We start from the raw sequence: 44573 nt of genomic DNA, 5'->3' as shown, positions 1-44573 counted from the left end.
GCTCACGCCGTAGTGCAGGCAGGCGCGCTCGCCCTTGTGGCCGGTGCGCGCGGGACGGTGGCGGTCCGGCAGGCGCGCGACGGCGCCGGCGGTGCGCGCCACCTCGTGCGCGCCGTGCGGCGTGCGCGCCTGCTGGTGCCAGCCCGCCGCGCCCAGCAGCAGGCCCAGGCTCCAGATGGCGCCGCGGTGCGTATTGACGCCGCCGGTGGCGCGCATCATCGCCGCCTCGGCCTCGCGGCCAAGCGCGCCCAGCTGCTCGCGCAGCGCCACGCCGGGCTGCGCGGCCTGCAGGCCGGCCGYGGCCATGGCCGCGAAGGCGGGATGCAGCGCCCGCGCGGAGCGGCACATCAGCGCGAGGCTCAGGTCGTCATGGGCGCCGTTGCCGCGGCTGTCCACCAGGCCGGGCTTGGGCGACAGCGCGGCCTCGTCGATCAGCGCGGCCACGGCGAGGTCGGCCAGCCGCACGGCGGCGGGAGAGAAGCCGGCATCGACGGGCAGCAGCAGCGCGGGGCTCGCCATCACCAGCTCCTGAAGCGTGCCGGCGGCTCGTACAGCCCGCCGGACCAGTCGACCAGGTCGGCCATGCTCTTGGCCGCCAGCAGCGAGCGTGTCGCCTGGCTGCGCTGCACGCCCAGGTCTTCGGGCAGCGCGATCAGGCCATCGCTGCGCATGCGTCGCGTGGTGCTGGTTTCGTGGCGCAGGCCGATGGGCGTGACGCCGGCCACCGCGGCCAGCATGGCGCGGCGTTCCTCGATCGAGCGTGCCTTGTAGAGATAGGCGATGCCTTCCTCGGTCAGCACGTGCGTGACGTCGTCGCCGTAGATCATCACCGGGGCGAGCGGCATGCCGCTGTCCTTCGCCACCTGCACCGCATCGAGCGATTCGACGAAGGTCGGCTTGCCGCCGGCCTGGAAGGTCTCCACCATCTGCACCACCAGCTTGCGGCCGCGCGCGAGCGGGTCGTCAGTCTCGATCAGGTCCAGCCACGCGGGCGTGGGATGGCGCCGGCCGCCCGGGTTGTGGCCCATGTTGGGAGCGCCGCCAAAGCCGGAGAGGCGCCCGCGCGTGACGGTGGACGAGTGGCCGTCGCCGTCGATCTGCAGCGTCGAGCCGATGAACAGGTCCACCGCATACTGGCCGGCCAGCTGGCAGAAGGCACGGTTGGAGCGCAGCGAACCGTCGGCGCCGGTGAAGAACACGTCGGGCCTGGCGGCCACGTAGTTCTCCATGCCGAGTTCGCTGCCGAAACTGTGCACGCTTTCGACCCAGCCGGATTCGATGGCGGGAATCAGCGACGGGTGCGGATTCAGCGTCCAGTACTTGCAGATCTTGCCCTTGAGGCCGAGCGACTCGCCATAGGTGGGCAGGATCAGTTCGATGGCGGCGGTATTGAAGCCGATGCCGTGGTTGAGCGACTGGACCTTGTGGCGCTCATACACGCCGCGGATCGCCATCATCGCCATCAGCACGTGCACCGGCTTGATCARGCGCGGRTCGCGCGTGAACAGCGGCTCGCAGAAGAAAGGCTTGTCGGCCTGCACCACGTAGTCGATCCATGAACCGGGTATGTCCACGCGCGGCAGGCCGGCGGGGTCGTCCACGATCTCGTTGACCTGGGCCACCACGATGCCGTCGCGGAAGGTGGCGGCTTCCACCAGCGCCGGCGTGTCCTCGGTGCTGGCGCCGGTGTAGAGGTTGCCGTCCCGGTCGGCCTTGAAGCCGGCGATCAGCACGAGGTTGGGCGTGAGGTCCACGTAGAGCCGCGCGTACAGCTCGATATAGGTGTGGATGGCGCCCACCTCGAGCTGGCCGTCCTCGAGGAACTGCGAGATGCGCAGGCTCTGCGCGCCGGCGAAGGCAAAGTCCAGCTTGTGCGCGATGCCGCGCTCGAACAGGTCGAGATGCTCCACCCGGCTTACGCTCGGGATGATCATGTGCAGCCCGTTTACCTTGGCCGGGTTCACTTCGGCCAGCGAGCGAGAGAGGAAATCGGCCTGCTTCTGGTTGTTGCCTTCGAGCACCACGCGGTCGCCCGGGGCGGTGATGGCTTCGAGAAAGGGGACGATATCGGCGGTCGGTACGACCTTGCCGCCGGCAAAGGCGGCACCGCGTGCGAGGCGCCGGTGCTTTTCGCTGCGGCGGGTGTCCCACTGGCGTTCGGTGGAGGGGTTCGGCATTGCGTCTCCGGTGTGCTTGATGCGGTGGATGAGACCAAGATACGCAGCGCGCGCACCGTAAGCAATGACGCTGCGCGCGGCATCGTTACTCCAGGTGTAAGTGTTGACTGGCAGACATGCACGGCTGGCGCGCCCTGCGCCGGGAGGACGGCACGCCACTGCGCGCTCGCGCTGCGCCGGCCTGCCTGCGGCCGGTTCACGGCCGATTCGTGGCCGGCCCGTGGCCCGCGCGCGCTCTGCGGCGTGACAACGCAAGCGCGGGTGGCCCGCCGTTAATCTGAAGCTAACGATTCACACGCGGCCTTGATTGATGCGCCGCGTCAGCTTGCCTAGATTGATTCCATACCGGGCCATCCACGGGTGCAGGGCATGCACCCGGCCACCGGCACACCAGCCGTCCCCGCCGCGGGGCGACCGGCAAACTGACAAACGGCCTGCGTGCGGATATGCCGACAGGCCATCAGGAGACAACACCATGATCATCTACGGAACCGCCTTGCTGGCGGTCTGCCATCTCGTCGGCCTCTACCTGGGCGAATTGCTGGGCATCGCGATCGGCGTGAAGGCCAATGTCGGCGGCGTGGGCATCGCCATGCTGCTGCTGATCTCGATACGGCTCTACCTGCACGGGCGCGGCCTGCTGCCCAAGGAGACCGAGGCCGGCGTGGGCTTCTGGGGGGCGATGTATATCCCGGTGGTCGTGGCGATGGCGGCCCAGCAGAACGTGGTCGCCGCCCTGCGCGGGGGACCCGTGGCGCTGATCGCGGCATTCGGCGCGGTGCTGGTGTCGGCCTGCTGCATCGCCGTGCTGAGCCGCACCGGGGACCACGCGCCGCTACCGCCCGTGCAGTCGCCCGACGCAACCCCCAGCCCCGCAGCGCACTAAGGAGTAGACCATCATGCCGCACTCTTTTTCCCATCTGCTCCAGAACGTCCTGCTGCAAAACGGCCTGGTCACGGCCTTCGCCGCGGTCGGCATCATCATGTGGCTGTCTTCGCGGCTGTCGCGCTGGCTGACCTTCGGGCGCATCCATGGCTCGGCCATCGCCATCGTGATCGGCCTGGTGCTCGCCTACTACGGCGGCATCGTGACCGGCAAGGAGAAGGGCCTGGCCGATATCACGCTGTTTTCCGGCATCGGCCTGATGGGCGGCGCCATGCTGCGCGATTTCGCCATCGTCGCCACCGCCTTCGAAGTGCAGGTGACGGAAGCCCGCAAGGCAGGGCTGGTGGGCGCGGTCTCGCTGCTGCTGGGCACCATCCTGCCGTTTATCGTGGGTGCCGCCGTGGCGCGCGCCTTCGGCTACAGCGACGCGGTCAGCATGACCACCATCGGCGCCGGCGCGGTGACCTACATCGTGGGTCCGGTCACCGGCGCGGCGCTCGGCGCCAGTTCCGACGTGATCGCGCTGAGCATCGCCACCGGGCTGATCAAGGCGATCATCGTGATGGTGGGCACGCCCATGGCGGCAGGCTTCCTGGGCTTGAACAATCCGCGCGCTGCCATGGTGTTCGGCGGGCTGGCGGGTACCGTCAGCGGTGTCTCGGCCGGCCTTGCCGCGACCGACCGCCGCCTGGTGCCCTATGGTGCGCTGGTGGCCACTTTCCATACCGGGCTGGGCTGCCTGCTGGGGCCGTCGCTGCTGTTCCTGGCGACCAAGGCGCTGGTGGGGTAGGTGGCGGCGGCCCGCCGCCCGCGTCATCTCCGGCGGGGGCGCCGGGATGAGGCGGGCGGTGTCGCTTGTGCGGGCCGGCAGGCTATGGCCGCACGATCAGCTGATGGTGTGCGCTCATTCTTGTCCGGCGATGCCGCGCAGCAGCGCGGGTATCGGCTTCAGCGGGCCCAGCAGGGAAGGGTCGATGCCGTACTGGCGATCGATGGTTGCGGACACATCCTGATAGTCGATGTGCGTGGCGTGCTGTTCGTCTTCCCAGATCACTGCCCTGAGCGGAAGCTCGAGCGCCGCGTGCGGGTTTGCCGCCATGACCGGCGTGCCCGCCTTGGGGTTGCCGAACAACAGCAGGCGGGTGGGCCGCAAGGTCATCCCGGCGCCCGCCGCCGCCGCGCTCTGGTCGATGTCGGCAAACAGGGTCACGCCGCGTGCCGCCAGCGTGTCCTTGAAGCGCGCTATCGTGGTCTGGAAATCGTAGCGGCTTTGCAGGGTGAGTACCGCGGCCGGATGGCCTGCGGACGGTTCGGCGTGAGCGGTCATGGCAGATGTCATCCAGAAAGCGGTCAGAAGGGTCGTGCGCAGGGCGCGCGCCACGGCGCCTGCATTTCGTCGGTCTGGCATTCGGTCACTCCGGGCCTATCGATGGCTGGAGTCTAGGGCTGCCCGCCAGCGGTGTTGATGCCTGGCAGGCTCGATAACATGCCCGTTCGTCTCAAGTTGGCGGCCCGTGCCGGCGCAGACCAGGAAGTCGGGCCAGGGCAGCCTTGCCCTGGCCGCCGGGCGGGGCCGTCCAGGCGGGCCCGCCCGGCGGCGTCATGCCTCCCGGCGCATCGCCAGGCGGCACACCGCCGCCAGCGCCAGCAGGTTCGGATCGCGCTCGCGGCGGCGCAGGAAGCTCAGGCCGATGGTCTGGCGCAAGCGGTACTGCGAGGACAGCGGGATCAGCACTACCTTGTGCGGCAGCACGTCGCGCACGCGCCCCGGCAACAGGGCGTAGCCCACGCCGCCGCTGACCAGGTTCATCAGCGAGAAGATATCGCCCACCTTCATCACTACGTTGGGCGTGAAGTCGGCGATGCGGAAGGCCTCCAGGAAGCCCTGGAACGTGACGAAGCCTTCGCTGAGCGAGACGAAGGATTCGTCGCGGCAGGCGCGCAGGTCGATCGACGCCTGCCGCGCGTAGGCCGAATCGGCCGGCGCCGCGAAGTAGATCTCGTCCTCGAACAAGGGGATGGATTCGATATCCGGATCGGGCTCGGGCATGGCCATCAGCGCGGCGTCGATGCCACCCTGCTTGAGCTTGAACAGCAGGTCGGCGTTGGAGCCCAGCACCAGCTCGGCCTGCAGCGCGGGCCGCCGCACCTTGATGCCGATCACCACCTCCGGCACGGTACGGATCGTCAGCGAATAGAGCGAGCCGATCTTGAGGTGATCTGCCGAATACCCGGCGGCCTCGCGCGTGGAGCGGATGCCGTCTGACATGGTCTTGATCACCTCGGTGGCCACCTCGGCCAGCACGTGCGCGGCCTCGGTGGGCAGCAGGTTGCGGCCCTCGTGGCGGAACAGCGCGCAGCACATGCCCTCCTCGAGCGAGTGCAGCGCACGGTGCACGCTGACGGTGCTCACGTCCAGCGCCTCGGCGGCCTTGGCCAGGTTGCCGGCCTCCATGTAGGCGAGCAGGACTTCGAGCTTGCGGAAGGTGATTTCTTCGTTGATGCGGTTTCGCATAGGGAGGCGGCCTTGCTGCGTGCGGTGGCGACGAACGGACCATGATAACCAGATTCGCGCCGGGCCACGCCAGCCGGCGGCGGATCGCTCGCGCGCCTGCCGTCCGGCCGGGGCAGGGCGTCGCCGTCGTCGGGCGCGTGCAGCAGGGCCGGCGTGCCGGTGGTGCCGCCGGGCCGTTCCCGCTTCAGCGCGGCGTCATGCGTACTGCGCCGTCGAGACGGATGGTTTCGCCGTTGAGCATGGCGTTCTCGAGGATGTGCAAATGGTGTGTCCGATGCCGGAGGGCGGGGCGTCAGGACGCCTGGCGCCCCGCCAGGCCGCTCAGTTGCCTGTGAACACCGGCGTGCGCTTCTCCAGGAACGCGGCCACCGCCTCCTTGTGATCCGCGGTCTGGTGGGACAGCGCCTGGAATCCCGCCGACAGTTCCAGCAAGGTATCCAGCCGCGTGTGCATTGCCTCGCGCATCAGGCGCTTGGCCAGCCGCACCGCGTGCGGCGGGTTGGCGGCAATGCGCCCGGCCAGTTCGTTGGCGGCCGGCAGCAGCTGCTCCGCGGGCACCACGCGCGAGACCAGGTTCCATTCCAGGGCCTGGCGGGCGTCGATGGCCTGGCCGGTGAAGGTGAGTTCGGCCGCGCGCGACAGGCCGATGATGCGCGGCAGCAGCCAGGCGCCGCCGTCGCCGGGGATGATGCCGAGCTTGACGAAGCTCTCGGCGAACCGGGCCTGCTCGGAGGCGATGCGCAGATCGCACATGCAGGCCAGGTCCAGGCCCGCGCCCATGGCCGCGCCGTTGACGGCGGCGATCACCGGCACCTCCAGGTTGAACAGCGCCAGCGGCAGGCGCTGGATGCCGCAGCGGTAGTCCTGGCGGATCTCCATGCCGGGCACCTGGCCCGAGGCCTGGCGTTCCATGTCGCGGATATTGCCGCCCGACGAAAACGCGGTGCCGGCCCCGGTAATGATCACGGCACGCACGCTGCCGTCACGGTGGATGCGCTCGATGGCCGCCAGGAAGTCGTCCACGGCGGTGTTGCCGGTGAGCGGGTTGCGACGCTCTGGATCGTTCATGGTCAGCGTCACGATATGGCCCTGTTGCTCGTAGCGCAGGAAGCTGGTCATGCGGGTCTCCTTGTTCTTTTTTCTGTGTTGCCTCGATGCGGCGGCGCCGCTCACGCGTTCGATGGCCGGCTCTATTACAAAAGGCTAAGGGCGCGCGTCAACACGTGTCCAATATTAAATTTGACGATAGCGATATGCCGTGAATATCGGATCGGGTGCAATGACGGCAATGCGGCGCATGCCTTGAGACCAGCACACCAGTGGGTGCGTCCGGAATAATTCGCAGCATGATAGTTTGCAACCTAACTATTTGCCTGCTATTATTCGCCCATGCCTGCTATCGACGCCCTCCGTTTCGCTTTCACCGGCCAGCTCATGCTGGCCGGCCGCCAATGGCGCCAGATCTCCCAGGGCGCGGTGACCACATATGGCATATCCGCCGCGGCCGCCGGGCCCTTGTTGTTTATCCGCCGCCTGGGCGGTGGCGTGCGCCAGGTCACGCTGGCCGACTACGTGGGGCTGGAAGGCGCGTCGCTGGTACGGCTGGTCGACCAGCTTTCCGCCGCGGGCCTGGTGCGCCGCGAGGTGGACGCCAGCGACCGCCGCGCCAACGCGCTGTGGCTGACCGACGCCGGCGAGGAACTCGCCGCGAAGATCGAGGTGGACCTCAAGCAGGTACGCGCCGAGGTGTTCACGGGCATCAGCGAGCGGGATTTCGAAGGCGCGCAGCGTGTCCTGGACGCACTGGCGCGCGCTGCCGCAGCGACCTCGTCGACCTCGTCGACCTCGTCGGCTACTTCGGGCGCCTCCGGCAACACGGGGTCCTGAAGGCAATGATCAGCTGGCCAACCGGAAGAGACTGGATCTTTTCCTTCAAAGCATTTGCCGCTGCCATGCTGGCATTGTTTCTCGCGCTATACCTGGGCCTGCCGCGCCCGTACTGGGCCATGGGCTCGGTCTATATCGTGGCGCATCCGCTCACCGGCGCCACGCGCTCCAAGGCGCTTTACCGCGTGCTGGGCACGCTGCTCGGCGCGGCGGCCTCCATCGCGATGGTGCCGCCCCTGGTGAACGCGCCGGCGCTGCTGATGGCGGCGGTGGCGCTGTGGACCGGCGTGCTGCTCTATATCGCACTGCTGCATCGCACGCCGCGCAGCTATGTGTTCATGCTGGCGGCCTATACCTTGCCGCTGGTGGCCTTGCCCGCGGTGAACGACCCGGGCGGCGTCTTCGATCTCGCGGTGGCGCGCGCCGAGGAAATCTGCCTGGGCATCCTGTGCGCGAGCGTGGTCGGCTCGACCATCTTCCCGGCCAAGGTGTCCACCGTGCTGGGCGAGAAGACGGCCCAGTGGCTGAACGATGCCGCGCTGTGGGCGACCGACATGCTGTGCGCGGACGCTGCCGACAAGGTTTCGCGCCATCACAGCCGGCACCGGCTGGCAGCGGACATCCTGGCGCTGGACCAGTTGATCAGCCAGCTTTCCTACGACACCGAGACCGCCGAGCGCGTGAAGCACGCGCAGGAACTGCGCGGCCGCATGACCATGCTGCTGCCGGTGCTGTCGTCGCTGGCGGCGGTGGTGGAAGCCTTGCACCAGTATCCGGCCGGCGTGCCGGAGCGGCTGTCGCGGAACATGGCGCGGGTATCGAAGTGGATCGAAGGCGGCGCGCGGGCGCCGCTGCCCGCGCTGGAGTTGCCGCAGGCCGCGCCGATGGAAGACGCGCAGGCCAGCCTCGCGCCCGGCCAGGCGGAGCCCGACTGGCACGATGCGCTGGCCGCCACCGCCGAAGGGCGCCTGCGCGAGCTCATGGAGCTGTGGCAGGACTGCGTCGCGCTGCAGGGCCGCGTCGGCGGCACGGCTCCCGATGCGGGGTGGACGCCGGCATTCCGGCGCTGGGAGGTCGGTGCCGCGCGCCACTACGACCACGGCATGCTGCTGTTTTCCACGGTGACCGTGGCCCTCGCCATTTTCTGCATGGGCATGATCTGGATCCTGACGGGCTGGGCGGACGGCGCGGGCGCCGTGGCACTGGGCGCGATCTCGTGCTGCTTCTTCGCCGCGCTGGATGAACCCGCGCCGCAGATCCGCTCCTTCTTCACCTGGAACGTGGTGTGCCTGGCGATCGCCACCGTCTACCTGTTCGTCGTGCTGCCCAACGCGCACGACTTCGAGATGCTGGTGATGATGTTCTCCGCGCCCTACCTGGTGATCGGCGTGCTGATGGCGCAGCCGCGGCTGGCCCTGATCGGCATGCCGCTGGCGGTGATCACGGCCAACGATATCGGCATCCAGGGCGCGTACAGCGCGGACTTCCAGGCCTTTTTCAACGGCAACGTGGCCGGCATCGCAGGCATCCTGTTCGCACTGGTGTGGACCCTGGTGATGCGGCCGTTCGGCACCAAGGTGGCGGCGCGCCGGCTGGTTCGCGCCAGCTGGGACGATATCGCGCGCAACGCCACCGGGCGCGAACCGGGCGAGCACGCCCAGTTGCGCGCCCGCATGCTGGACCGCCTGGCGCAACTGGTGCCGCGGCTGGCCGCCAGCGAAGACGAGATGTCCAGCGATGGCTTCTCCGAAGTGCGGGTGGAACTGAGCACGCTGGCACTGCAGCGCGAGATGCCGGGCCTCGCGCCCGAGCACCAGCATGCCGTGGGGCGCGTGCTGCAAGGCGTGGCCAGCTACTACCAGGCGCGTCTCGATGCCCGTGCCAACACGCCGCCGCAGGTGCTGCGCGAGCGCATGGCCAAGGCGATCCGGGCCGTCGCCACGCGTGCCGACCAGGCTTCGCGCGAGGCCTTCGCCGCCCTGGTCGAGATGCATGTGGCCCTGTTCGCGGCGGCGCCGCTTGCCGCGCCGCCGGCCGTCGCGCCGGCAGGCATCCCGGCGGGCGAAGCGGACAAGGGTCAACAATAGTCATGGAAGCGAACAATGGTTACCAAGCAGGAGGCGAACGGCAATGAGCGGTGAGATCGACCTCTACGGCGTGTTTGTCCCGAGCCTGCTGGCGTGGATGCTGGTGGCTTTCCTGATCACCGCCTGCGTGCGCGCCGTGCTGTCGCGCGTGGGCTTTTACCGGCTGGTCTGGCACCGGTCGCTGTTCAATCTGGCGTTCTATGTGATCGTCCTGGGTGGCGTCGTCTACCTGGCGTATCGGCTGCAGTCATGAAACTGAATCTTCGTTCGCTCGGACCTATCGTCCTTACCCTCGTCGTCACCGCGGTCGCGGTGGTCGTCGTCAAGCACCTGTGGGATTACTACACGATCGCGCCATGGACGCGCGACGGCCACGTGCGCGCCGACGTGGTGCAGATCGCGCCCGACGTATCGGGCCTGGTGACCAAGGTCATGGTCAAGGACAACCAGCTCGTCAAGCGCGGCCAGCCCCTGTTCGAGATCGACCGCGACCGCTTCGCGCTGGCATTGCAGCAGGCGCAGGCCACGGCCGCCGCGCACAGCGCCACGCTGGCGCAGGCGCGCCGCGAGGCACGGCGCAGCCAGACCCTGTCCGAGGTGGTGTCCAAGGAAGTGGTGGAAGAAGGGCTGGCCAAGGTGCAGGCCGGCGAGGCCGCGCTGGCGCAGGCGCAGGCCGCGGTCAGCCTGGCCAGGCTCAACCTCGAGCGCACCGTGGTGCTCAGCCCGGTGGACGGCTACCTCAACGACCGCCTGCCGCGCCTGGGGGACTATGTGAATACCGGCCGCCCGGTGCTGTCGCTGGTCGATTCGAACTCCTTCCACGTGGAAGGCTATTTCGAGGAAACCAAGCTGCACGGCATCCATATCGGCAATCCGGTCGACATCCGCATCATGGGTGAATCGCGCGTGCTGCACGGCCACGTGCAGAGCATTGCCGCGGGTATCGAAGACCGCGACCGCACCAACGGCGCCAACCTGCTGCCCAACGTGAACCCGACCTTCAACTGGGTCCGCCTGGCACAGCGCATTCCGGTGCGCATCGTGCTGGACGAGCCGCCGCCCGATTTGCGGCTGGTGGCAGGCCGTACCGCCACCGTGTCGGTGCGCGAACCGGGCCGGCAGGCCAGGGTGCAGGATGATGGCAAGGCCACGCCGGTGAAGGCGGCGGCCAGCCAGGGAGCAGCGCAGTGAACACCTTGCGCCTGGCCCTGCTGCCCGCCCTGGTGCCGCTGCTGTTCGCGTGCACCACCGTCGGCCCCGATTACCGCGTGCCGGACAATGCCGCGCTCAAGGCGCCGGCGGCCAACGGCAAGCTGATCGGTTCGGAAAACGCGGCCGTCTCCGTCGGCGAAGTGCCGGACGGCTGGTGGCGCCTGTACGACGATCCCAGACTCGATGCGCTGGTGCAGCAGGCGCTGGTCGCCAACACCGACCTGCGCGTGGCGGCTGCCAACCTCAAGCGCGCCATCGCGGTCTATCACGAAGTGGAAGCCGAGAACCTGCCGGAAGCCAGGTTGTCGGCCAGCGCCGAGCGCGGGCAGATCGCCGGCGAGCCGCTGCTCAAGGAAGAAAAGATCCCGGTGATGAACTTCGGCGATGTCGGCTTCAGGGTGTCCTACCTGATCGACTTCTTTGGCAAGCTGGCGCGCGCCGACGAAGCCGCGCTGGCCGGCGCGCAGGCCAGCGGCGCGGCGCTCGACCAGGCCCGCGTTGGCGTGGTGGCCGAGACCGTGCGTGCCTACGTGCAGGGCTGCGCCGCCACGCACGAACTCGCCGTGGCCGAGCATCAGCTGGACCTGCAAAACCGCGGCGTGGAACTGGCGCGCAAGCTGGTCGATGCCGGTCGCGGCCAGCCGGTCGATCTGCTGCGCGCCCAGGGCCAGGCCGACTTGCTGCGCGCCGCCTTGCCGCGCTTCAAGGCCGAGCAGGACGGCGCGGCCTACCGCCTTGCGGTGATGCTGGGCAAGCCGCCCACCGAAGCGTCGAAGGCGGAGTACGCCTGCCATGAAGAGCCGCACCTGAGCCAGCCGCTGCCGGTGGGTGATGGCGCCGCGCTGCTCAAGCGCCGGCCCGACGTGCGCCAGGCCGAGCGCGAGCTGGCCTCGGCCACCGCTAAGATCGGCGTGGCCACGGCGGATCTCTATCCGTCCATCCGTATCGGCGCGTCGGCCGGCTTTACCGGCATCCTGGACCATCTCGGCCAGGCACCCACCGCGCACTGGGGCTACGGCCCGCTGATCACCTGGAACATCCCGACCAGCGGCACGCGCGCGCGCATCCACGGCACCGAGGCCGGCGCCGAGGCGGCGCTGGCGCATTTCGACGGCGTGGTGCTCAAGGCGTTGCGCGAGACCCAGACCGCGCTGAGCAGCTATACGCGCGAACTGGAGCGCGCCGCCGCATTGCGCGATGCGCGCGACAAAGCCAGCGAGGTGGCGCGGCAGAACCGCCAGCTTTACCAGGCCGGCCGTTCGCCGTACCTGAACACCCTCGATGCCGACCGCACGCTGGCCAGCACCGATGCCGCGCTGGCGGCGGCGGAAAGCCAGGTCGCGCTGGACCAGATCAACCTGTTCCTGGCGCTCGGCGGTGGCTGGCAGGACGCGCCGAAGGTCGAAACGCATACAATGAGCGAGCACTGAGCCGCTTGCCGTGCATCGCGTATCGCACATCGCACATCGCGTATCGCATGCAGGCCGGCCAGTCTCCAATGGTTACGACGTAGAACACTGCAATGACTTCTTTCCCGCACTCCATCTCGCATTCTTTCCCGCTTTCCTCCTCTTCGCTGCGCAAGACCCTGGCCATCGCGGCCGCTGCGCTCGGCATCGCCGCATCGGGCGCCGCAGTGGCACAGGAACAGACCCTGCGCGTGGGCACCGTGAGCGGTCCGGACGCCCAGGTCTGGCAAGTGGTGCAGAAGGCGGCAAAGCGCGAAGGCCTCAATATCAAGGTCGTGGAATTCAACGACTATGTGCAGCCCAACGCCGCGCTCGACGCTGGCGACCTGGACGCCAACAGCTTCCAGCACCAGCCCTATCTGGACAGCCAGGTCAAGCAGCGCGGCTACAAGATGGTCAGCGTGGGCTACACCTATATCTCGCCGCTCGGCATCTACTCGCAGAAGCTGAAGTCACCCAAGGACCTGCCGCAGGGCGCGAAGATCGCCGTGCCCAACGATCCCTCCAATGAGAATCGCGCACTCTTGCTGCTGGCGGCCCAGGGCGTGATCAAGCTCAAGGCCGGCGCGGGCGCGAACGGCGTCAATGCCACGCCGCTCGATGTGAGCGACAACCCGAAGAAGGTGAAGATCGTCGAACTCGACGCGGCGCAGCTCGCGCGCGCGCTGCCCGACGTGGCGGCGGCGGTGATCAACACCAACTACGCGCTGGCCGCAGGCCTGCAGCCGCTGCGCAATGCCATCGCGCTGGAAGACATCCACAGCCCGTACGCCAACATCATCGTCGTGCGCACGCAGGACAAGGACAAGCCCTGGGTCAAGAAGCTGGTGGCGGCCTACCAGTCGGAAGAAGTACGGCAGTTCATGAAGAACGAGTTCAAGGGCGCCATGGTGCCGTCGTTCTGAAGCTGCAGGATGGATGGGCTGCCCTGCAACGGGGCGGCCCCGGACGGGCTATCCGCTAGCCCTGGCGCGGCCGGCACCGCTGGTGCCGATCACGGCCGCCCGTCGCATCTAGCGCGCGTAGGTGTACACGGCCGCGCGCGACACACCGATATGCGCGGCGACGGTCTCCATCGCGCGGCGGATATCCAGCATTCCCGCTTCCTTCAGTTCGCGCAGCAGGCTGCGCCGCTCCTCGGTCTTCAGCGCGCGCGGCGTGGTCGACAGCCGCGCGGCGAATTCGTCGATGCGGGCGCGGATCGCGTGGGCGCCGCCGGCATCGAGCGATTCCACGGCAGCGCTGTCGGTGTCGACCGCGCCGAACTGGCCAAGCATGCTCTGCAGGCTGCGGAACAAGGTCATGTCCACGTTGAGGCACAGCGCCGCCACATAGCGGCCCTCGGAATCCTTGATGCCGATGGAGGTGCTCTTGGCTTGCCGGCCGTCGGGAAACTGGTTGGGGTAGTTGGCGATGACCTGCGGGAATTCCGGATCGGCGATGCGCGCCAGGCCGAGATCGGTGACGGGATCGCCCACCACGCGCCGCGACAGGCTGTTGTGGATGGCGAGGATGGCGTGCTCGGGGTCGCCCAGGTCATGCACCACGACTTCGCAGAACGGCGCGAAGGTGGCGCTCAGGCCTTCGGCGATTTTCTTGGTCTGCTCCAGCAGGATCTGCTGTTCCGGCGTGCGGCGTGGCGTGCGTTTTTTCTTCATCTGGACAGAATATCCAGCTCTGTATGAGGCGTCAACGTGGTGGCGCCCTGGCGCCGGAGCGGCCCATGCACGGTAAAGTCGCCGCCACATGGCGGGCTCGCCGCTCCGGGATGATTGACAAATAGTATTCATGTAGACAAAATATCCAGACCATCCGGTGCTGGATATCCGTGCCCTTTCGCTCGTTGCTTTGTTGGCCCGACCCGCGCGGCTCTTGCGGCCCTTGCAGCCTTCGCGAAACCGCACCGTGTTCCGAACCCGGCTCTCCGCCCACTCCATCGCTACCTCCGACCATGACCGATTCCCTGCCGATCACCTTCGACGATATCGCCGCGGCGCATGCGCGCGTGGCCCCGGCGGCGCACCGCACGCCGGTACTGACCTCCAGCACGGCCAACGCCGCCACCGGCGCGGAGCTGTTCTTCAAGTGCGAGAATTTTCAGCGCATCGGCGCCTTCAAGTTCCGCGGCGCCTACAACGCCATTTCCCGCTTCACGCCGGAGCAGAAGGCGGGTGGCGTGATCGCGTTCTCGTCGGGCAATCATGCGCAGGCGATCGCGCTCGCGGCGAAGCTGCTGGGCGTGGCCGCGGTGATCGTGATGCCCGAGGATGCTCCCGCGCTGAAGATCGAAGCCACGCGCGGCTATGGCGCCGAGATCGTGATGTACGACCGCTACAAGGAAGACCGCGAGGCACTGAGCCTGCGCATCGCCACCGAGCGCGGCATGACGCTCATCCCGCCGTACGACCACGTCGACGTGATGGCGGGGCAGGGCACGCTGGCCAAGGAACTGTTCGAGGAAACCGGCCCGCTCGACATGCTGGTGGTGTGCCTGGGCGGTGGCGGCTTGTTGTCGGGCTGCGCGGTGGCGGCGCATGCGATGTCGCCGGGCTGCACCGTGATCGGCGTGGAGCCCGAGGCCGGCAACGATGGCCAGCGCAGCCTGCGCGAAGGAGAGATCGTGCATATCGACACACCGCGCACCATCGCCGACGGCGCGCAGACCCAGCACCTGGGCAAGCATACCTTTGCCGTGATCCGGCAGCGCGTGAGCGATATCGTGACCGTCAGCGATGCCGAGCTGGTGGAGACCATGAAGTTCTTCGCCAGCCGCATGAAGATCGTGGTCGAGCCCACCGGCTGCCTGGCCGCCGCCGCCGTGCTGCAGGGCAAGCTCGACGTGCGCGGCAAGCGGGTCGGCGTGGTGGTGTCGGGCGGCAACGTCGACCTGCAGCGCTTCGCCACCCTCGTGCAGGGCGGCGCACCGTGAGCGGCGCACGCTTCGTCAATCCGGCCGGCATGAATCCGCCGGGCGGGCACTACTCGCATGGCGCATGCGCCAACGGCATGGTGTTCGTCTCCGGCCAGCTGCCGATTGCGGCGGACGGCCGCAAGCTTGCCGACGCGCCGTTCGAGATGCAGGCGCAGCAGGCGCTGGACAACGTCGCCCAGGTATTGCGCGCCGGCGGCAGCGACGTGTCGCAGCTGGTGCAGGTGCGCGTGTACCTGACGGATATCGGCCAGTGGCCGGTGTTCAACCGCCTCTACGAAGCCTGGGTGGGCGAGGTGCGCCCGGCGCGGGCGGTGGTCCCGGTGCCGGAGCTGCACTATGGCTTTGCCATCGAGGTGGAGGCGGTCGGGCTGGTGGCGGCGGATCTTCCGGCCCGATAGCGGCGGCATGCGCATCGGCTCGGCGCGGTTCGGAAGCCGACGCCCCGGGGACGGCGATGCCAGGCGACTGCCGGCTGGCGGCTCCTGACGAGCGGCGGGCGGGGAACTGCTTCAAGGCCCGGCGGGTCACACCGCTTACGCCAACGGAGATTCCCGCTTCATTGCCGGCCTGGCGCTGACCTGCGTCGGCGCGGCGTGCCGCTTCCGGCGTGCCGGCAGCGGCACGCATGGTATCGGAGGGGGGCTTCCGCGGCGGCACCGGGTGCGTCAAATCGACGCAACTTAGGACCTGTCCTATGCGGTGAGATGGCCGATTCGTACTGGTCAGGCTTCGGCGGCGTGCCTCGGCACGTACACTGGGAACCGATCCGTCCGGGCCGGCACAGGCCCGATTCGAACCCCTTTCCCTATCCGTCGACATGCACGCCACCATCCTGCACGCCAAGAAGCTGCCCGCAAGAATTCTCCTGCCGACCCTGCTCGCCCTGGCCCTCGGCGCCTGCGGGAAGTCCGCGCCCGATGCGCCGGGCGCTGCCTCTGCGCCGGCGGCCGCGCAGCAGGCCGCCACGCTCTCGGTGGACGCCGTCGCCGCGGCGACGAAGGGCTTCAGCGCCGGCAACGTCCTGAGCGCAAAGAAGGTCTACATCTTCTTCGATCCGCAGTGCCCGCATTGCGGCGAACTCTGGAAGGCGGCCGCACCGCTGATGTCGACCGTGCACTTCACCTGGATCCCGGTGGCGCTGCTGACGCCGGAACGCTCCGCGCAGCAGGGCGCGGCCTTGCTGGACAGCAAGGATGCCGTGAAGACCATGGACAGTCACGAGGCCACGCTGGGCACGCCGCAACGCGGCCTCGATACCGCCGGCCAGGCACTCTCGGCGCAGGCGCTGGCCCAGGTGAAGGCCAATACCGAATACTTCCTGCGACTGGGCATCACCAGCGTGCCGTTCGGCGTGTTCGGCGCGGACGCCAGCCAGGTCCAGAGCTTCGAAGGGGCGATGGATACCGAAGCCCTGAAGGCTCGCCTGGGCGTCTAAGGCGGCGAGGCCCCGCAGGGCCCGGCCTGCCTCACCTAGCGGGCGCCGGCCAGGCCGGCCGCCCCGCTCCAGTAGACCCAGCTGCGCTTGCGCCGCAGGCGGTCCAGGTACTCGTTCTCGAAGCTGCGCGGGAAGCGGCTCGCTGCCTGCCGCGCGGCCTCCTGCAAGCCAGCCATCTCCCACACCCGGATCGAGCCCGAGGCGAGCCTGCCGGCCATTCCCAGGTCGAAGTAGGGCACGGCGAGGCCGAGGTGATGGCGCGACTGCGAGACGCAGGCCGTCCATTCGCGCATGGCGTCCGCCAGCGCGAGCAGCGCGGCCGAGAACGATTTCCCGGTGCGCGCCATCAGCATGCGGCTGCTGAGCACCCCGTCCACCAGGTCTCTCTGCGCAGCAGAGAGCCGCGCGCGGTCGAAGGTGCCGAGCGCGGGATGATGCGTGGCCAGCAGTTGCAGGCAATCGGCCAGTCCGGTGGCGCATTCGCCGCCGATGGACAGGGCAGGGCAGCGCAGCTCCGCGTCGCCGAGCAAGGGGAGCACTTCCGCCGCGTGGCGCGGGGACTCCAGTTCAAGGACTTCGTGTTCGAGGCCTGCGTCCTGCATGAACAGGACCAGCGTGGCGCAGGCCGGGCATCCTTTTGAAACGAACAGTTGGTACATCGTGAGGACGAGACGCCCCGTCCCCCGGCAAGGCATGGCAAGGGGAGAGAGGTCGTGCGGGAAGAAGGTCTGGATGGGCGGACTTTACGGCCACGCCGCGCGCGCAAACAGAATCAGATCCGGCGAATACGACCGGATCAGCGCCGCCGTGCCGGCACGGGCACGACGCCACCGCACGCCACCGCAAGCCACTACACCACGATCTCCCGGTGCGGGCGCGGCATGCGCGCCAGCAGGTCCGCCAGCTTCTTCAGGGCGAGCCCGAGGCGCGCGCGTTCCTTCACGCCGCCCAGCGAGATGCGGATCGCATTGGGCGGGTTCGGTCCCGCATGGAACGCATCGGAGGCGGTAACGCGCAGGTCCTCCGCATGCGCCGCCTGCGTCAGTTCGCGCGAGGTCCAGTAGCTCGGCAGCGCCTGCCACATATGGATGCCGGCCGAAGGCGGGTGGCCCAGGCTGCCCAGCATCTGGCGCGCGAGAGCATGCCGGGCGGCGCATTCGGCGCGTATCTGGTCCAGCAGCGCAATGGCGGAGCCGTCATGCACCCATTGCGTGGCCAGCGCGGTGGAAAGCGGCGTGGACATCAGCGCGAACGAACGCAGCGCGGCCAGCACCGCGTCCTGGTCGGCGGCGGGCGGCGTGACAAGGTAGGCGGTGCGCAGGCCGGGACTCAGGCATTTGGACAGCGTGGCGATGTAGTAGACGTGGGCGGGCGAGTAGCTCGCGAGCGGCGCGGGCGCGTCCGGCGTCAGCAGCCAGTAGGGGTCGTCCTCGATCACGGCGATGCCGCGCTGTTCCGCCACGCGCGCGATGTCGCGGCGCCGCTGCGCCGGCATGGTGCGTGTGTTGGGGTTTTGCGAAGTCGGGTTGAGGTAAGCCACGCGCGCGCCGTGCTCGCGGCACGCCGCTTCCAGCGCATCGGGGCGCATCCCCTGGTCGTCCGCGGCGGCGGTGACGACCTGGCGGCCCAGCTGTTCGGCGGCCAGGCGCAGCCCGGGATAGCACAGCGGCTCCGTGACGATGACGCCGCCCGGCGGCGTCAGCGCGAGGATCAGCGCGGCCAGCGCGGCCTGCGCGCCGGGGCAGGCGATCAGCCGCGCGGGCGCCACGCTGCCCAGCATCGGCGCGAGCCAGAGGGCGCCGGCGGCCTTGTCGGGGCTACTGCCGCCGCCGAGCTGGTAGGTCATCAGGAGGTTGGCGTCGGTGCGCAGCAGCACCTGCGACATGCCGCGCCGGAGCAGGTCGTCGAAGTCCAGCCCTTCGGGCGGCGGCGGCACGTTCATGCTGAGGTCCACCATCTGCGCAAGCTCCACCGTGGGCGCCGCGATGAAGGTGCCAAGCGCGCCGCGTGCCTCGACCAGGTGGCGGCGCTTGGCCTCCGCGAGCGCCCTCGTCACCGTGGTGAGGTCCACGTCCAGCAGTTCCGCCAGCTGGCGCTGCGGCGGCAGCCGGTCGCCGGGATTGAGCCTGCCGTCGCCCACGGCCAGTTCCATGGCGGCCACCACCTGCAGGTAGCGGGCGCCCTTGCCCGGGCGGAAATCCGGCAACCAGGCGGGACGGTTGCCGGCGTCTTGTAGGTTGGATTTTCTAGGCATAAACCCTTGATGTATGGCTTTTGTCTTACCTTATTATCCGGCTCCGCATCGCATAAAGCCATACATTGAGCCGTTTTGTATGCTCCTCCCGCCTCCCGGCGGCTGTCGCCCGCAGCAATCTTCCGCAGCAATGTATTCAGCATGCCGTGGCATCCCGTCCCGACAAGTGCATAGGTTATGTGGTGCATAACTAAGGTGATCCAGATATGYGCAAATCGACGGCCGGGCCAGCCATGGCAATCCGGCGCTCCCTATATGCCCGGGCACAGGCGTGGGCCGGCAGGATGCCGGGCTCCGCGCTGGCTTGCGGTGCCGCGGCCGCGCTGCTGCTGAGCGGCTGCTCGATGGAACTCTTCTCGCCGAAGGGCGCCATCGGGCACCAGGAAAAATCGCTGATCGTCATCTCGCTGGCGCTCATGCTGATGGTGGTGATCCCCGTCATCCTGCTCACGCTGTATTTCGCCTGGCGCTACCGCGCCTCCAATACCAGCGCCACCTATGCGCCGAAGTGGGCGCACTCCACCGCGATCGAAGTCGTGGTGTGGACGATCCCGTGCGTCATCGTCGCGTTCCTGGGGTTCCTGATCTGGGGCAGCACCCACAAGCTTGATCCCTACCGGCCCATCGAGTCAGCCACCGCGCCCGTGGAGGTGGAGGTGGTCGCGCTGAACTGGAAATGGCTGTTCATCTATCCGCAGTACGGCGTCGCCTCGCTCAACCAGCTGACGATCCCGGTCGATACGCCGATCAGCTTCAGGCTGACCGCGGAATCGATGATGAACTCCTTCTTCATCCCGCAGCTCGGCAGCCAGGTCTACGCCATGGCGGGCATGCAGACGCGCCTGCACCTGATCGCCGATACGCCGGGCGTCTATCTCGGACAGTCCGCCGCCTACAGCGGGGCGGGTTTCTCCGACATGCACTTCAAGACCTTCGCCACCTCGCGCGCCGACTTCGACCGCTGGATCGCCGAAGCCAGGAAGGCAGCGCGGCCGCTCGACGAGAAGACCTACCGCGCGCTCGAGCTTCCCAGCAGCAAGGATCCGGCCACCTTGTACTCCACCGTGACGCCGGCGCTGTTCGCCGGCGTGGTGAACAAGTACATGCAGAGCGGCGACGCGATTTGCCGCGCGAACAGCCCGGCCACACTGGAGGCGGCATCGAAGCCTGAATCGACGCCCGTATCGACGCCTGCACCGAAGCCGGTCTCCCGGGAACTCTCGCAGGCCACCTTCCCGGCCACCAGCGCCAAGGCCACGGAGCTATAAGCCATGTTTGGAAAACTGAACCTCGACGCCATTCCGTACCATGAGCCCATCATCATGGGTACGCTGGCCGTCGTCATGCTGGGCGGCGCCGCGTTGCTCGGCGCCATCACGTACTTCGGCAAATGGAAGTACCTGTGGACCGAGTGGTTCACCTCGGTGGACCACAAGAAGATCGGCGTGATGTACATCATCATGGCGCTGGTGATGCTGCTACGCGGCTTTGCCGACGCCATCATGATGCGCGTGCAGCAGGCCTTCGCCTATGGCGACGCGGCCGGCTACCTGCCGCCGCACCACTACGACCAGATCTTCACCGCGCACGGCGTGATCATGATCTTCTTCGTGGCGACGCCGTTCATCCTCGGACTGATGAACGTGATCGTGCCGCTGCAGATCGGCGCGCGCGACGTGGCCTATCCCTTCGTCAATTCGCTGAGCTTCTGGCTGTCGGCGGTGGGCGCGGTGCTGGTGATGCTGTCGATGTTCGTCGGCGACTTCGCGGCCACCGGCTGGGTTGCCTATCCGCCGCTGTCCGAGCTTGGCTATAGTCCGACGGTGGGGGTCGACTACTACATATGGTCATTGCAGATATCGGGGCTGGGCACCACGCTGACCGGCATCAACTTCATCGTCACCATCCTGCGCATGCGCGCGCCTGGCCTGAACCTGATGAAGATGCCGGTCTTCACCTGGACCGCGCTGATCACCAATATCCTGATCGTGGCCGTGTTCCCGGTGCTCACCGCGACGCTGGCGCTGCTGACCGCTGACCGCTACCTGGGCATGCATTTCTTCACCAACGAGCTGGGTGGGAATGCCATGATGTACATCAACCTGATCTGGGTCTGGGGCCATCCCGAGGTCTACATCCTGATCCTGCCGTGCTTCGGCGCGTTCTCGGAAATCATCTCGACGTTCTCGGGCAAGCCGCTGTTCGGCTACAAGTCGATGGTGTACGCGACCTCGTCGATCGGCGTGCTGTCGTTCTTCGTCTGGCTGCACCACTTCTTCACCATGGGCTCGGGCGCCAACGTCAATGCCTTCTTCGGCATCATGACTTCGATCATCTCCATCCCGACCGGGGTGAAGCTGTTCAACTGGCTGTTCACGATGTACCGCGGGCGTATCCGCTACCACTCGTCCACGCTGTGGACCATCGGCTTCATGGTCACCTTCGCGGTGGGCGGCATGACCGGCGTGTTGCTGGCGGTGCCGGGCGCGGACTTCGTGCTGCACAACAGCCTGTTCCTGGTGGCCCACTTCCACAACGTCATCATCGGCGGCGTGATCTTCGGCTGCCTGGCGGCAATGAGCTTCTGGTTCCCCAAGGTGTTCGGTTTCACGCTCAACGAGCGCTGGGGCAAGATTTCCTTCTGGTGCTGGCTGGTGGGCTTCTACCTCGCCTTCATGCCGCTCTATGTGCTCGGCTTCAAGGGCATGACGCGCCGGATGAACCACTACGCCAACGTGGACTGGCACCCGTACCTGGTGGTGGCGCTGTGCGGCGCGGTGATCATCGGGGCCGGCATCGTGGCGCTGCTGATCCAGCTCTTCGTCAGCGTGCGCGACCGCAAGCAGAACATGGACCCCACCGGCGATCCGTGGGACGGCCGCAGCCTGGAATGGGCCACCGCTTCGCCGGCGCCGTTCTACAACTTCGCCCACGTGCCGCACATCACGTCTCTCGAGCAGCACTGGGACGACAAGGAGAGCGGCCGCGCCTACGTGCAGCCCGCGCGCTACGAGGCCATCCACATGCCGAAGAACACCGGCGCGGGCGTGATCATCTCGGGCTTCAGYCTGGTGCTGTGCTTCGCGCTGGTCTGGCATATGTGGCTGGTCGCGATCGTCTCGCTGGCCGGCGTGATCGGCACCTTTATCGCGCGCACCTATAACCGCGACGTGGACTACTTCGTCCCCGCGGCGGAAGTCGAGCGCATCGAAAACACGCGCTATGCGAAGCTGCAGGAGGCGGCGTAAATCATGAGCAACACGATGACTGCCCACGCGCATGCGCATGGACACGCCGGGCATGCCGGGCACGAGCACGCCCACGAGCATCATCACGACGACGGATCCAAGACCACCCTCGGGTTCTGGATCTACCTGATGAGCGACTGCCTGATCTTCGCCGTGCTGTTCGCCACGTTCGGCGTGCTGGTCGGCAATACCGCCGGGGGGCCGAGCGGGCGCGAGCTGTTCGAGCTGCCTTTCGTGCTGGGCGAGACCATGCTGCTGCTGCTCAGCAGCTTCACCTTCGGCGTGGCGATGCTGTACATGCAGTCCGGCCGCAGCCACCTGGTGGTGCGCTGGCTGGGCGTGACCTTCCTGCTCGGCGCCGCCTTCATCGCGATGGAGGTGTACGAATTCGCCGAGCTGCTGCACAAGGGCGCGGGGCCCGGCGTCAGCGCGTTCCTGTCCTCGTACTTCACGCTGGTGGGCACGCACGGGCTGCACGTGACATGCGGCCTGGTGTGGATCGCCGTGATGATGCACCAGCTCAAGCGCTTCGGGCTGGACGGCATCACCAGCCGCCGGCTCAACTGCTTGAGCATGTTCTGGCACTTCCTGGACCTGATCTGGATCTGCGTCTTTACCTTCGTTTACCTGCGTGAGTTCGTATGAAGACAAATCACCTTCACGCGGCCGGCGCCGCCGATGCCGCGCACGGCAGCTTCAAGGGCTATGTGGTCGGTTTCGTGCTTTCGGTGCTGCTGACGTTCGCCTCCTTTGGCGCCGTGATGCTGGAAGTGGTGCCCAGGCACATGGGGCTGGCGGCCATCGTCGGGCTGTGCGTGGCGCAGTTGCTGGTGCAGCTGGTGTTCTTCCTGCACATCGGCACCGCGCGCGACCAGCGCCAGAACACCGCGATCTTCATCTGCAGCGCGCTGCTGATCGCCATCATCGTGGCGGGTTCACTGTGGGTCATGCATAACGCCAACGTCAACATGATGCCCATGCAGATGTCGACGGATCGCGCCAAGATGAGCGACTGACCGTGAACGACTGACCGGCACGTCCGGCCGCCGCCGATTCAATTCCGGTCTGTGGAATTGAAGGGCTGCAAATCGGCTGGCGCGGGCCTATTCTCGTCTCCAACAAGCGGTGCGTCGCGGCAGTTGTCCGCGGCGCACCGGATTCCAAGGAGACGACAGTGCATTCCCTTCCGCTTCGCGCCGCCAGGAGACTGGCGCTGCTGTGGGCCAGCCTGGCCCTCGGCACTACCGCGTGCCTGCCGGCCGCCGCCATGGCGGCCTTCCCCGAAAAGCCAATCCGTATCGTGGTGCCGTTCTCGCCGGGCGGCGGCACGGACCTGATCGCGCGCACCATGGGCGTGGCCATGTCGCAGGACCTGGGCCAGCCGGTGGTGGTCGACAACAAGCCCGGCGGCGGCACCATCATCGGTACCGACAACGTGGCCAAGAGCGCGCCCGACGGCTATACGCTGGTCATGGCCACGTTCGCGCACGCAGTCAACCCGAGCCTGCAACCCAAGTTGCCGTATGCCACCGACAAGGCGTTCTCGCCGGTGGTGCTGGTCGGCCGCTCGCCCAATGTGCTGGTGGTGCGCCCGGACAGTCCCTACAAGACGGTACAGGACCTGATCAGCGCCGCGCGCGCCAGGCCCGGCAAGATCTCCTTCGCCTCGCAGGGGCCGGGCACTTCTGCGCACCTGGCAGGAGAGTTGTTCAAGAGCCTGGCCAAGGTCGATCTCAACCACATTCCCTACCGCGGCGCGGGCCCGGCCATCACCGACCTGCTCGGTGGCCAGGTCGACCTGATGTTCGCCACCGCCTCCGCTGTCGGCAACCTGCTGGAATCCGGCAAGCTGCGCGCGCTCGCGGTCACCAGCGCGCAACGCTCGGCCAGCCCCGACCTGGCCAAGGTGCCGACCATCGCCGAGAGCGGCGTGCCCGGCTACGTGGCCGAGAGCTGGTACGGGCTGTTCGTCCCGGCCGGCACCCCGGCTCCGGTGATCGCTCGCCTGAACGCGGCGGCGAAGAAAGCCGTGACCACCGAAGCCTTCCGCAAGCGCGCCGAGTCAGAGGGGCTGATCGTCAGCCCCGGCACGCCGGAGGAGTTCGGGCGCTATGTGCATGGCGAGCAGGTGCGCTGGAGCAAGGTCGTCAAAGACGCAAACATCACACTGAACTAAGCCATCCCGAAGCATTGCCGGCAGCCGCCGCGCTCGCCCGCTCGCTCGCAGGCGGCGGGGACCGGCGAATACACAAAGAGACAGACCATGAACGACTATTCCTTCATCCAGCTGGATACGCGCGACGGCATCGCCGTGCTGACCCTCAACCGCCCGGACAAGCGCAACGCCATCACCGATGACATGCGCACCGAACTGATCGACGCGCTGGAACGCGTCGGCGCCGACCGCGCGATCCGCGCGCTGGTACTGACCGGCAGCGGCAAGGGCTTCTGCGCCGGCGGCGACGTGGCGGGCATGCAAAAGCGCATGGACGCGCCGCAGGGCGAGGTTGGTTTCAACGGCTGGGCACGCCAGCAACGCGTGCACCACTCGGTGGCGCTGCTGCACGACATGCCCAAGCCCACCATTGCCGCCGTCAACGGCTCGGCGGCCGGGCTCGGTGCCGACATGGCCATGGCCTGCGATTTCGTGATCGCCGCCGAGGGCGCCAGCTTTGCCTGGTCCTACATCCACCGCGGGCTGATCCCCGATGGCGGCGGCATGTACTTCCTGCCGCGCCGCACGGGCCTTTCCAAGGCAAAGGAGCTGATCTTCAGCGGGCGCAAGGTGGACGCGGCCGAAGCGCTGCAACTGGGCATCGCCGATCGCCTGAGCGCACCGGAAGCCCTGCTGTCGGACGCATGCGGCTGGGCGGCCGAGCTGAGCCACGGCTCGCCCACGGCGCTGGCGCTCGGCAAGTCCATCCTGAACCAGAGCTTCGAACTGCCGGCCGACCAGGTTTTCGCGCAGGGCAGCCAGGCGCAGGGCATCTGCTACACCAGCACCGAGCATCGCGAGTCCGTGCTGGCGTTCCTGAACAAGACCGCGGCCAAGGCCTGACATCATGGCAGCCGACCTGACCCATGTTCCCGGCGCACCGGCCGTCTCCACCTCGGCCGCCATCGCGCGGCTGCTCAAGCCGCGCAGCGTGGCCGTCATCGGTGCCTCCGCCGATCCGGCCAAGACCTCGGGGCGGCCGGTGTCGTACCTGACGCGGCACGGCTTCAGCGGCGCGATCTATCCGGTCAACCCGAAGGTGGATGCCATCGACGGCATCCGCTGCTACCCGGACATCCGTTCCCTGCCCGAGGTGCCCGATGTCGGCATCGTGCTGCTCGGCGCGGAGCGCGCGCACCAGGCCGTGCGCGAGCTGGCCGAGCGCGGCACCGGGGCCGCGATCGTGCTCGCCAGCGGCTATACGGAGACCGGCGCCGAGGGCGCGCGCCGCCAGGCCGAGCTGCTCGAGGCGGCGGGCAGCATGCGCCTGCTCGGGCCCAACACGATCGGGCTGGTCAACCTGACCGACAGCATTCCGCTGTCGGCCAGCGGTGCGCTGGAGATGGAGCACTTTCCCGCTGGCAGCATCGGCGTGGTGTCGCAGAGCGGCGGCATTCTCGGCGCCTTGCTGTCGCGCGCCGCGGCGCGCGGCATCGGCCTGTCCAAGCTGGTCTCCACCAGCAACGAGGCCGATCTCGACCTGGCTGACTTCATCGACTACCTGGCCGACGACGATGCCACCCGCGTGATTGCGCTGTACGTGGAGAGCGTGCGCGACCCCGCGCGCTTCCGCGCCGCGGCGCTCAAGGCCGCGGCAGCCGGCAAGCCGGTGGTGGCGTTCAAGATCGGCCGCTCCGAGGCGGGTGCGCGCGCGGCCGTCTCGCATACGGGGGCCATGGCGGGCGCGGACAGGATGTATGACGCGCTGTTCCGCCAGGTCGGCGTGATCCGCGCGCAGTCCTTTGCCGACCTGCTCGATATTCCCGCCGCGCTGGCCACGGGCCGGGTGCTGCGCGGCAAGCGCGTGGCCGTGCTGACCTCGACCGGCGGCGCCGGCACGCTGGTCTCGGACAGCCTGGGCGTGTCTGGCTTCGAGACGCCGCCGCCGGACGAGGCCACCGCGGCAGCGCTGCGCGCGCTGCAGAAGGGCGATCACGCCGCGCTGGACCGCAATCCCATCGATGTCACGCTGGCAGGCCTGCAGCCGGACCTGCTGCGCGCGGCCATCCGCACGTTGCTCGACAGCCCGGGCTATGACGCCGTGGCGGTCATCGTCGGCTCCTCCGGCCTCGCCATGCCCGGCCTGATGGCCGATGCGATCCGCGACTGCCTGCCGGGCAGCGACAAGCCGGTGCTGGCCTATGTGAGCCCGCATGCGCCGCAGGTCGCCGCGGTGCTGAACCAGCGCGGCGTGCCGGCCTTCAGCGCGCCGGAAAGCTGTGCGGTGGCGTTCGCGGCGATGCTCGGCGCGGGGCAGCTGCAGGGCGTGTCGGACGGGGCGAAGACGCCGCCCCCTCCGGGCGCCGCAGTCGATACCGCCGACGTGCCGTCCGGCGCGCTCGACGAGGCTGGTGCCAAGGCGCTGTTTGCCCGCTTCGGCCTGCCATCGGTGCGCGAGACCATCGTGCAGGACGGCGAGCAGGCGCAGGCCGCGGCGCGCGCGCTGGGCGAGCGCGTGGTGCTGAAGATCCTGTCGACGGAGATCACGCACAAGAGCGATGTCGGCGGCGTGGCGGTCAACGTGGCGCCGGCGGATGTGCCGGCGCGCCTGGCGACGATGCGCGCCGAGGTGGCTCGCCACACCGGCAAGGCGCCGGACCGCTTCCTGGTGCAGGAGATGGTGGGCGGCGGCGTCGAGATGATCCTGGGCCTGCACCGGGACCCGCTCGGCACGGCGGTCCTGCTCGGCATGGGCGGCGTCACGGCCGAACTGTTCCAGGACACCACCATGCGCCTGCTGCCGCCGGGCGGGGCGCTGTCGCACGAAGAAGCGGCCGCCATGGCGCGCGAGCTGAAGACGTGGCCATTGCTGGACGGCTATCGCGGACGCCCCAAGGCGGATGTGGGGGCGCTGGCCGATGCGATCGTGGCTTTCTCGCGCATGGCGGCCGCGATGGGCGAGCGGCTGGTCGAGGCGGAGATCAACCCGGTGTTCGTGCTGCCGGCGTAATTCCCGCGCCTCAAGCGCCGCCGCAGGCGCGCCCATGCCATCGGAGAGCGCCGTGGATTCGGAGGATGCAAACAGCCGCGCGCGCGGCCGGCCGGCCAACCAGCTCGCCAACCGCTCGCTGGAGCGCGGCATCGCGCTGCTGCGTGCGTTCCGGCCCGGCTCCGAGGTGCTCGGCAACGGCGAACTGGCCGAGCGCACCGGCCTGGCCCGCTCGACCGTCAGCCGCCTGACGCAAAGCCTGGTCGACACCGGTTTCCTGCAATACGATCCCGACCTGCGTGCCTACCGCCTGGGCGTGCCGGTGCTGAGCCTGGCGCATGCCATGCGCACCGGATCGACGGTGCTGCAACTGGCCGCTCCGCTGATGCGCGAACTGGCGCAGGCAGAGCACATCAACGTCGGGCTGGCGATGGCGGACCAGGACGAGATGGTCTACCTGGAGTCGATCCGCTACAGCCGCAAGGCGTCGCTGCGCAACGTGGTGACAGGGCAGCGCGTGCCGATGCCGCTGACCTCGCTGGGCCGCGCGTGGCTGGCGGCCACGCCAGCGGAAGAGCGCGGCGCATTGATGCAGCAGTTCCGCCATCGCTTCCCCGCGCACTGGCCGGAGCTGGAGGCGCAGATCCTGCAGGCCATCGAGCATGTGCAGCGGCACGGCTGGTGCGCCGCCAGCTGGCAGCCCGAGGTGGTGGCCCTGTCCACGCCCATGCAGCTCGGCCACTATCCCCTCCATGTACTCAACGTCAGCACCTCCACGCGCGCCGGCGTGGCGGCGGCCAGCCGTGAACTCAAGCCGCATCTCATGCGGCTGGCGGGCCAGTTGCGGCAAGCATTCGAGCATGCGCAGCCGGAGTGAGAGCGATGCCGCCGCCCTGGCGGCAAACATCGCCAGGGCCTGCCGCCGGTTAGCGCAGGGCTGCGGCTGATCAGGCATTTTTCGCGCGCGCAAAGGCGCGCGTAGCCGCAATGTCTGACCCCCCCTCGTTCTTCCTCGCGGACTCCATCCGCTTAATTAGTTGACATTTAAACTATCTAAGCCTAAATTAAATACGCGCCCCGCAAGAACGGATGGACGAAGGAGCGGAAGCTCGAGGAGACCTGGTCATGAAGATCGTTTGCATCGGTGGCGGCCCCGCCGGCCTGTACTTCGCGCTGCTCATGAAGCAGCAGAATCCGCGGCACGACATCGTCGTGGTGGAACGCAACAAGCCCTATGACACGTTCGGCTGGGGCGTGGTGTTCTCGGATGCCACCATGGAGAACATGCGCCGCTGGGATCCGGTCACGGCCGGCGCGATCCAGCAGGCCTTCAATCACTGGGACGACATCGAGCTGGAGTTCAAGGGCGAGGTGATCCGCTCCGGCGGCCACGGCTTCGTGGGCATCGGCCGCAAGAAGCTGCTCAATATCCTGCAGGCGCGTTGCGAGCAGTTGGGCGTCGAGCTGGTGTTCGAGACGGAAGCGGCTTCCGATGCCGACTATGCCGACGCCGACCTCGTCATCGCCAGCGACGGCATCAATTCCCGGATCCGCGAGAAGCACGCCGCGGTCTTCAGGCCCGACGTGGCGGTGCGCCCCAACCGCTATATCTGGCTGGGCACGCACAAGCTCTACGATGCCTTCACCTTCCTGTTCGAGAAGACCGAGCACGGCTGGTTCCAGGCCCATGTCTACAAGTTCGACGACAAGACCACCACCTTCATCGTCGAATGCCCCGAGCATGTCTGGCTGGCGCACGGCCTGGACAAGGCCGACCAGGACCAGTCGATCGCCTTCTGCGAGACGCTGTTCGCCAACAACCTGCAAGGCGCGAAGCTGATGACCAACGCGCGTCACCTGCGCGGCTCGGCCTGGCTGAATTTCCAGCGCGTGGTGTGCGAACAGTGGTGGCTGCGCAACGCACAGGGCAGCCACGTGGTGCTGATGGGCGAYGCCGTGCACACCGCGCACTTCGCCATCGGCTCGGGCACCAAGCTCGCCATCGAGGATGCGATCGAGCTGACCCGCCAGTTCCAGCTGCTGGGCGACAGCCCCGAGCACATCGAGCAAGTGCTCACGCGCTACCAGGAGGCGCGACGCATCGAGACGCTGCGCCTGCAGAACGCGGCGTGGAACGCCATGGAGTGGTTCGAGGTCTGCGGCGAACGCTATTGCGACCAGTTCGAGGCGCCGCAGTTCATGTATTCCATGCTCACGCGCAGCCAGCGCATCAGCCACGAGAACCTGCGCCTGCGCGACAAGCAGTGGCTCGAAGGCTACGAGCGCTGGCTCGCGCAGCGCGCCGGCGTGCCGGCCGCGCACGACGCGGTGCCGCCGCCGCCGATGTTCACGCCATACACCGTGCGCGGCGTCACGCTCAAGAACCGCATCGTGGTCTCGCCGATGGCGCAGTACTCGGCGGTCGACGGCGTGCCCGGCGACTATCACCTGGTGCATCTCGGCGCGCGGGCCATGGGCGGCGCCGGACTGGTGTTCGCCGAGATGACCTGCGTCAGCGCCGAAGGCCGCATCACGCCGGGATGCCCCGGCATGTACGAGCCGGAACACCAGGCCGCGTGGCAGCGCATCGTGGACTGGATCCACGCCAACACGGATGCGAAGTTCGCCATGCAGATCGGGCACGCCGGTGCCAAGGCATCGACCCGCCTGGCCTGGGAGGGCATCGACCAGCCGCTGGCATCCGGCAACTGGCCGGTCATCTCCGCCTCGCCGCAGCAGTACCTGGCAGGCGTGAGCCAGACCGCGCGCGAAATGACCCGGCACGACATGAACGAGGTCAGGGCCGGGTTCGTCAACGCCGCCAGGGCCGCGGCGGAGATCGGCGTGGACTGGCTCGAGCTGCATTGCGCGCACGGCTACCTGCTGTCGAGCTTTATCTCGCCGCTGACCAATCATCGCACCGACGAATACGGCGGCGGCCTGGCCAACCGCCTGCGCTACCCGCTGGAAGTATTCGCGGCGGTCCGCGCCGCATGGCCCGCGAACAAGCCGATGTCGGTGCGTATTTCCGCGCATGACTGGGTCGAAGGCGGCATCACGCCCGACGACGCGGTCGAGATCGCCAGGGCCTTCAAGGCGGCTGGCGCCGACATGATCGACTGCTCGTCGGGCCAGGTCAGCAAGAAGGAGAAGCCGGTCTACGGGCGCATGTTCCAGACGCCGTTCGCCGACCGCATCCGCCAGGAAGCCGGCATCCCGACCATTGCGGTGGGCGCCATCAGCGAAGCCGACCATGCCAACAGCATCCTCGCCGCCGGCCGCGCCGACCTGTGCGCGGTGGCCCGTCCGCACCTGGCCAACCCGGCCTGGACGCTGACCGAGGCAGCGAAGATCGGCTACACGCCGGTCGCCTGGCCGCAGCAATACCGTTCGGCCAAGGGCCAGATGGAGGCCATCTTCGCGCGCGAGAAAGCCGTCGCCGCGAACTGACCACAGAGGCTGGCGCAAGGCCATTCACATAGCACCCCAGGAGACAGCGGCATGGCCGAAAGCGCTCACGTCGATACCTTTGCCCGCGACAACCTGCCGCCGGCCGCACTGCAGCCGGCATACCTGTTCGCGCTGCCCGAATTGCAGTTCGGGCAGCGCCTGAACTGCGCCACGGAATTGCTCGACCGGCATATCGAACAGGGCCGGGGAGAGCGCGTCTGCATCCGCGCGCCCGGGCTTGCCTGGACCTATGCCGACCTGCAGGAGAAGGCCAACCGCATCGCCAATGTGCTGGTCGGCGACRTGGGCCTGGTGCCGGGCAACCGCGTGCTGCTACGCGCGCCCAACAACCCCATGCTGGTGGCTTGCTGGTTCGCCGTGATGAAGGCGGGCGCCATCGCCGTGGCTACCATGCCGCTGTTGCGCGCCAAGGAACTGAAGGCCATCGTCGAGATCGGCAAGGTCACGCACGCGCTGTGCGACGCCGCGCTGGCAGGGGAGTTGCGCCTGACCGCGCTCGAGGCGCCTTCGCTACGTCAGATGCGCCATTTCAACCATGGCGGGCCCGACAGCCTCGAGGCCGCCATGGAGCGCGCCTCGCCGCGCTTCGACAACGTGGACACGGCGGCCGAGGACACCTGCATCTTCGGCTTTACCTCGGGCACCACCGGCGTGCCCAAGGCCACCATGCACTACCACCGCGACGTCATGGCCATCTGGGCCTGCTGGCCGCGTCACGTGCTGCGGGCCACCGAAGACGATGTATTCATCGGCAGCCCGCCGCTGGCATTCACCTTCGGGCTGGGCGGACTGGTCTTGTTTCCGATGTCGGTCGGCGCTTCCACCGTGCTGCTCGAGAAGGCCAGCCCGCCGCAACTGCTCGATGGCATCAAGGACTTCGGCGCCACGGTGCTGTTCACCGCGCCCACGTCCTACCGCACGCTGGCCGCGCGCAGCGTCGAGGTGCGCCGCACGCGCCTGCGCAAGTGCGTATCGGCCGGCGAGGTTCTGCCCGCGGCCACGCGCGCATTGTGGAAGGACGCCACCGGCATCGAGCTGATCGACGGCATCGGTGCGACCGAGATGCTGCACATCTTCATTTCGCACGACGAGGCCGATGCGCGTCCTGGCGCCACCGGCAGGCCGGTGCCCGGCTACCGCGCCCGGGTGGTGGACGCACAGGGCAGGGAAGTGCCGCCGGGCACCGTGGGCCGCCTTGCCGTGCAAGGCCCGACCGGCTGCCGCTACCTGGCCGACGCGCGCCAGGCCTCCTACGTGCAGGACGGCTGGAACGTCACGGGCGATGCCTACCTGATGGATGCCGATGGCTACTTCTTCTACCAGGCGCGCACCGACGACATGATCATCTCCTCCGGCTACAACATCGCCGCGCCCGAGGTGGAGGACGCGCTGATCCTGCATCCGTCGGTGGCCGAGTGCGCGGTGATCGGGGTGCCCGACGACGAACGCGGCCAGATCGTCAAGGCCTTCGTCGTGCTGCGCCCCGGGCAGGACGGCGACGAGGCGATGGTCAGGACGCTGCAGGACTTCGTCAAGCAGACCGTCGCGCCATACAAGTACCCGCGCGCCGTCGAATTCACCGACAGGCTGCCGCGCACCCAGACCGGCAAGCTGCAGCGCTTCAAGCTGCACGAGCCACGGTGAACCCGTCCGCGCTGCCGGCAATGGCCGGCGGGGCGGATGCAATGATCAAACGAACGGAGCCATTGATATGCAAGTCCTTCTTCCTCCCGGCTGGCCGCGCCCGCGCGGCTATGCCAACGGCGTGTCCGCCCGCGGGCGTTCGGTATTCGTGGCCGGCATGATCGGCTGGGACGCCGATGGCGTCTTCCATACCGACGACCTCGCCGGCCAGGTACGCCAGGCGCTGCAGAACATCGTCGAGGTGCTGGAGGCCGGCGACGCCAGGCCCGAGCACATCGTGCGCATGACCTGGTACGTGACCGACAAGCGCGCATACATCGCGGCCTATGCGGAGATCGGCAAGGCTTTCCGCGAGATCATCGGCAGCTTCAACGCCGCCATGACCGCGGTGGAAGTCTCGGCGCTGATCGAGGACCGCGCCAAGGTGGAGATCGAGGTCACCGCGGTGGTGCCGGACTGAGGCGGCCCTGGTATCGCCTGGCTGCCGTGTGCGTGCGGTTCACCTGATCAGGGTGGCGCTCGAGGCGCAGGGAAGCCGCGTCACGCGGCTGATGGCGGGTGGCGAGGCCCGGCTCAGGCGCAAGCTGATGGTTGAGGCCTGGCGCCATGCCCGACGCGAGCGGGCCTGTCTTGCCGTGGCCGGCGCCGGGACACTCAATGCCGGGCGGGGCCGTAAGGCGGGCTCGCGGACGAAAGTTCGTGCAGCACTTGCTGGTGCAGGATATCGAGCGAGTCGGTTTCGGCGTGGAAGAGGAAGGCGCCGTCAGGCAGGCGCGAGACAAGGCGGAAGGACGCGGCCGCGCCGAAGACGGCGATATGGAGGCGGTCGCTGACGACAACCACGCCCGGCATGCCCGGCTCGTCGGTGTCCGACAGGCACGGAATGCCCAGCCGCTCGAGCTGGCGGCGGATATAGTGCGCGCTGACGATGCCTTTCATGCAAGCGCTCCTCTGGGGCGGCAAGGGACGTCTGCGATCATCGGAAAGCCACGCGCGTGGCGCAAGAGTGGAAATACTCAATGCCTGGCAGGTCGGGCGTGCGCGGCCGGGGGCGGCGGATTTGCTTCGACACCGACACCGCCGGCGCTGTCGTGCATCGGGCTGCACTTGTCCGGGGTGCGGCCGAGTCACTTCGAAGGCCCGGCGCTTTTTAGAGGATAGCCTCTAAATCCGTGTCGCCCCGGATTACCCGCCAATCGTTCCCCCCTTAGGATGGGTCTTCTTGTGTGATTCGGAGTACGTCGATGGTTTGGGAGGAGCAGGTGGTATTTGTCCTGGACGACGACGAGACGATGCTGTGGCTATACCGGGAGTTGCTGCGCAAGCCGGGTCTCAGCATTCGCACCTTTGCGTCGGCGCAGGACTTTCTGGGTGCTTACAGGCCCGGGCCAAGCGAGTGTCTTATCTGCGATCTGCGCATGCCGGAGATCGGTGGCCTCGATGTGCAAAGACGGCTGTCGGAGACCGGCATCAGCTTGCCGATCATTTTTGTCTCGGGCCACGCCGAGATCCCGTCGGTGGTGCAGGCCATGAAGGTCGGGGCCTTCGATTTCCTGGAGAAGCCCGTCGACGGCGAACGCCTGGTGGCGGTGGTCTCGGAAGCGCTGAAACACAGCAAATCCCTGCATGCTTCGCGCATCGCGATGGCCAGGCGGCACGCCAGGCTTGCACTGCTGTCGCGGCGCGAGCGCGAGGTAGCCGAACTGGTGGCGGCAGGCAAATCGAGCCGGACCATATCCGAGGACATGGGCCTGAGCGTGCGCACCGTGGAGAACCACAGGGCGCGCCTGACGGAGAAGCTCGAGATCGGCTCGGTTGCCGAACTGGTCAGGCTGCTGCACGCCGCGGCCTAGGGCGCGTCCCCTGGCGCGCCGGACGCAGTGCCCGAGGTGGCCGGCGTATGCCGCGCGGGCCTGTGGCGTCGCGGCTCTTCATCGCCGTTGCCCCGCGGGGCAACGGCCGTCAGAGCTTCCTGATGGTCCTGAGCTCGCTCTGGCGAAACACGCCCTGCACCGTGATCCACGGGAAACGTATGCCACTGCGCGTATCCTCGAAGGCGATATACGGCGTTTCGTCATCGAACATGCAGACGAATACCCGGGTGCCTTCCTTGTCGTGCCGGACCTCATAGCGGGCGCCGTGCTCAAGCTGGAAGACGATGTCGCCCTGGCGCAGCAGCTTCGACATGGGCGACATTGCCCGCTGGTCGCCGTGGGGGTGCTTGGCTCTGTGCTGGTCGTCGATGGTGCGCTGAAGCCAGTCGTCATAGCCGCACGAGGTGTTTCCCTTGGCGACGGCGAGGAGCCACTCGTCGATACGCCTGCGGTGGCGATCGCGGTTTCCCTCGTCGGCTCCGCAATCTGAATACCTGTTGTTGGCCGTGCCGATACCCTGACTCACTGTTTTCCGCATCCCGTTTTCTGCATCCCTGCATCCCTGCATACGTGCGTCCGGTTATCCCGGCTTCGCATTCGGCCTCGGCGCGCATGGCTGCGCCGAGGCGCACCCTCTTGCTCTCGTGCGGGGGCAAATATGGCGGTTGCGGGGCCGGTGGAAAAGAGTATTAGTACTCACCGCGCACGGCCGGCCCGGTGCCCGGGCGCACTGCAGGTCGCTTTGGCGATCCGGAGGCCACCTCGCGCAGGGGCTTCGGCGGCCTAGGTACTTTTACTCTTGTGACAGGGGTCCATCTCCCCGAAAATGCCGCCCGGCGGCAAATTGCGATGCAACGGCCCGAGGTGACCTTGTATCCGCCCGCCGTCTTCCTGGCGCTTCGCAACCCGTTGCGCCGCCTGCCCGCAGCGCGATCCGCCTGCGGTGCCCGCCATCCCGGCTGCGCCATGTTCCCGCCACGCAGTTGCCCACTTGCCTCACAGAAAGCCATGATGGTTCTTGCGCGCGCGCTGCAGTCGGTCCGGAGAGTCTTCAGCAGGCAAGCCAGCTCCATCGTGGTGACGACCGCGATTGCCATCGGCCTGCTGATCCTGCTCTGCATCCACGTGCTCGGCCTGCTGCAGGACGAGGTCAGGGAGCAGGCTTCGATGTACCGGCGCTCCTCGATGGAGGCCGTTGTCAGGATGACGGATTCCCTGCTGGAAGACAGCGCGGACCGGGTCCGGACCATCGTCGAGGCGCAGTACCTCATCCACCTGGCGAAGCACGTCATGCGGGCACGTGGCGACATCTCCACGCGAGCCGAGTTCGACGCCTGGATCACCGCCATCTACCGAAGCCGCGGTTTCGAGGGATATAGCCTGATCTCGCCCGACCGGATCATTGTCGCGGCGAGCAGCACTTCGTACATATCGGAGCCTGTCGCCACCTCCGCCGCGCGCATTGCGGTCGAACGCGCAATGGCCTCGGGCTTCGGCGTCACGGCGCCGATCCCGGCGCCCTTGCCGATCGATGTCAACGGCACCGAGCGCCCTCGGGGAACCCTGTTCCAGCTGGTCTGCTCCGCGGTACGCGATGAAGGCGAACTGATTGCCGTCCTGTGCCTTCGCATGAACCCGGGTCTGAGGCTGTTCGAGATCCTGCGTTCGGGGTGGGGGGGCAAGACCGGTAACGCCTACGTGATCGATGCCGAGGGCCGCCTGCTGTCCCCGAGCCGCCTTGCCGGCGAAGTGCGGATCCCCGAGGCAGCCGGGCGGGGTGCGCCCTATGGGCTGTGGGCGCGCGTGCCGCAGCGCGTGCAGCCGAAGCAGCGGCCGCTAGGCAGCGATGGCACCACCGGGCTGACGAGCGTGGCATCGCACCTGCTCGAGAACAGGCGGGCCACGACGCCGGTGCTTGACCACTACACCGACATGCGCGGGCGCAGCGTGGTCGGCATGGGCCATTGGCTGCCGGGCTTGGACATGGGCATCATCGTCGAGCAGGATGCCGCGGAGGCCTATCAGTTCTATGATCTGGCGAGGCGCGCGATCATTGGCCTGACGACCATCTCGGTCGGCCTGATCGTCGCCCTGACCGCGGTGCACTGGCGCAGCCGGCGCAGCGCCGCCGAAAACGACGAGCGATGGCTGGCATTCCGCAAGCATGTGCCGGTCGGCTTTTCCTGCGCCACGACCGACGGGACCGTCATCATGGCAAACCGCGCCTATGGCGATGCCATTGGCGCGGACGCGGAAGCGCTGGTCGGCAAGAATGCCTGGGAGGCCGTGGCGAACCCCGTCTCCGCGGAAATCATCCGCTCGACGCATCATCTCGTACTGGCGTCCGGGCAGGCACAGGATCAGGTGCATGTCCTGAAGCGCGCGCGCGGCGAGGAACGGATCTATCACCTGGTCAAGTTTCCCGTGCTGGCGGGGGACAACAGCCGGGTCGCGGGCATTGGGGCGGTGGTGACCGACATCACGGAATCGGAGGGGAACCGGCGCGCGCTGGAGGCGCTGACGATCAACCTCGAGCAGAAGATCAGGGAGCGCACGCAGGAGCTCGACACGGCCAGGGAAGTGGCCGAAGGCGCCGCGCGGGCGAAGGCGCAGTTCCTGGCCAATATGAGCCATGAAATCCGCACCCCGCTCAACGGCATCATTGGCATGACCCACCTTGCCCAGCGGGCCCGGGACAGCCGGCGGCTGGAGCACTATCTCGGCAGGATCGCAACCTCCGGCAGGCATCTGCTCGGCGTGGTGAACGACGTGCTGGATTTCTCCAAGATCGAGGCCGGCAAGCTCACGCCGCAGTCGTGCGCGTTCGAGCTGTCGCAGACGATCGAGCATGTCGCCGGCCTGTTCCTGGAGCGGGCGACGTCGAAGAACATCGTGATCACGGTGGACATACAGGACACCGTGCCGGAGTATCTGACGGGCGACGCGCTGCGCATCGGCCAGATACTGATCAACTTTGTCGGCAATGCGGTCAAGTTCACCGATCACGGGCGGGTGACCATCAGGGTCCGCGCCAGGTACCTTAGCCGTGCCGAGGTGCGGCTGTTGTTCGAAGTCCAGGACTCCGGCCTCGGCATCGAGCCGCACGCGCTTGCGTCGCTCTTCACGCCCTTCCACCAGCTGGACGGGACGACCGCGCGGCGCTTCGACGGCGCCGGGCTGGGCCTGGCGATCTCGAAGAGCCTGGCCACCATGATGGGTGGCACCGTCTTCGTGGAGAGCGAGCCGGGCATGGGCAGTACGTTCTCGCTCGACATGCTGGTCGCGCGCCAGGATCGCGGCGCCGGGGCCGACAATTGCGCCGCCGCGTTCGCCAGGGGATGGAGCAGGCTTCATGGCAGCCACGCGCGCGCCCAGCCGCCGGAGCCCGCGCGCAGCCAGGGCGGTGCCGCCCGGCACGTGGCCGAGATGCCGGCAGGGCAGGCCGATGGCCCCGGCCGCGCGCAGGACGGCGAGCTGGCAGCTTCCCCGCGATGGCAGGGCAAGCGGGTCCTGGTGGTGGAGGACAACGAAATCAACCAGGAGGTCGTCAAGGAATTGCTCGAGGCGGCCGGCATCGCCGTGGTGGTGGCCAGGGACGGCGAGGCCGGATTGTCCGCCGTGGCCGCGGCGCAGTTCGACCTCGTGCTGATGGACATCCACCTGCCCAAGCTGGACGGCTTCGAGGTGACCAGGCTGCTGCGCGCGGATGCCAGGTACGCCGCCATTCCGATCCTGGCATTCACCGCGAACGCAACACAGGAAGACCGCGAGCGTTGCCTGCGCAGCGGCATGAACGACCATATCGCCAAGCCGGTGGATCCCAGGCTGCTGGACACGATGCTGGGGCGCTGGCTATCCGCCGGCCCGGGCGCGCCGCCGGCCTTGGGAGATGCAGTCAGGGCGGGTCACAGCCGGACGGACGAAGACGTCATCCAGTCGCTGCGCGGGATCGACGGCCTTTCGGTCGAGACGGGTTTGCGCCATGTGATGGGCAGGCGGCAGCTTTACCTGCGCCTGCTGGAGCGCACGCTCGCCGCACGCCATGACGCCGCATGGCGCCTGAAGGCCTGCGCCATCCAGGGCCAGGCCGAGGAAGCCATCCTGCTGGCCCATAGCCTGAAATCCGTCCTGGCGACCATCGGCGCAGGCGGGCTCGCAAGCCGTTGCGCAGCAATCGAGAAGGGCATCCAGGGCAACTGCATCGACGCCGCGCAGCTTGCCTCGTTCGATTCTGACTATGGCGCGCTGATGGCTTCGATCCGCGGGTGCTTGCCGGCGGTATCCTGAAGCCGCGGCCTGAGTAGAACTACTCTTTGCGCACATGGGGCGGATTCGGACAATTGGGACGCGGCAACGCCGGCCCGATGTCCCGGACCGGCAGGAGGTGCTTGCCTCCTTTCCCCCGGATGTCTCGAACTCGCTCTCGCGCCGGTGCCGATGGAAGCGGCCTGGCGCAGAGTGGCCACCACGGACCAGCGCAGTTGACCGACGACCCTATGAACGCCGCTTCATTGCCCGTTTCGTTGCCCGCCACATCGGCCACATCGGCCACGTCACAGCGCTTTCCGGCGCCCGCCGCCCAGTCCGCCCTGCCGAGCGTGCTGCTGGTCGACGACACGCCGGAGAACATCCTCATCATTTCCTCGTTGCTGGAGGACCTGTACGAGATACGCGCGGTCGCCAGCGGCGAGGCCGCGCTGGAGGCCGCCCGCGCCGGCACGCCCGACATCGTCCTGCTGGACGTGGTCATGCCAGGCATGAACGGCTACCAGGCTTGCAGCCACCTCGCCTCGGACCCGGCGACCGCGGACGTGCCGGTCATCCTGCTGACCGCATCGCCCGAGAGCGAAGGCGAATCCAGAGGCTTCGAAGCCGGTGCCGTCGACTACATCGTCAAGCCGGTGAACCCGCGCGTGCTCAGGGCGAGGGTGGCGACCCATCTTTCGCTGCGCCTTGCCAACCGCCGGCTGCGCGAGCACGCCTCCAGCCTGCAAGCCGAACTGTACCGGCGCGCGCAGGCGCTGACGCTGGCGCAGGACGCGACCATCTTCGCGCTCTCCTCGCTGGTCGAGGCGCGCGACAACGAGACCGGCGGGCATATCCATCGCACGCAGCACTACGTCAAGACGATCGCCAGGACCTTGCAAGGCACGGCGGAATTCCGGGATCGCCTGACGCCAGAGATCATCGACCTCCTCTTCAAATCGGCGCCCTTGCATGATGTGGGGAAGATCGGCATAGACGACCGCATCCTGCGCAAGCCGGGACGATTGACACCGGAAGAGTTCGACATCATGAAGCAGCACACCACCATCGGCTGCGCCGCCATCGTCGAGGCCGAGAAGCATTTCGGCGCAGACGACTCCTTCCTGCGCATCGCCCGCGAGATAGCCCGGTCGCATCATGAGAGATGGAACGGCAAGGGCTATCCGGATGGCCTGTCCGGCGACGACATACCGCTCTCGGCGCGCATCATGGCGATCGCCGATGTCTATGACGCGCTGATCAGCGAACGCGTCTACAAGAAGGCGCTGTCGCACGATGTGGCAATGCAGATGGTTACGGAGCAACGCGGGCAGCATTTCGATCCGCGCATCGTCGATGCATTTGTCCGGGCCGAGCAGGAGATCCGCGCGATTGCGTTGCGCTATGCCGATGCCGATGCCGATGTGGATGTGGATGCGGAAGCCGCGCACGGCGCAGGCACATTGGCGCCAGGCTTTTCCTGACGCATCCGCCTTCGTCCCGCGGGCGCGCGATTGAGTAGACTTACTCTTCCACCGAACGCGCATCGCCGCGAGAATTGCACCGCGAATCCGGTTCGGTGGCCGACGGGCCCAGATGCCTGCACAGATTCTCCCGAATCCGGATCCGGCGGCTTCGCATTGACCGCGAAAGCAAGAGTGGACGACGCCTGGCCAGGCGCAAACGGCGAGCATGGAAATGAAAGCGGGGGGTGTCAGCTTCCATGCGATGCGATCGATGTCCGCAGGTTCGAGGGAGGCCCACGCGTGTGGGCCTCTTTTTTTCGCGCAGCGGCGCGGTGAGGCAGGGCAGGCACGTGCCGCAGAAAAAAACGAGTCCGCGCGGCGGACTCAATCCTCTTCCTCCCCGTCATCCTCTTACCGGGCTTCTCCTCCTCCTCCCTGCAGTCAAGTGCTCGTGTCGAATGAGCAGACTGAGTGTATCGGCGGCATGCCGCGGCGGCAGCTAGGGAAAGCCATCAGGCGCGCCTGCGTATTCCTACTCTTGCGCGCTGCGGTGGCGAGTCGGGGATGACTACCAAGAAGGTCGCTGCATGCATCCCTTCAAATTCGCGTCAGGCCTCTCTCGCGGCGCGTCAGCTCTCGGGCTACGTGTCGCTGATGTGTCGCCTGGGCGTCGGCTGTGGACCGAACTGAGCGATCGTCCTGCGCGTCTATGCGCCAGCAGATTCGCCGAAGAGTTCCTGCGTGACCGACCGCAGCCAGCGATTGCCGGGGTCGTCATGCTGACAGCGGTGCCAGTGCTGCTTGAGATCGAAAGCGGGAATCGGAAACGGCGGCTCCAGGACCTGTACATCCGCGATGCGCGCGAACAACTCGCCTACCGGCAGCGGTACCGTGACGACGAGATCGGTCGACGCGATCACGAGCGGAATGCTGAGGAAGTGCGGGGAACGCAGTAGCTCGCGCCGCACGATGCCGTGCTGGCGCAGATATGCCTCGACGATCTCCTGACTCCGGCTTTCGCTCTGAATCACCGCATGAGACAGCGTCCGGAACTGTCCTGCCGTTATGCGCCCCTGTGTAATCGGGTGGTCCATGCGCGCCAGGCACACGAACCCGTGCCGGAACAGGCGCTGTTGGAACACGTCCGAACCGCCGAGGTCCGGATAGTAGCCGATGGCCAAATCGATCCTGCCGCGTTCGAGCTGATCCATGATGTCCGTGTGCCGTGCCGATACCGTATGCACGTCCACATGCGGCGCCTCTTTCGTAAGCCGCGCTAGCAGTCGCGGCAAGAAAGCCGCTTCGCCCACGTCCGACAGGGCCAGCGTAAAGGTCCTGCGCGCCTGCGCCGGCTCGAAGTGCGGCGCCGTCAACAGGTGCTCCCGCACCTGCGATAACACGCCCTGCACGACAGGCGCCAGCGCCACGGCGCGCGGCGACGGCTGCATGCCCGTACGGACCTTCAGGAACAGGGGATCCCCGAGCTGGTCGCGCATCCGCTGCAACGCGTGCGACATGGCCGGCTGGCTCACGCCAATCTCCTCGGCCGCCCTGCCCAGGTGCCCGTGCCGCCACAGCGCATCAAACACGCGCAGCAGGTTCATATCGAAATCATTCGCCTCGTTCATGACCGTCATTCCCATCATTGGATTGCCGAATGATAGGCAAGGAACGAGACTTCCGTCATCCGGATTGGCCCGCAGCGCGGCAAGGCCGGCCGGAGCAGGACTCAACCACAGAACAAATCGCGCATCCAAGGAGACACATGTACCCGCCCCCTATCAGCATTGCGTCGATCATCGACGCACGGCCCCTTGGCGCCTACCGGCTTCGCATCTTTATCGTCTGCTTCCTCATCGTGCTGATGGATGGCTTCGATACCCAGGCGATCGGCTTTGCGGCCAAGGCCATGTCTTCCTCGCTCGACATTCCCATTGCGGTATTCGGGCAGGTCTTTTCCGCGGGCCTGCTGGGCGCCATGGTTGGCGCCTTCCTGCTCGGCCCGCTGGCTGACCGTTTTGGCCGCCGCTGGCTGCTGGCGGCGGCAATCCTGATCTTCTCGGCATTCTCCTTGCTCACGCCGCACGCGCCCTCGCTGCCGGGGCTGCTACTGGTCCGGTTTCTCGCTGGCCTGGGCCTTGGCGGCGCGATTCCGAACCTGCTCGCGCTGTCTGCCGAATACACCCCGCGGCCGATGCGCGGCATGATGACCGGCGTGCTCTATGCCGGCTTTCCGCTGGGTGGTGCCGTGGGCGCGCTCGTCAGTTCGCACATCGTGCCGCACTACGGCTGGCCGCCACTGTTCTATCTCGGTGGCGTGCTGCCGCTGGGCCTTGCGCTGCTGGTCATCGCGAGCCTGCCCGAATCGCTGCCGTTCCTGCTCCGGCGCAAGGACGGCCAGGATGCAGTGCGCGCCATCGTCGCGCGCATGGCTGGCCGCCCGTCGGCGTCCGATCGCCATGTCACCTATGTCGATGCCGAGGAACGCGTGCGTGGCTTGCCATTCCGGCGGCTGCTTTCGGGGGGGCGGCTCGTTCCCACGCTGCTGCTCTGGGCCAGCTTCTTCATGTGCTTCGTGCTGTTGATCGTGCTCGTACTGTGGACGCCTGCGCTGCTGCGCGGCGAGGGCATCGGTGAACACGATGCCGCGCTCGTGGTCGCCTTGATCAATCTCGGCAGCGTAGCGGGCACCGCCGCTGGCGGCCGCCTCGTGGACCGCTTCGGTCCATACCTGACGCTGCCGCTGCTGTTCATGCTCGGTGCGCTCAGCGTGTCGTCGCTCGGCTATGCCACGCAATCGCTGACTTCGCTTGCGATCGCCGCCACCCTGTGCGGCATCTTCATGGGCGCCGGCAGTTCCGGGCTGCTGAGCCTGGCCGTGCTGAGCTACCCGAGCGGGATGCGCGCCACCGGCGTGGGCTGGGCCATGGCGCTTGGCCGCATGGGCCAGGTTAGCGGACCGCTCATCGTCGGCGCTTTGCTCGCGAGCGGCTTCAGCATCAAGGCCATCTTCCTGTGCAGCGCCGTGCCGGCCGCCATCGCCGCCGCCGCGATCGTCGTGCTGCGAGTAGTGTGCGCCGCGCCGGAGGAGGGCGCCGCGTTGCCTGCGGCGCTGGACGTTCAATAGCCCCCTTTCATTCATCGCAGTCGTTGTAGGCGACATCGGTCACGAATCATCGTGGCAAGTGTCGCCCGGAGAAACTAGGAGTGTCATGCGTAATACCACTCAGTCAGCCCCGGTGCTCGTAGTCGGTGGCGGCATCGGAGGCCTTGCGGCGGCGCTCGCGCTCTCGCGCGAGGGCTGTCATGTCAAGGTGCTGGAGCAGGCCAGCGCCATCGGCGAAATCGGCGCTGGCGTGCAGTTCGGCCCCAATGCCTTCGCCGCCTTTGACGCGCTTGGCGTAGGCGAGCGCACGCGCAGCCACGCCGTCTACACCGATCACATGATGATGATCGATGCGATCGACGGCAAAGCCGTTGCCGATATCCCCGTTGGCGAAGCCTTTCGCAAGCGCTTCGGCAATCCGTATGCAGTCACGCACCGTGCCGACGTCCACAATTCGCTGCTCGAGGGTGTGCGCGAGACAGACCGGATTGAGTTTGTCACCGCCACGCGCATCGTCGAGGTCAGGCAGTCAGGGGACGGCGTTACCGCATTCGACGAACAGGGCAACAGCTACCAGGGATGCGCCCTGATTGGCGCCGACGGCGTGAAGTCCGCCATCCGCGAACAACTGGTCGGCGATCCACCGCGCGTATCGGGGCACGTGGTGTACCGCGCGGTTATCGATGCCGAGCATTTTCCGCGTGACATGCAATGGAATGCACCGGTGCTCTGGGTTGGGCCGAACTGCCACGTCGTGCATTACCCGGTCCGCGCCGGCGAGCAGTACAACCTCGTGGTGACGTTCCACAGCCGCCAGCAGGAAACCTGGGGCGTCAGCGATGGCAGCAGGGAGGAGGTGCTTTCGTACTTCCAGGRCATCGATGCCCGTCCGCACAGCCTGCTCTGCCTGCCGCCGACCTGGCGGCGCTGGGCCACGGCAGACCGCGAGCCTATCGGCCAATGGACGCACGGCCGCATCACGCTGCTCGGCGATGCCGCGCATCCGCTGCTGCAGTACCTCGCGCAGGGTGCATGCATGGCTGTGGAAGACGCCGTCACACTCGGTGCCGCCGTACGCGCGTGCGACGGCGATCTGGTGCGCGCCTTTGCGCTGTATCAGGACGCCCGCATCACCCGCACCGCTCGCGTCGTGCTGTCCACCCGCGAGTTCGGCCGCCTGTGCCACGCATCCGGCGTGGAGCGCCTGGTGCGCAATTCCCTGTGGAAAAGCCGCTCGCCGGAGCGCTTCTACGACGCGCTGGAGTGGCTCTACGGCTGGAAGGCCGAGACGTGCCTGTCCGTATGACGGGGGCCTTGCGCATCCCCCGTATCGCCCCCGAAACCTGACCTTGCAGGTCCCAATCCTGGAGTCCCACATGACCTTTGTAATTCCGCCCATTCCTGCCGTTACGATTCCCGTGGTTGGCGGCAACGACCAGTTTCCCGTTCGCCGCATCTACTGTGTTGGCCGCAACTACGCCGCGCACGTGCGCGAGATGGGCATGGACCCGAGCCGGGAGC

General features: G+C 67.6%; 38 protein-coding genes and 1 pseudogene. 28 read left to right on the top strand and 11 right to left on the bottom strand.

The features are described 5' to 3' along the window. Both AC1DK4_RS36220 and mdcA read right to left on the bottom strand, forming a co-directional pair. A partial coding sequence (locus AC1DK4_RS36220) for a triphosphoribosyl-dephospho-CoA synthase (protein WP_477132123.1) occupies positions 1-519 on the bottom strand: 519 nt, incomplete at its 3' end. Then, positions 519-2177, bottom strand: a complete 1659-nt coding sequence (gene mdcA / locus AC1DK4_RS36215; RefSeq protein ID WP_441622866.1) for a malonate decarboxylase subunit alpha — start codon at positions 2175-2177, stop codon at positions 519-521. The genes AC1DK4_RS36220 and mdcA, both read right to left, overlap by 1 nt. A 475-nt stretch (positions 2178-2652) precedes the next feature. Here mdcA and madL point away from each other — a divergent pair, with 475 nt between their 5' ends. Next, on the top strand, positions 2653-3063 hold the full coding sequence (gene madL, locus AC1DK4_RS36210) for a malonate transporter subunit MadL (RefSeq protein WP_441622864.1): 411 nt from the start codon (positions 2653-2655) through the stop codon (positions 3061-3063). 13 nt (positions 3064-3076) lie between these two features. Then, entirely contained in the window at positions 3077-3853 is a 777-nt protein-coding gene (madM, locus tag AC1DK4_RS36205; RefSeq protein ID WP_441622862.1) for a malonate transporter subunit MadM, read from the top strand. A gap of 114 nt (positions 3854-3967) precedes the next feature. Here the strand turns inward: madM and AC1DK4_RS36200 are convergent, their stop codons facing one another. The 3 genes from AC1DK4_RS36200 to AC1DK4_RS36190 form a co-directional block, all read right to left on the bottom strand. Continuing rightward, entirely contained in the window at positions 3968-4444 is a 477-nt protein-coding gene (locus AC1DK4_RS36200; RefSeq protein WP_441622860.1) for a DUF302 domain-containing protein, read from the bottom strand. Positions 4445-4663: 219 nt separating this feature from the next. Then, positions 4664-5578 (bottom strand): LysR family transcriptional regulator, encoded by a 915-nt coding sequence (locus AC1DK4_RS36195; RefSeq protein ID WP_441622858.1) that lies wholly within the window; start codon positions 5576-5578, stop codon positions 4664-4666. A gap of 321 nt (positions 5579-5899) precedes the next feature. Beyond that, positions 5900-6697 (bottom strand): crotonase/enoyl-CoA hydratase family protein, encoded by a 798-nt coding sequence (locus AC1DK4_RS36190; protein WP_441622856.1) that lies wholly within the window; start codon positions 6695-6697, stop codon positions 5900-5902. 270 nt (positions 6698-6967) lie between these two features. On the opposite strand from AC1DK4_RS36190, the gene AC1DK4_RS36185 reads away from it, so the two are divergent. From AC1DK4_RS36185 to AC1DK4_RS36160, 6 genes are all read left to right on the top strand, one after another. After that, positions 6968-7465, top strand: coding sequence for a MarR family winged helix-turn-helix transcriptional regulator (locus AC1DK4_RS36185; protein WP_441622854.1), 498 nt, complete (start codon positions 6968-6970; stop codon positions 7463-7465). A gap of 5 nt (positions 7466-7470) precedes the next feature. Further along, complete coding sequence (locus AC1DK4_RS36180) at positions 7471-9552, top strand: FUSC family protein (RefSeq protein WP_441622852.1); 2082 nt, start codon at positions 7471-7473, stop codon at positions 9550-9552. 43 nt (positions 9553-9595) lie between these two features. Continuing rightward, positions 9596-9805 (top strand): DUF1656 domain-containing protein, encoded by a 210-nt coding sequence (locus AC1DK4_RS36175; RefSeq protein WP_441622850.1) that lies wholly within the window; start codon positions 9596-9598, stop codon positions 9803-9805. Further along, on the top strand, positions 9802-10743 hold the full coding sequence (locus tag AC1DK4_RS36170) for an efflux RND transporter periplasmic adaptor subunit (RefSeq protein WP_441622848.1): 942 nt from the start codon (positions 9802-9804) through the stop codon (positions 10741-10743). The genes AC1DK4_RS36175 and AC1DK4_RS36170 overlap by 4 nt, the downstream gene beginning before the upstream one ends. Beyond that, on the top strand, positions 10740-12194 hold the full coding sequence (locus AC1DK4_RS36165) for an efflux transporter outer membrane subunit (RefSeq protein WP_441622846.1): 1455 nt from the start codon (positions 10740-10742) through the stop codon (positions 12192-12194). Before AC1DK4_RS36170 ends, AC1DK4_RS36165 begins: the two co-directional genes overlap by 4 nt. Positions 12195-12286: 92 nt before the next feature. Further along, positions 12287-13138 carry a MetQ/NlpA family ABC transporter substrate-binding protein gene (locus AC1DK4_RS36160; RefSeq protein WP_441622844.1) on the top strand — a complete coding sequence of 284 codons (852 nt, stop codon included), beginning with the start codon at positions 12287-12289 and terminating at the stop codon, positions 13136-13138. A gap of 108 nt (positions 13139-13246) precedes the next feature. On the opposite strand, the gene AC1DK4_RS36155 is transcribed toward AC1DK4_RS36160, so the two are convergent. After that, entirely contained in the window at positions 13247-13891 is a 645-nt protein-coding gene (locus AC1DK4_RS36155; protein WP_441622842.1) for a helix-turn-helix transcriptional regulator, read from the bottom strand. Positions 13892-14184: 293 nt separating this feature from the next. On the opposite strand from AC1DK4_RS36155, the gene AC1DK4_RS36150 reads away from it, so the two are divergent. The 3 genes from AC1DK4_RS36150 to AC1DK4_RS36140 all read left to right on the top strand — a co-directional run bounded on the left by AC1DK4_RS36150 (position 14185) and on the right by AC1DK4_RS36140 (position 16600). Beyond that, positions 14185-15162: a threo-3-hydroxy-L-aspartate ammonia-lyase gene (locus AC1DK4_RS36150; RefSeq protein ID WP_441622840.1), complete on the top strand. Its 978-nt coding sequence runs from the start codon at positions 14185-14187 to the stop codon at positions 15160-15162. Next, positions 15159-15563, top strand: coding sequence for a RidA family protein (locus AC1DK4_RS36145; protein ID WP_441622838.1), 405 nt, complete (start codon positions 15159-15161; stop codon positions 15561-15563). The genes AC1DK4_RS36150 and AC1DK4_RS36145 overlap by 4 nt, the downstream gene beginning before the upstream one ends. Before the next feature lie 419 nt (positions 15564-15982). After that, on the top strand, positions 15983-16600 hold the full coding sequence (locus AC1DK4_RS36140; RefSeq protein WP_441622836.1) for a thioredoxin domain-containing protein: 618 nt from the start codon (positions 15983-15985) through the stop codon (positions 16598-16600). A 35-nt stretch (positions 16601-16635) separates the two neighbouring features. On the opposite strand, the gene AC1DK4_RS36135 is transcribed toward AC1DK4_RS36140, so the two are convergent. Together AC1DK4_RS36135 and AC1DK4_RS36130 are read right to left on the bottom strand one after the other, a co-directional pair. Next, positions 16636-17259 (bottom strand): hypothetical protein, encoded by a 624-nt coding sequence (locus AC1DK4_RS36135; RefSeq protein WP_441643582.1) that lies wholly within the window; start codon positions 17257-17259, stop codon positions 16636-16638. Between the two features lie 191 nt (positions 17260-17450). Beyond that, entirely contained in the window at positions 17451-18854 is a 1404-nt protein-coding gene (locus tag AC1DK4_RS36130) for an aminotransferase-like domain-containing protein (protein WP_441622832.1), read from the bottom strand. A 284-nt stretch (positions 18855-19138) separates the two neighbouring features. Between AC1DK4_RS36130 and cyoA the strand changes: the two genes are divergently transcribed. From cyoA to AC1DK4_RS36075, 11 genes are all read left to right on the top strand, one after another. Next, positions 19139-20122 (top strand): ubiquinol oxidase subunit II, encoded by a 984-nt coding sequence (gene cyoA / locus AC1DK4_RS36125; RefSeq protein WP_441622900.1) that lies wholly within the window; start codon positions 19139-19141, stop codon positions 20120-20122. Between the two features lie 3 nt (positions 20123-20125). Further along, positions 20126-22102, top strand: coding sequence for a cytochrome o ubiquinol oxidase subunit I (cyoB, locus tag AC1DK4_RS36120; RefSeq protein ID WP_441622830.1), 1977 nt, complete (start codon positions 20126-20128; stop codon positions 22100-22102). Positions 22103-22105: 3 nt separating this feature from the next. Next, positions 22106-22747, top strand: coding sequence for a cytochrome o ubiquinol oxidase subunit III (cyoC, locus tag AC1DK4_RS36115; RefSeq protein ID WP_441622828.1), 642 nt, complete (start codon positions 22106-22108; stop codon positions 22745-22747). Beyond that, a complete protein-coding gene (gene cyoD, locus AC1DK4_RS36110; RefSeq protein ID WP_441622826.1) occupies positions 22744-23118 on the top strand; it encodes a cytochrome o ubiquinol oxidase subunit IV in 375 nt (124 codons plus the stop codon). Before cyoC ends, cyoD begins: the two co-directional genes overlap by 4 nt. 158 nt (positions 23119-23276) lie before the next feature. After that, positions 23277-24278, top strand: coding sequence for a tripartite tricarboxylate transporter substrate binding protein (locus AC1DK4_RS36105; protein ID WP_441622824.1), 1002 nt, complete (start codon positions 23277-23279; stop codon positions 24276-24278). An 87-nt stretch (positions 24279-24365) separates the two neighbouring features. Next, positions 24366-25160, top strand: coding sequence for an enoyl-CoA hydratase/isomerase family protein (locus AC1DK4_RS36100; RefSeq protein WP_441622822.1), 795 nt, complete (start codon positions 24366-24368; stop codon positions 25158-25160). Between the two features lie 4 nt (positions 25161-25164). Next, on the top strand, positions 25165-27267 hold the full coding sequence (locus tag AC1DK4_RS36095) for an acetate--CoA ligase family protein (RefSeq protein ID WP_477132122.1): 2103 nt from the start codon (positions 25165-25167) through the stop codon (positions 27265-27267). A gap of 34 nt (positions 27268-27301) precedes the next feature. Beyond that, positions 27302-28123 carry an IclR family transcriptional regulator gene (locus tag AC1DK4_RS36090; RefSeq protein WP_441622818.1) on the top strand — a complete coding sequence of 274 codons (822 nt, stop codon included), beginning with the start codon at positions 27302-27304 and terminating at the stop codon, positions 28121-28123. Between the two features lie 248 nt (positions 28124-28371). Continuing rightward, entirely contained in the window at positions 28372-30696 is a 2325-nt protein-coding gene (locus tag AC1DK4_RS36085; protein WP_441622816.1) for a bifunctional salicylyl-CoA 5-hydroxylase/oxidoreductase, read from the top strand. A gap of 51 nt (positions 30697-30747) precedes the next feature. Beyond that, a complete protein-coding gene (locus tag AC1DK4_RS36080; RefSeq protein WP_477132121.1) occupies positions 30748-32361 on the top strand; it encodes an AMP-binding protein in 1614 nt (537 codons plus the stop codon). 67 nt (positions 32362-32428) lie between these two features. Continuing rightward, complete coding sequence (locus AC1DK4_RS36075) at positions 32429-32821, top strand: RidA family protein (RefSeq protein WP_441622812.1); 393 nt, start codon at positions 32429-32431, stop codon at positions 32819-32821. A 194-nt stretch (positions 32822-33015) separates the two neighbouring features. On the opposite strand, the gene AC1DK4_RS36070 is transcribed toward AC1DK4_RS36075, so the two are convergent. Beyond that, positions 33016-33300: a hypothetical protein gene (locus AC1DK4_RS36070; protein ID WP_441622810.1), complete on the bottom strand. Its 285-nt coding sequence runs from the start codon at positions 33298-33300 to the stop codon at positions 33016-33018. 305 nt (positions 33301-33605) lie between these two features. Here AC1DK4_RS36070 and AC1DK4_RS36065 point away from each other — a divergent pair, with 305 nt between their 5' ends. Further along, the gene (locus AC1DK4_RS36065; RefSeq protein WP_441622808.1) at positions 33606-34214 is read left to right on the top strand and encodes a response regulator transcription factor; all 609 of its coding nucleotides are present in this window, start codon (positions 33606-33608) and stop codon (positions 34212-34214) included. Positions 34215-34323: 109 nt separating this feature from the next. Here the strand turns inward: AC1DK4_RS36065 and AC1DK4_RS36060 are convergent, their stop codons facing one another. Beyond that, positions 34324-34761 carry a hypothetical protein gene (locus AC1DK4_RS36060; RefSeq protein WP_441622806.1) on the bottom strand — a complete coding sequence of 146 codons (438 nt, stop codon included), beginning with the start codon at positions 34759-34761 and terminating at the stop codon, positions 34324-34326. Between the two features lie 482 nt (positions 34762-35243). On the opposite strand from AC1DK4_RS36060, the gene AC1DK4_RS36055 reads away from it, so the two are divergent. After that, a complete protein-coding gene (locus AC1DK4_RS36055) occupies positions 35244-38522 on the top strand; it encodes a response regulator (protein WP_441622804.1) in 3279 nt (1092 codons plus the stop codon). 194 nt (positions 38523-38716) lie between these two features. Further along, positions 38717-39964, top strand: a complete 1248-nt coding sequence (locus AC1DK4_RS36050; protein ID WP_441622802.1) for an HD-GYP domain-containing protein — start codon at positions 38717-38719, stop codon at positions 39962-39964. A 689-nt stretch (positions 39965-40653) separates the two neighbouring features. On the opposite strand, the gene AC1DK4_RS36045 is transcribed toward AC1DK4_RS36050, so the two are convergent. Continuing rightward, complete coding sequence (locus tag AC1DK4_RS36045; RefSeq protein WP_441622800.1) at positions 40654-41574, bottom strand: LysR family transcriptional regulator; 921 nt, start codon at positions 41572-41574, stop codon at positions 40654-40656. Between the two features lie 137 nt (positions 41575-41711). Here AC1DK4_RS36045 and AC1DK4_RS36040 point away from each other — a divergent pair, with 137 nt between their 5' ends. The 3 genes and pseudogenes from AC1DK4_RS36040 to AC1DK4_RS36030 all read left to right on the top strand — a co-directional run. Beyond that, entirely contained in the window at positions 41712-43073 is a 1362-nt protein-coding gene (locus AC1DK4_RS36040) for an MFS transporter (protein ID WP_441622798.1), read from the top strand. Positions 43074-43158: 85 nt separating this feature from the next. Continuing rightward, positions 43159-44358, top strand: coding sequence for a 3-hydroxybenzoate 6-monooxygenase (locus AC1DK4_RS36035; RefSeq protein WP_477132120.1), 1200 nt, complete (start codon positions 43159-43161; stop codon positions 44356-44358). Between the two features lie 70 nt (positions 44359-44428). Continuing rightward, positions 44429-44573 (top strand): annotated as a pseudogene (locus AC1DK4_RS36030) (fumarylacetoacetate hydrolase family protein); the annotation flags it as partial.

The organism is Cupriavidus sp. 05N38 (genome assembly GCF_056397345.1).
Note: the sequence above shows the minus strand (reverse complement) of the source record. Positions and strands in the feature narration are given on the sequence as shown.

Excerpts from the sequence above, each read along its gene's own strand:
- cyoD (WP_441622826.1), top strand. The coding sequence starts at position 22,744 with ATGAAGACAAATCACCTTCACGCGGCCGGCGCCGCCGATGCCGCGCAC.
- AC1DK4_RS36040 (WP_441622798.1), top strand. The coding sequence starts at position 41,712 with ATGTACCCGCCCCCTATCAGCATTGCGTCGATCATCGACGCACGGCCC.
- AC1DK4_RS36140 (WP_441622836.1), top strand. The coding sequence starts at position 15,983 with ATGCACGCCACCATCCTGCACGCCAAGAAGCTGCCCGCAAGAATTCTC.
- AC1DK4_RS36075 (WP_441622812.1), top strand. The coding sequence starts at position 32,429 with ATGCAAGTCCTTCTTCCTCCCGGCTGGCCGCGCCCGCGCGGCTATGCC.
- madL (WP_441622864.1), top strand. The coding sequence starts at position 2,653 with ATGATCATCTACGGAACCGCCTTGCTGGCGGTCTGCCATCTCGTCGGC.
- AC1DK4_RS36065 (WP_441622808.1), top strand. The coding sequence starts at position 33,606 with ATGGTTTGGGAGGAGCAGGTGGTATTTGTCCTGGACGACGACGAGACG.
- AC1DK4_RS36095 (WP_477132122.1), top strand. The coding sequence starts at position 25,165 with ATGGCAGCCGACCTGACCCATGTTCCCGGCGCACCGGCCGTCTCCACC.
- madM (WP_441622862.1), top strand. The coding sequence starts at position 3,077 with ATGCCGCACTCTTTTTCCCATCTGCTCCAGAACGTCCTGCTGCAAAAC.
- AC1DK4_RS36180 (WP_441622852.1), top strand. The coding sequence starts at position 7,471 with ATGATCAGCTGGCCAACCGGAAGAGACTGGATCTTTTCCTTCAAAGCA.
- AC1DK4_RS36090 (WP_441622818.1), top strand. The coding sequence starts at position 27,302 with ATGCCATCGGAGAGCGCCGTGGATTCGGAGGATGCAAACAGCCGCGCG.
- AC1DK4_RS36160 (WP_441622844.1), top strand. The coding sequence starts at position 12,287 with ATGACTTCTTTCCCGCACTCCATCTCGCATTCTTTCCCGCTTTCCTCC.
- AC1DK4_RS36175 (WP_441622850.1), top strand. The coding sequence starts at position 9,596 with ATGAGCGGTGAGATCGACCTCTACGGCGTGTTTGTCCCGAGCCTGCTG.
- cyoA (WP_441622900.1), top strand. The coding sequence starts at position 19,139 with ATGCCGGGCTCCGCGCTGGCTTGCGGTGCCGCGGCCGCGCTGCTGCTG.
- AC1DK4_RS36170 (WP_441622848.1), top strand. The coding sequence starts at position 9,802 with ATGAAACTGAATCTTCGTTCGCTCGGACCTATCGTCCTTACCCTCGTC.
- AC1DK4_RS36100 (WP_441622822.1), top strand. The coding sequence starts at position 24,366 with ATGAACGACTATTCCTTCATCCAGCTGGATACGCGCGACGGCATCGCC.
- AC1DK4_RS36045 (WP_441622800.1), bottom strand. The coding sequence starts at position 41,574 with ATGAACGAGGCGAATGATTTCGATATGAACCTGCTGCGCGTGTTTGAT.
- AC1DK4_RS36070 (WP_441622810.1), bottom strand. The coding sequence starts at position 33,300 with ATGAAAGGCATCGTCAGCGCGCACTATATCCGCCGCCAGCTCGAGCGG.
- AC1DK4_RS36195 (WP_441622858.1), bottom strand. The coding sequence starts at position 5,578 with ATGCGAAACCGCATCAACGAAGAAATCACCTTCCGCAAGCTCGAAGTC.
- AC1DK4_RS36130 (WP_441622832.1), bottom strand. The coding sequence starts at position 18,854 with ATGCCTAGAAAATCCAACCTACAAGACGCCGGCAACCGTCCCGCCTGG.
- AC1DK4_RS36155 (WP_441622842.1), bottom strand. The coding sequence starts at position 13,891 with ATGAAGAAAAAACGCACGCCACGCCGCACGCCGGAACAGCAGATCCTG.
- AC1DK4_RS36185 (WP_441622854.1), top strand. The coding sequence starts at position 6,968 with ATGCCTGCTATCGACGCCCTCCGTTTCGCTTTCACCGGCCAGCTCATG.
- AC1DK4_RS36150 (WP_441622840.1), top strand. The coding sequence starts at position 14,185 with ATGACCGATTCCCTGCCGATCACCTTCGACGATATCGCCGCGGCGCAT.
- cyoC (WP_441622828.1), top strand. The coding sequence starts at position 22,106 with ATGAGCAACACGATGACTGCCCACGCGCATGCGCATGGACACGCCGGG.
- AC1DK4_RS36135 (WP_441643582.1), bottom strand. The coding sequence starts at position 17,259 with ATGTACCAACTGTTCGTTTCAAAAGGATGCCCGGCCTGCGCCACGCTG.
- AC1DK4_RS36190 (WP_441622856.1), bottom strand. The coding sequence starts at position 6,697 with ATGACCAGCTTCCTGCGCTACGAGCAACAGGGCCATATCGTGACGCTG.
- AC1DK4_RS36055 (WP_441622804.1), top strand. The coding sequence starts at position 35,244 with ATGATGGTTCTTGCGCGCGCGCTGCAGTCGGTCCGGAGAGTCTTCAGC.